Raw genomic sequence first — 56,426 nt, 5'->3', positions numbered from 1 at the left:
TGACCGTCTCCACCGGGAGTTCGAGCCAGGCCATCTCCGTGCACCAGAACGCCGCTTTTTGCACCTCCTGCCGCGCTTGGGCAAGGGGCTTGCCCTGCTCCCGCGTCAACAGTTGCGCCAGTTCCTCCAGGTTGGCGGTAATGGTCTCGCCGATCCTGACAACATATTGCTGCCGCGCCTGCAGCGGCAAGCCGGCCCAGGCCGGCGCGGCGCGCCGCGCGCTGGCAACGGCCTCGTCCAACTGCGCCGGGGTCGCGTCGGGTGCTGCGGCAATGACGCGTTCCGTTGCGGGGTTGAGTACATCAAAGCCGGCCAGCGTGGGCGCGGCTTTGCCATCGATGGTCATGCTGAATCCAGCGGTGTCACCCATGATGATTGGGACCTCTTTTTAACCAAACGGATTTTTCGACAGGCCACACCGACGACACGCGGCTGTCCGAAGCCGGGCCTGCGTCGCCGGGTAGCGGATTGGCGCTTCAAAGATCGAGGACGAGCAACGAAGATTTCGCGCGCGAGCAGCAAGGCGTGAACTGGTTGCCGCAAGCATGTTCTTCATCGGTCAGGAAGACGTCCCGATGATCGGCCTCGCCCTCCAGCAGGCGCGTCACGCACGTGCCGCAGGATCCCTCCTCGCACGAGGTGTAGATGTCGACGCCGGCTTCGAGCAGCACTGAAGTGATCGAACGGTCCGCGGGAATATGGAAGACCTGGCCGGTGCTGGCGATCCTGACGTCGAAGGTGCTGTCATGCGAGGTATCGACGGGCTTGGCACTGAAGTACTCGTATCGCACCCGCTGCTTCGGGATTCCCGCTTGCTCGGCCGCGCGGCAAACCCATTCGATAAAACCGGAGGGGCCGCAGACGTAGATCTCGTCATCGCTTCCCGCCTGGGCGAACAGCATGACGGGATCCAGCTTCTGCGCATCGCCCTGATCGTCGTAGTGGAAGGCGACTTGCTGCCTGTACGGGGACTGCTCGATACGGCTGCGGAACGCTGCCTTGTCCTGGCTGCGCGCGCAGTAATGCAGGGCGAAGCCGGTTGCCGACGCATGCAAGGCCTCCGCCATGCATAGCATCGGCGTGACACCGATCCCGCCTGCGATCAGGATGCTGCGGGTGCCCGCCTTCAGCCGAAAATGGTTCCGGGGCGCGCTGATCTCGATGACAGCGCCCGCCTCGAGCCGCTCATGGATGGCGACCGAACCGCCGCGCGAGGCGGGATCCCGAAGCACGCCGATCAGGTAACGATGGCGTTCCGACGGGGCATTGCAAAGCGAATACTGCCGAACGACTCCGGGAGCGACGTGGACATCGATGTGGGCGCCGGCCTCGAACGGTGGCAGCTCGCCCCCGTTCGGGTCGCGCAGCTCAAGGCTGATGATGTCGTCGGTTTCGCGGTTGCGCTGCGCAATGCGTACGAAGAGTGTGTCTTGGGAATTCATGGCGCGGGATGCCTTGCTGCAGACTGCGATGGGATGGCTACTGCATGACGCAGCGAACCGGAAGATGCTTGGGTCCGCCGACGAAGCAGGAGGCGATCATCTCCATCTCGCCCGCCGGCTCCACGCGTTGCAGACGAGGAATCATTTCCTCGAACAGGATGCGCATTTCCATCTTGGCCAGGTGCTGGCCCAGGCAGACATGGGCGCCGAAGCCGAACGCCAGGTGGCGGTTGGGCTTGCGGTCGATGTTGAAGTCGAAGGGCTGGTCGAAGACCTCTTCATCCCGATTGGCCGAGCCGTAGCACAGCATCAGCCAGTCGCCCTTGCGAATCGTGCGTCCGCGGATCTCGGTGTCTGCCGTCGCGGTCCGCATGAAATGCCGGACCGGCGAGGCGATGCGCACCGCTTCGTCAATGAACTGCGGAATCAGCGACGGGTCGGCCTGGAGCCGGGGCAGCAACTCCGGATACTGGCTCAGCGCCCACATCGCGACCGCGGACGAGGACGATGTGGTGTCGTGGCCTGCCGTGGCAATGATGACGTAATACCCCAGCCGGCTGACCTCGCTGATCGGCTCGCCGTTGACGACGGCGTTGGCGAGCAGCGTTGCCACGTCATTGCGCGGATTGACCCGCCGCTCGGCGGTGACTTTCTCGAAATAGTCCCGGAAGTCCGCCACCACCGCCATCAGATTCTTTGCCATGGCCCCGTCATCCGCGCTCTTTTCCTGTTTGGCGCGTTTGAGTTCAGGATCCTCGCTACCAAAAAGCTCCTGGGTCAGCAGCAGCATCCGGGGCTCATCCTCAGGCGGCACGCCGAGGATGTCCATGATGACGTGCAGCGGATAATGCAAGGCAATGTCCTTGGCGAAATCGATGGTGTTGCCATCGCTTTGCTGCAGCTTGTCAACGATCTGCCGCGCCAGCCCGCGGATGCGCTCATCCAGCTTCAGGATGCTGTTAGGCATGAACCATGACTGTGTCAGCGCACGCAGGCCCTTGTGCTCGTCGCCATCCACGTGGACCAGCGCCTTGACGATGTTCGGGCGGCCGTTGGTCGCGATCACATGGTCGATCGAAGCCTTGGGCCGGCAGACGACGGAGTAGTCCCCGTTGTGGAAGAGATTGTGGTCGCGCGAGATGGCGGTCACGTCGGCGTGCTTGGTCACGACCCAGAACGGATCGAAACCGTCATTGACGGCGCGCCCCAGCGGATTGTTCTCGCGCGCCCACGTATAGGCCGCGTGCAGCCGGGCGGGATCGGCATAGGCGCCGGGATCGACCAGGACTTGCGCCACGTCGCCGGGAAGATCGAAATCGGTGTGGTTCATAGTATCGAACTGGATGGTGGGGTTGGGGCTCAGGGCAGCAGCACGGGCTTGACACACAGCCCCTGCTTTTGCTCCGCGACGGCACGGTTGATGTCGGCAAGAGGATAGGTCTTGACCAGCCTGTCGAAGGGGAAGCGTCCCTCGAGGTACAGGGCCATCAACTGCGGGATGAACACATCGGGATCGCTGTCGCCTTCGATGATCCCGCGATAGGTGAAGCCGCCGCGCATGACCTCGCGCAGCGTGCCCGGCAGGCCCAGGCTCGTCGCATGCGCGGGCGGCACGCCGACAAAGCCGAAGGTGCCGCGCGGCGCCAGCAGCTTGGGCACCGCTGCGATGACCGCGGGGATGCCGCTGGTATCCAGCGCAAAGTCCACCCCATGGGGCGCAATGGCGCGCACGGCGGCAGCCAGGTCGGGGCTCTGGCCCGGATCGATTGCATGCGTGGCGCCGAGCGACAAGGCCAGGTCGCGCCGGCTGGCGTCGGGCTCGACCACGACCACCGTCCCGCATTTCTGCAGCACGGCACCCATCACGGCACTGAGCCCGACCGCGCCTGCGCCCAGCACCACCAGCGATGCGCCTTCATGACATGCCATCGAGCGCATGACCGCGCCCGCGCCGGTCTGGATGCCGCAGCCAAGGGTGCCGGCGATCTCGAGCGGAACGCCGTCCGGCACCTTCACCACGTTGCTTTCGGTCGTCACTGCATACGTGGCGAATGAGGACTGGCCGAAGAAGTTGCCGGAGATCTCGCCATTGCCGTCGCGCATCGATTTGGAGCCATCGGCGCGCTGGCCGACGAAATTCAGCGCCGCCATCGCATGGCAATAGGCCGGCGCATGGCGATCGCACTGCGGACAATGGCCACAGGAGGAGAACGTGATGGCCACGTTGTCGCCGGGCTTCACCTTGGTTACGCCGGCGCCGACCCTCTCGACAACGCCGGCGCCTTCGTGCCCGAACACGGCAGGCATGGCGACGGGGAGCATGCCTTCGGCAGCGACAAGATCGGTGTGGCAAAGCCCGGCGCCGACAATCCTGACCAGGATTTCCCCTGCCCCCGGAGGGTCTAGTTCGACCTCTTCGAGGACGAACGGCGCGCACGGCGCCCGTGTCACTGCAGCAGTGATTTTCATGGTGTCTCCGCGTGGTTTTATTGGCTGGACGGCATGGCGCGCCCGCTGCTTTATCAGAATCAGAACTCTGATTCTATTATTGGAAGGCGGCGAACCCGCTTCAATGCGGGCTTTCCCCTACGGCAGAAATCGTGGTGGGCGCGACCGCGAGCGGATGCGTCTCCCGGGCCATGTGGCGCCTGTGCTGCATAATGCTGACCTGTCCAGAATCAGGATTGCCGTTCCCATGGCTGCCACCCTCAAGCGCCAAGACGATCACAAGAGGCGCCAGCCCCGCGCCGCGCATGCCGCAATCCAGGCAGAAGCGGCGCCGGCGCTGCGCCCTCCCCGCCAGCTACGCAGCGAGGAAACCCTTGCCAAGATGATTCTGGCCGGACGAGACCTGATCCAGCTGCACGCGAATTTCGATCTGGTCCTGATCAGCGATGTCATCCGCACCGCAGGCACCTCTACCGGCGCCTTCTATGGCCGCTTCAAGGACAAGGAGGCCTTCATTGCCTCGGTCCTCGAGGCCGCCTTTGTGGAAATGGAGGCCGAGGCGGACAAGACCATCCGGGACGACGAAGCATGGGCGCACGGCACGGCATCGGAGTTCGCCGCCCTCATCGTCCGGTACTACGTCGACATGTGCCGACGGAACCAGGGCATGTTCAAGGCCGTGCTGCGCCACTTCGGCGCGCTCGAGCCGGAAGCCAACCCGATGCGCCGGCTGAATCGCAACATCCAGAGCGTGGTCGCGCCGACCCTCGCGCAGAAGATGAAGGCCCAGGGCCTGAAGGCTTCCGAGACAGAAGTCCGGATCGCCATGCAGATGGTGGTGGGCACGCTTACCCTGACCCTGCTGACCGACCCGGGGCCTTTACGTTTTGACGGGGATTTAATCGAGGCAAAACTAACGGAGATGATGCAGCGTTTCTTGCTGTTGCCTTGATTTGCACCCGGGGCGCGTCGACAAAGCGAAAATGTCGAGTCTTTCCTCAGCTACCAACTGTGGATCATCGCTGGTCACTTTGCTTCTTCAGCCACCCCACTGCCACCTCGACCATCGGGTGGTAGCGGTTGGCATTCCACGCCAGCGCCGCTGCCACCACCATGATGCGCTCTTTCAACGGGCGAACGACGACGCTCTCCGGAGCCAACTTGCGCATTGACGAGGGCACCAAGGCCACGCCTTGGCCGCATCCGACGTAAGCGATCTGAGAAGTGATTGAGCGGACCTCATGCAAGACTCGTGGATTGAACCCGTGGGAACGGCAGACTGACGTCAACAGATCGAAGTAGACAGGGCTCCGCTCTCGGGACGACATCACTAGCGATTCGGTCGCCAGCGACCGAAGACTCACCCTGGACAGCGCAGCAAGTGCGTGATCTTTAGGTAGTGCCACGGCGAGCCGGTCTTCCGCCAGCGGCATCGTGGCGATGCCATTCCCCACCTCGCCATCGAGGCGCACGAAAGCCAGGTCAAGCTCCCCTGCCTCCAGGGCCGGGATTGCTTCCACACTGTCGATTTCCTTGACGAACACCGTCAGATGCGGGTGCGCCTGCTTGAGCGCCTCAAGCAAAGGGGGCAGCGTTTCGAGCATAGCCGAGGTCACGGCGCCGATATGCAGGACGCCGGACTGGCCGGAGGCGACCTCGCGCACGACCCGCTCCAATCGCTCGACCTGACCGGCGAACTGACGCACGGCCGGCAGGATCGCCGCCCCCGCCGGACTAAGCTGGGTGCCGCGCCGGGATCTCTCGAACAGTTGCAGCTTGAGCGCCTGCTCCAACACCTTGATCTGCTCGGTGAGTGGGGGCTGCGACATGTTTAGTCGCTGCGCTGCGCGTCCAAAGTGCTGCTCCTCGGCAACTGCCAGGAACATCCAAAGTTGCCGTATCAGGCGAAAGTCGATCGTATTGTTCATAGGTGTTACGCGACGGCCTTGCGCAGGCTCCAGGCTCGGAATCTGAAACAGGCGATGCGTCCAGGCGCGCGCCAACCCCATCTGTCCTATTCCGAAAATCGTATCACAGAGATATTTAGTTCAGAATTTACATATTAGCAGGTCGATCCGATTATGCCTGGGTACCTTCATGAGACCCAGTGCAATGACCCAGCTCTCGCTACTCGACCGCCTCGCATCGCTAGACACGAACACCGTCTCCGATGCGCTCGATTTTCTTGGAATTTCTGGCGCGACTTATGGGCTTCGCCCTCTTTGGGACTGCCCAAAGATCGTCGGACGCGCCAGCACGATCCAGCTCGGCCCGAAGGCCGATGCGAATCCCACGGTACATCTCATTTCGCCGGTTATCGACGCGGTAACCACGGATGACCGTGTGCTGGTGATCGCCGGAGGCGTGGATGGCATCTCCTGTTGGGGCGACATCCTGGCCAACGCGGCGCATGTCAAGCAGGTCCGCGGATCGGTCATTGACGGCATGAGCCGCGACATCGAGGGCAGCGAGGCCATCGCTTACTCGGTCTATGGGCGGGGCGTGACCATGATCAGTGCTCGCAACCGGGTGATTCAAGTTGACTCCGGCATGCCTGTCCAGATGGCTGGCGTAACCGTCCATGAAGACGATTACGTGATTGCCGACCGCTGCGGCACGGTGTTCGTTCCCGCCTCGCGCATTGAAGAAGTCCTTGACCTGAGCGAGCGCATCGCCAAGCGACAAGACGGCATGGTGGCCGCTGTCTGCGCCGGCCGCTCTGTGGCCGAGGTCATGCACGACAAGGAGTTCGAAGCCATCCGCGCCCAATAACAGACTTTCCCTGGAGCTCCCATGACAAATTCCCTCAAAGCCAGTGTCGAAGACCAGGAACTGGTCGCCCTCTTCGCCGGCCTGGACACCCCCGGCGTCTCGGACGCCATGGACAAGCTGGGCCTGCACGGCCAAGCCCTCGGCATCATGCCCCTGACTGACTACACGAAGGTTGTTGTGGGTCCGGCGTTCACCGTCAAGTACGTGCCAGCCAGCGTGCCGCCGGGCACCGTCGGCGACTTCATCGACGAAGTCGCGGAAGGCGATGTGGTGGTTATCGACAACGACGGCCGCACGGATTGCACGGTCTGGGGCGACATCATGACCCAGTACGCAGGGCTGCGCCGCATCGCTGGCACGGTCATCGACGGGGTCTGCCGCGATGTGAACAAGGCGCTGGGCGACAACTACCCGTTGTTTACGGCAGGCCGCTTCATGCGTACCGGCAAGGACCGAGTGCAGGTCGAATCGGTAAACACCACGGTGGGGATTGGCACCGTGCGTGTGGCTTCCCGCGACATCGTCGTGGCGGACGCCAACGGTGTCGTCATCGTGCCGCGCAGCCGGGCGCGCGACGTCGCCGAGACAGCTCGCAAGATTGAAGAGACCGAATCACGCATTCGCGAGCAACTGGCGCAGGGCAAGACGTTGGGCGAGGCTCGAGCGGCGCTGGGTTACCACACACTGCAAAGGAAGGCCTGATGTCTACGATCAAGAGCTATGAAGAGGCAACGCTGGAGCAGGCATGCCGGTTGGGCACCTCCACGCTGTACGAGGCTGCCGGCCTGACCACCGGTTCTGTCGACCCGGCTATCCGCACGGTATGGCCTGGCGCTTCGATCGCCGGCCCCGCATATCCCCTGGAATGCTCGCCCGGTGACAATCTGTCCATCCACATTGCCATGGAAAAGGTGCCGCGTGGCAGCGTGCTCGTTGTCTCGACCGGCGGCTTCGTTTCTGGCTACTGGGGCGAAGTGCTGACTGTGGCCGCCGAAGCCGCCGGCGTGATTGGCCTGGTCATTGATGGCGGCGTGCGGGACATCGCAGCCCTTACGGCCCGCCGCTTTCCGGTGTTCACCCGTGGCATCTCCATGCGCGGAACAATTAAAGCCAGTTCGCCATCGGTCGGCCAGCCGATCAGCTTTGCGGGTACGCCGGTAGCGGCCGGGGATTTGGTAATGGCCGATGATGACGGCGTGCTAGTCATTCCGGCGGCCCACGTCGAATACACGCTGGCTCAAGGCCAGGCCCGCGCCGACAAGGAGGCGAAGATGATGGCCGCCCTGCGCGACGGCCAAAGCACGCTGGAGCTAATGGGCCTTACAGGCTGGAGGGACGAGAAATGACCGCGCCGGGCTACGGTTTGAACCGGTTCCTCGCTGCGGCGCATCCATCGGCAACCTACAAGGTCATGGACCGCGTGGCAACGCGCCGTGCCAGCGGTGCACAGGTCATCTCGCTATGCGCAGGGGAGCCGGACTTCGACACGCCCGAGCATGTGCTTGACGCTGGTATCGCCGCCATCCGTGCAGGACACACCCGGTACACACAAGTGGCAGGGTTGCGCGCATTACGCGAGGCCATCGCCGCCAAATTTCATCGCGAGAACGGCTTGCGTGTTGACTGGCGCGAGACGCTGGTGTGCAACGGCGGCAAGCAAGTGATCTTCAACGCTTTGGCAGCCACGCTCAATGAGGGCGACGAAGTCATCGTGCCCGCGCCTTACTGGGTCAGCTACCCCGAGATGGTGCAACTCTGTGGAGCCAAGCCCGTCGTGGTGTCGTGCGGCGCCAATAGCGGGTTCAAGCTCACTCCCCAGGCCTTGGAAGCTGCCATATCCGGCCGCACGCGCTGGCTGATCCTGAACTCGCCCTCCAATCCGACGGGTGCGGTGTACAGCCGCGAGGAACTTCAGGCGCTGGCCGAAGTGCTGTTAGCTCGCCCTGATGTCCTGGTGCTCTCCGACGACATCTACGAGCATCTGATTTTTGATGGTATTGAGTTCTTCACCATCGCTCAGGTCGAGCCAAGACTGCGCGAGCGCGTTCTCACCATGAACGGTGTTTCGAAAGCCTACGCAATGACCGGGTGGCGCATCGGCTTCGGCACGGGCCCCGGGTGGCTGATTGACTCCATGGAGAAGTTGCAGGGGCAGCAGACCTCCGGCGCTTCCTCCATCTCTCAACACGCAGCCTTGGCTGCGCTGACGGGGCCGCAGGGTTTCATTCAGAAATCTCGTATCGCTTTCAAACGCCGGCGTGACCTGGTGGTCGAGCAGTTGAATCTGGCGCCGGGTCTGCACTGTGAAATGCCGCAAGGCGCGTTCTACGTATTCGCCTCGTGCGAGGGGCTCCTCGGCAAAACAACGGCGGCTGGCACGCGTTTGACGGGCGACGAGGACGTGGTCAACGCCATGTTGGATGAAGCTGGCGTGGCAGCGGTGCACGGCAGCGCATTCGGTCTGGGTCCCTATATCCGCATCGCTTACGCCTTGGACGATGCTTCGCTGAAACAGGCATGCGAGGCAATTCAGGGATTCTGCCAGGGGCTCGCCTGATGAATAGGCAACTACAGCTCCTGCAAACACGGAAAGCAGCACCAGCGCCCAGCCACCGAGGAGGCTGGCATGAATGAGTTCAATATTGCAGCAATCCGCCAGGCCGCGTCTCGTTTGCAAGGGCGAGTGGTGCGCACCCCGCTGCTCGAGTCACCGATGCTCAGCGAGCGCGCGGGCTGTCGTCTGTTCGTCAAGGCAGAAGCCCTGCAACTGACGGGTTCCTTCAAGATCCGCGGCGCGCTCAACAAGATACTGTCGATGGATGAGGCTTCACGGGGCGCTGGCATCGTCGCCTTCTCTGCAGGCAATCATGGTCAAGGCGTTGCCGCAGCTGCCCGCACAGTTGGTTGCCCCGCGGTGATCGTGATGCCAAATACGGCTCCGCGTATCAAGATGAACAACTGTCGGTGGTGGGGCTCGGAAGTGGTGACCTACGACCCGCAAACGGAGGACCGTGTCGAGGTCGCCGAAGGTGTCGCCCGGCTACGTGGAATGACTGTTGTTCCGCCATTCGATGACTACGACATCATGGCCGGCCAGGGGACGTGTGGCCTGGAGATTGTCGAACAGTTGAACGACTTACATGTCACGCCGGACATGATCGTTATCAACTGCAGCGGCGGCGGGCTGGCCTCCGGTGTCTCTGAAGCTGTTAAGGATGCTTTTCCTGACACCAAGATCTTAATTGCGGAGGTGCTCGGCTACGAGAAAGTCGCACGCTCCCTCGCCACTGGCATACCGCAGCGCAACCCTTCGGTGCCGAAGACGGTTCTGGACGGCATTGCCGGTCCGACGGCAGGCGAGAAAACGCTCGCGGTGCTGCGTCGACACCAGGCCAAGGGGATAGGGGTAAGCGATAGCGAAGGGCTGGCCGGCGTTGCCGCCGCATTCAAGATGCTCAAGATCGTGGTCGAACCGGGCGGTGCCGCGGCACTGGGCACCGTACTGGCAGGAAAGGTCGATGTCGCTGGAAAGAACGTCGTGGTCATCGCCTCTGGTGGAAACGTTGATCCCGCCGTCTTCTCCTCGGCACTGGAACGGTACTGACGCGCCTTGTCGCCAGATCCGACCCGCAGACACTCTCAATCGCAAACGACTCAAACCATCATGAACCCTGAACAACGACTCCAGGCTGCCGGCCTGTCGCTGCCCGCCGCTTACTCGCCGTCGGGAAACTACCTTCCCTTCAGGCGCGCCGGACAGTTGCTCTTCGTTTCCGGTCATGGACCGCGGTGCGATAACGGAATCTACATTGCTGGCCGCCTCGCCACGCCTGACGATGTGCCGGCTGGCTATGCGGCCGCTCAACTCGCGACACTTAACATGCTGGCCGCCGTCAAGCTGGCGGTGGGTGACCTTGGCAAGGTGCAGGCCGTGTTAAAGGTCCTGGGGCTTGTCAACTGCACCGCGGATTTCAAGCAGCATCCGAAGGTGATCGATGGCTGCTCAGACACGCTGGTCGCCGCATTTCGAGAAGCGGGTCAACACGCGCGCTCTGCCGTGGGCATGGCATCTCTCCCACATGGAATGACGGTGGAGGTGGAAGCGGTATTTCTCGTAAAGGATTAAGAGAAAGGAGCGTATGAACTGCCGCAAGCCTGTCCACCAATTGCCTGGGGTGTCGCAGGAAGACACCTCCACCGAATCCAGGCGCGACTGAATTCAACCACAGCCGGATAAACGCATTCGACGGATACATCATCTCGGAGACATTCAGAAATGAAAAAACATATCCTTGCTTTCTCGGTGACCCTGCTGACCATGGGCGCCGCCTGTGCGCAGAGCAACGACACGCTTGCCAAGATCAAGGCCTCGGGCAGCATTACCCAAGGCGTGCGCGAGGCTTCAGGTGCCTTGGCCTATACCTTGGGCAACGGTGTATATACCGGCTTTCACTATGACGTTTGCACCAACATCATCCGCGATATCCAGAAGCAGCTGGGTCTGTCGCACCTGGAAACCAAGTACGTTCCTGTGACTTCGGCCAATCGGATACCTCTTGTGAAGAACGGTACCGTCGATATCGAGTGCGGATCGACCTCCAACACCCAGGCCAGACAGAAAGAAGTGGCTTTCGGGAATACGCTCTATGTCGAGGAGGTACGCATGGCCGTCAGAGCCGATTCCGGTATCCACTCACTAGCCGACCTCAACGGCAAGACGGTCGTTACCACCACCGGTACGACGGCGTTGCAAGTGGTGCGCCAGAACAAGCGTGCCAGGAACATCGACTTCCGTGAAATCAGCGGCAAGGATCACTCCGATAGTTTCCTGCTCCTCGAAACCGGTCGCGCCGATGCCTTCGTGTTGGACAGCCAGGTCCTGGCCGGCAGTATCGCAATGTCGAGAAACCCAAGGAGCTTCAGGATCGTCGGTGAGGCTCTGTCGGTCGAGCCTATTGCCATCATGATCCGCAAGGATGACCCCGCCTTCAAGAAGGCGGTCAACGACAGCATCGCTCGCCAGGTCAAGGATGGCACGGTCGCCAAGCTCTATGACAAGTGGTTCATGAGGGCCATCCCTCCCTCGAACACCTCGCTCAATCTGCCAGCATCGGCCGCCACGAAGGCCGCCTGGGAAAATCCCAACGACAAGCCAGCGGAGGCCTACAAGGCCGACTAGACGGGTCCAGCGGCTACTTGCACAGCAGGCTGAGCCGAAGCCCTGCAGGTAGAAAGCGCCACACACCCACTCCACCAGCCGGGTGTGGCTGTGCATGCATCCATGCTGCGACACCGTGCCCTCGCGGGCACGCCACACTACCAACATAATCAGGAGCGTCCTATGGGAATCGATTGGGACTGGCAAGTCTATTTTCAGGATCCCGGAACATTTCCCACGTACTGGCAATGGATGATGTCGGCCTGGGGCTGGTCTGCCTCTGTCGCCGTGCTGGCGCTGATTATCGCCTTCATCCTGGGGTCGATTATCGGCATTTTGCGCACGCTTCCCAACAGCCCCGTGCTGTCTGGATTCGGCGCCGCCTGGGTGGAGCTCTTTCGAAACGTTCCGCTGCTCGTGCAGATTTTCCTGTGGTACCACGTCATGCCGGTCGTCGTGCCCGCGATGAAGGGCTTCGACAACTTCACCCTGGTGGTCATCGCGCTGGGCGTCTACACCTCGGTGCGGATTGCCGAGCAGGTTCGGTCAGGGATCCAATCGTTGCCGCGTGGCCAGCGCTACGCCGGCATGGCGCTGGGGTTCAGCACCTTGCAGTACTACCGCTACGTGCTGCTGCCGATGGCCTATCGGATCGTCATCCCGCCGCTTACGAGCGAGGCCATGAACGTGTTTAAGAACTCCTCGGTGGCTTTCTCTGTGTCGGTAACCGAGTTGACCTGGTTCGCCATGCAGGCAGGCGAAGAAACATCACGTCCTATCGAAATCTATGCTGCGGTGACGGTCCTTTACATCATCTCCGCTCTGTCCATCAACCGGATCATGGCCATCGTCGAAAGGCGTTCCCGCGTTCCAGGCCTTATCTCCTTGGCAGGCAGCGGAGGGCATTGAACGATGGAACTCGACCTTTCCTTCTATAGCTGGGAGATCATCAGCAACTACGTCCTCAAGGGGTTGCACTTCAGTGTGATCCTGACCGTGGTCGCTACGGCAGGCGGCATCCTGTTCGGCACCCTTCTGGCCCTCATGCGCATGTCGGGCTCGAAGGTTTTCGGAATCCCTGCGACGGTCTATGTCAACGGTATGCGCAGCATCCCGCTCGTCATGGTGCTGCTTTGGTTTTTCTTACTCGTGCCGCTCCTGATCGGCAAACCGATTGGCGCGGAAGTTGCTGCAGTCATCACCTTTGTCGCCTTCGAAGCTGCGTACTTCAGCGAGATCATGCGAGCCGGCATTCAATCCATTCCCCGCGGCCAGGCATCTGCCGGTCACGCACTAGGCATGACCTACGCACAAAATTTGCGTGTGGTAATCCTGCCGCAGGCATTCAGGAACATGGTCCCCGTTCTGCTGACGCAGACGATCATCCTGTTTCAGGACACCTCGCTGGTCTACGCCATCGGTGCCAACGACGCCCTCAAGGGATTTGTAGTCGCTGGTACAACCAGGGGCCGTCCGGTGGAGAGTTATGTGCTGGCGACCGTTTTCTACTTTGTCGTTTGCTTTGCGCTGTCATACCTGGTCAAGCACCTGCATCGGAAAATCGCCATCATCCGCTGAGCGGACGTTGAGGAAACAGCTATGTCTCAATCCATGATCGAAATTAAGAACGTCTCCAAATGGTATGGCTCCGCCCAGGTACTCCATGACTGCTCAGTCAGCGTCAACAAGGGCGACGTGGTAGTGGTATGCGGCCCCTCTGGCTCTGGCAAATCCACTCTTATCAAGACAGTCAACGCGCTTGAACCATTCCAGAAGGGCGAGATTACTGTCAATGGCATCAAGCTGCACGATCCGAAAACGAACCTTCCTAAGCTTCGAAGCAAGGTCGGAATGGTGTTCCAGCACTTCGAACTGTTCCCGCACCTGTCGGTGACAGACAACCTTACCATTGCGCAAATGAAAGTGCTGGGGCGCAGTTCGGAAGAGTCCAAGGCCCGTGGCCTGAAGATGCTCGACCGCGTTGGCCTGATAGCCCATAAGGACAAGTTTCCCGGTCAACTTTCGGGAGGCCAACAGCAGCGTGTGGCCATCGCGCGTGCATTGTCCATGGATCCTGTGGTCATGCTGTTCGACGAGCCGACGTCGGCACTCGATCCCGAAATGGTAGGCGAGGTGCTCGACGTAATGGTGGGATTAGCCAATGAGGGCATGACCATGATGGTCGTCACCCACGAGATGGGCTTTGCTCGCAAGGTGAGCAACCGGGTTGTCTTCATCGACGTTGGTGGCCATATCCTTGAAGACTGCAGCAAGGAAGAATTCTTCGGTGACCCGAACTCGCGCAAACCTCGGACCAAGGATTTCCTGGACAAGATCCTGCAGCACTAAAGGATGTGTCGGAAGATCGGCCGTCTGGCCACCCGATGTTGGCGCGACGCTTCGCGGCCACGATTCTCCGGATTTCCCGGTTGGCGATGTCACCGAAATCTTGCCGATCGGCAGCGTTATGCTTGAATCCATTCAGGGCAACGATATGCCTTGTCGATGCACAATAAGAGCACCCTGAATCACCCAACCTCCTCTCCGAGACTGGTACCGGAGCGGTCCCGTGAGTTCCCGTTCCTTATTCAAAAACGGATGCCGGTATGCCAAGGCCCCAGATCCTGACCTATGTCGACGCCGGCGCTTCCGACTGGACCGCATGCCTGATGCGGACCATCGGGCACCAACTCCATGCCAGCACCTACGAGATCCGTGCGGTGATGGCAGACGACATCCGGCACGACGCCACGCTGTTCGATGGGGCGGTGCTGTTTGTCATGCCGGGTGGCGCCGACCTTCCCTACTGTGCAATGCTGAACGGTGCCCCGAACGCGCGCATCCGGCATTTCGTCGAGCAGGGCGGCGTCTACCTCGGGATTTGCGCGGGCGCTTACTACGCATGCCGGGAACTGGCGTTTCACGCCGGCACCAGGGGCGCAATCTGCGGCCCGCGCGAGCTGAGCTTTGTCGACGCGGTGGCAGTGGGCTCGCTGCCAGAACTTACCGACGGCATGCTGTATGACGGCACGCCGCGTACCACGGCCGCGGTGAAACTGCGCACCACGGACAGCCTGACCGATGTCCCGATGTCGCTATACACCCACTACCATGGCGGCTGCCGCTTTGACTTCGGCGACGCCCCCGGCCCCGACACGCAGGTCCTGGCCGTCTATGCGGATATCGATGGCACGCCGCCCGCCATCGTCAGTTCACGGGTTGGCAAGGGCCGCGCGGTGCTCGCCGGTGTCCACCTGGAGATCTCCGAGCGGGAGTGCAAGGATGCGCTGCGCGGACACAGCGATATGCCTGAACACCTCCATGTCTGCGACCGGCTGGCGGAGACCGGCGATACACGCCTGGCGGTGTTTCGCCGCTTGCTGGCGCACGCGGGGCTTGTGCTGAACTGAGCGGCGCGCCCTACCCTTTGGCCGGCATTCTTAGTGAATTCACACAATGTTGACCAGCCGCGTCCCCGCCGTCAGGAACGTGCCTGCGGCCGCCTGCCACGTTACGCGGCCGCCGCGATGAGCATGGACTTGCATCTCCATCTTCATGGCTTCCATCACGGCGATCAGATCGCCTTCCTTGACCTCGTCGCCAACTGCGACCTTCCAGGTCTGCACGGTGCCGGCGATCGGGGACGGCAGGTCGGCCGGGTCGGTAGCGGCGGCCTGGGCCGGCGCCGCGGCGCTGCCTTGCCCGGGCGCGTCGGCGAGGCCGCGCAGCAGCTGCGCCGGCAGGCCCAGCACCATGCGGCGGCCGTCGATCTCGATGGCGGTGCGCACCAGGCTGGCATCGTGCTGGGGCTCAGCACGGGTGGCCGCCGCCAGCGGTTCGGCGAAGTCGGACTCGATCCAGCGCGTGTGGACCCTGAAGCCATCCGCGCCGAGGAAATCTGCGTGGTCGATCACCGCACGGTGGAACGGCAGCACCGACGCCACACCCTCGATACGGAACTCGCGCAGCGCACGGCGCGAGCGCGCCAGCGCCTGTTCGCGCGTGGCACCGGTCACGATGAGCTTGGCCATCAGCGAGTCGAATGTGCCGGGGACCACCGAGCCCGACTGCACGCCCGAATCCACGCGTACGCCGGGGCCCGACGGAGCATCGAAGCGCAGCACCGGCCCGGGCGTGGGCAGGAAGCCGCGGCCCACGTCCTCGGCGTTGATGCGGAACTCGATCGAATGGCCCAGCGGCGCCGGGGTTTCGGTAATGGAGAGCGGCAAGCCATCCGCCACGCGCAATTGCTCGACCACCAGGTCCACGCCGGTGGTCTGCTCGGTCACGGGGTGCTCCACCTGCAGGCGGGTGTTGACCTCCAGGAAGGAGATCGCGCCGCTGGCGCTGAGCAGGAATTCCACGGTGCCGGCACTGGTGTAGTTGGCCGCCGCACAGATGTCGCGGGCGGCGGCGTGAATACGCGCGCGCTGCGCGTCGGTCAGAAAAGGCGCGGGGGCTTCTTCGACCAGCTTCTGGTTGCGGCGCTGCAGCGAGCAGTCGCGCGTGCCCAGCACCACGACATTGCCATGCTGGTCGGCCAGTACCTGCGCTTCGATATGGCGAGGCTTGTCGAGGAACTGCTCAACGAAGCATTCGCCGCGGCCAAAGGCAGTGACAGCCTCGCGCACGGCGGAGGCGTACAGCTCTTCAACCTCATCCATGCGCCATGCGATCTTCATGCCGCGGCCGCCGCCGCCGAAGGCTGCCTTGATGATAATCGGCAGGCCGTTCTGCTCGGCAAAGGCCAGTACCTCGCTGGCGTCCGCGACCGGGTCTGCCGTGCCGGCGACCAGCGGCGCACCAACCTGCAAGGCGATCTTGCGCGCTTCCACCTTGTCGCCCAGCCGGGCAATCGTGGCGGGAGACGGGCCAATCCAGACCAGGCCGGCATCGATCACTGCCTTGGCAAAGGCTTCACTTTCCGAGAGGAAGCCGTAGCCCGGATGCACGGCATCTGCCCCGCTGCGTCGGGCGATTTCGAGCAGCTTGGGAATGTTCAGGTAGGTGTCCGCCGGACGGTCGCCGTCCAGGCCGTAGGCCTCATCGGCCAGTCGCGCGTGCAGCGCGTCGATATCGGCATTGGCATACACGGCCACCGACCCGACTCCGTAGTCGGCGCAGGCGCGGATGATGCGGACGGCAATCTCGCCACGGTTGGCAATCAGGACTTTCTTCATCGCAAATCTCGGTTGGGGCTTGTGCGCTCAGGCGGCAGACGGTCGCTGCGCCGACGGTTGCAGTTCTGACGGTTGAAGTTCTTCGAAGGCGCCGACCGGGTTGAAACGCAGCCAGGCGCCAACCGGAATCTGTCCGGCGAGGTCCAGGTGGTAAGGCGCCACGGCCCCGATCACGGGGTAGCCGCCGGTCAGCGGGTGGTCGGCCAGGAACAGCACGGGTTGGCCGCTTGGCGGCACCTGCAACGCACCCAGGGCGGCGCCCTCGCTGGGCAGTTCGCCGGTGATGGCGCGCTCCAGCGGCACCTCGCCGGCCAGGCGCAGGCCCACGCGGTTGGATTGTGGGGTGACTTGCCAGCGCTGCGCGGCAAGGCGCGTCACGGACTCGGCAGTGAACCAGTCGGTGCGGGGACCGAGCACCACGTCCAGCACGACGTCCTGCTCCACCGTGGGCAGGTCGGCGGCAGGCAAGCCGGGGGTGCCCACGACAGCGCCGGCCGCTGCGGGCAGCAGGTCCAGCACATCGCCCACGGCCAGCGGCGCGGGGCCGACCTTGGCCAGGGTGTCAGTCGCACAACTGCCCAGGACCGGCGCGACGCCAAACCCGCCGCGTGCAGCCACATAGCTGCGGGCGCCGGCAAGAGGCTGACCGATGCTTAGCGTGTCGCCATCGGCCAGCGCCACGGCCTGGTGGTTCGGGACGCTCCATTGGCGGCCATCGGCAGTGCGCACCGTCAGCGCCGCATCGGCGCCGGTGACAGCCAGCACGGTTTCGCCCACGCTCTGCAGTTGCAGGCCGCCGCCCACGGTCTCGAGCGCCGCGCCGTCGCTGCGGTTGCCGACCAGGCGGTTGGCCATCTTGAGGGCGGCCTGGTCCATCGCACCCGAGGCCGAAACGCCCTGCCCCGCCTGGCCGTGCCGGCCCAGGTCCTGGAACACGGTCTGCAGCCCGGTGGCCTTCACCTTCAGCGCCGCGGCAGCAGGCGCCTTGTCCGTCGGCAACGGCTGGCCCGCCGGGGCGCCGGCGGCGATGGCGCTGCCCGCATCGAGCACGCCATCGAGCGTGGCGATGTCGATGAACCGCACGCGATAGCCGGGCTGCAGCAGCGCGGGCTGTTCGCGATTCAGGTCCCACATGGCCACGGGGGTGACCCCGATGATCTGCCAGCCGCCCGGGCTGGCTTGCGGGTACACGCCGCTGAAGGTGCCCGCCAGGCCCACGGCGCCGGCGGGAATACGCGTGCGCGGCGTACTGCGGCGCGGCACGTCGAAGCTGGGATGGCCGCCGCTGAGATAGGCAAAGCCTGGCGCAAAGCCGGTAAAGGCAACGGTGTATTCGCTGCCGGTGTGGCGGCGCACCACTTCCGCGGGCGTGATACCGAGCAGTTGGGCCACCTCGGCCAGGTCCTCGCCGTCATAGCGCACCGGAATCTCGACCAGGATGTTGCTGCGCTCGACGCGCTGCGACAGGTCGCGCGCGGCGATGGCCCGTACCAGCGCGGCGGCGCTGGTGGCCACTGGGCGGAAATGAACGAGGATGGTGCGCGCGGCGGGCACCAGCTCCGCCACGCCGGGCGGGGGATCGCGCTGCAGCGAGGCCAGCAAGGCCAGGGTCTGGTCCAGGTCGGCCAGTTCCACCAGCAGTGCATTCGAAGTGACGGGCAGAAAACGCAAAACGAACTCCGCAATGACCCGGGGGTCCTAGACGTGATACGTGCTGTCTGGCACGTCGGTAATGAACATGTGGCCCGGCGCATGCGTCACGGCGAACGGCACGCCCGACGCCATCACGGCCGCCTGGGGCGTGACGCCGCAAGCCCAGAATACCGGGATCTCGCCCGGCTCGATACGCACGGCGTCACCAAAGTCAGGCCTGGCGAGGTCGGCAATGCCCAGCGCGGCAGGATCGCCGACATGGACGGGCGAGCCGTGCACCGACGGGAAGCGTCCGCTGATGGAAACCGCATCGGCAACCCGATGCGCAGGGATGGGCCGCATCGACACCACCATTTCGCCATGCAGGCGGCCAGCCGGGCGACACTGGCGGTTGGTGCGGTACATCGGCACGTTGGAACCGTCGGCAATATGCCGCACCTCGATGCCTGCCTCTTGCAGCGGCGTCTCGAAGGTGAAGCTGCAGCCGATCAGGAAGGTGACCAGATCCGGGTACTCAGTCCACAGGGGCGTGGCGTCCGCCACCTCTTCCACCAGCTTGCCGTCGCGCCACACGCGATACAGCGGGATGTCGGTGCGGATATCCGCCCCTTGCGCCAGCACGGTCTGCTGTGCACCCGCTTCGATCACGTCGAGCACGGGACAGGCCTTGGAGTTGCGTTGCGCGTACAGCAGGAAGTCCCAGGCCCAGTCGCGCGGCAACGCGATCATGTTGGCTTGCGTCATCCCCGGTGCAATGCCGGCGGTAGGCTGTACCGTGCCGGCACGGTAGCTTGCGCGCGCTTCGCGCGCGGCATTCACGGCGGCGATGCGGGCGCGTTCCAGTGCGGAATCTTGCATGAGTGTTGCTCCAGTGTCTTGGATCAGGCGAACGCGCGAATCTCAATGCGCAGCCTCGGCCCCGGCTTCGGCGAGCAGTTCGCGCCCTTGCGTTTCCGGCAACAGCAGGCAGGCAATGACGACCAGCCCATAGGCGCCGGCGGCGAGATAGCCGATGGCAACACCCAGTGACATCGATGCGCTCATATGCCCGATCATGGCCGGAAATATGGAACCGACCGCACGGCCAAAGTTGTAGCAGAAGCCCTGGCCGGAGCCGCGGATATGGCTCGGATACAGCTCCGTCAGGTACGCCCCCATCCCCGAGAAGATGCCGGACAGGAAGAAACCCAGCGGGAAACCCAGCACCAGCATGGCAGCGTCGGTGATCGGCAACTGCGTATAGCAGATCACGAGGAAGGCCGCGCTCACCGCAAACAGCATGAAGCAACGCCGGCGCCCCAGGCGGTCGGACAGCCAGGCGCTGGTCAGGTAGCCGGCGAAGGACCCGGCGATCAGCACCATCAGGTAGCCGCTGGTGTTGAGCACGGAGAGATTGCGCTCCATCTTGAGGTAGGTGGGCAGCCAGGTCGTCACCGAATAGTAGGCACCTTGCATGCCGGTCGCCAGCAGGCTTGCCAGCACCGTCACGCGCAGCACGCCGGGCTTGAAGATCAGCATGAAGTTATTGCTTTGCCCGGTGCGGGCCAGCTTGGCCCTGGTTTCCTGATACACCTCGGGCTCGGAGATATTGCGGCGGATATACAGGATAAAGATCGCCGGCAGCACGCCGGCCCAGAACAGCACGCGCCATGCGTATTGCTGCTCGAACATGGCATAGACCGCCCAGAATGCAATCGCCGACAGGCCCCAGCCGATGGCCCAGCTGCTTTGCACCAGTCCGACCGCCTTGCCGCGGTGGCGGGCCCGAATCATCTCGGCGATCAGCAAGGAACCGACCGACCATTCGCCGCCAAAGCCCAGGCCTTGCAGCATGCGGGTCAGGAACAGTTGTTCGGGGGACTGGGTGAAGCCGCTCAGGAACGTAAAGAAACTGAACCAGAGCACGGTCAGCTGCAGGATCCGCACGCGACCATATTTGTCGGCCAGGATGCCCGCCAGCCAGCCGCCGATGGCCGAGCTGATGAGCGCGCCCGTCGCGATGTAGCCCGCCTCGGCCTTGGTCATGCCCCACACCAGGATGAAGGTGGGGATCATGAAGGTGTAGATCATGTAGTCGAAGGCATCGACCCCATAGCCGACGAAGGCGGCAAAGAGCGTCTTGCGCTCCGCCTGGTTTGTTTCTTTAAGCCACATGGTTGCGCTCACTATGGATAAGGACAAAGCGTGGACAAAGCTCGTCGCGCTGTCTTCACGACGAAGTTCCGGTAGCGAGCAAGACCGCTATTCAGCGGCCCTGCACCCCAACCGCTGTTTAGCAAAACACATGCCATGTTCATTTATATGCACGTATGACTCAACCACCATGCATTATTGTTGAACAATATTGGTTGTTGTTCGATCGTGGTATACACCTAACTCACGTTTAAGGGCATCCTTCGCACCAATCTTGTGCCTATTGTTCAACAAAGTGAGATAACATCCCCGCACGGGGCATGCCGGAACCTGTCGCCCCGACGCAAGCCAACATGACATCCAGTACTGACGTAAGAAATCTGGCCGAGCGGGTCACGGAGCAGATTCGCCAGCGCATCGTGCATGGCGAATTCGCGCCCGGGCAGCGCTTGTCGGAAGCCGCGCTTAGCGAGAGCCTGCAGATCTCGCGCAATACCTTGCGCGAGACCTTTCGCGTGCTGACCAAGGAAGGCCTGCTCAAGCACGAACCCAACCGCGGGGTATCCGTGGCGATTCCCAGCATCGCGGCCATCATCGACATCTACCGCGTGCGCCGCATGATCGAGTGCCAGGCCATCGCCCAGGCCTACCCCAGCCATCCGGCCAGGAAGCACCTGCGCGAAGCGGTGGAAACGGGACTGCTCTGCCGCGACCGCGGCGACTGGCAAGGCGCGGGCACCGCCAATATGGAGTTCCATATGGCCATCGTGGAACTGGCCGACAGCGAGCGGCTGAACGTGATGTTCTCCCACCTGCTCGCCGAGCTGCGCCTGGCGTTCGGCATGCTGCAGGATCCGGAATTCCTGCATGGCCCATATGTCGAGATGAACCAGCACATCCTGCAGTTGTTCGAGTCGGGCAAGCTCGCAGAGTGTGCCGCGGCCCTCAACGACTACCTGGCGCAGTCCGAGCGCATCGTGCTGTCGGTTTGCGCCCGGCACCCGATTTTCAAGGGGCGTTGAACGCAGGCGCAGAGCGTATCCATGCGTAGCTGCTGCGCGCCGGGCCCCGATGGCCACTGCCTGCTCAAGATGTGGTGTCCTCACTTCACGGCAAGCGTAAACGGCAGCAGCAGCGCATTCACAAGCAGCAAGCCATAGACCACCACCACCGCCGCCGGGATGGCGAAACGCGTCCGATCCTGGGCGCGCGCGGTACGGCGCGTCCACAGGAAACCCGCGCCCATCACGGCAAGTCCGGAAAGCAGGCTCTCCACGGCAAGGGCTGCCGGATAGGGCTTGGCCGGGCTGCTGTTCTTGTTCCCGGCAACGGGAGGCGCTGTGGTGCCTTGCCAGACAGGCAGCGCTTCGACAGCGGGAGCCGTCGGCCGTGTTGGTTCGACGAGTTCCGGTCCGGCCGACATGGCAAGCGGCACTGCCGGCGGCGGCTCTTCTTGTACGCGCTGCGTCGGCTCAGGGATCTGCGTTGAGGCCTGTGGGGCCTGTGGGGCCTGTGCGGAAGCCGCCGCGGGCGGCGGTGCCGCCTCCTGGCTGGCCGGGGTAGACCTGGCCGTTGCAGCCTGATTCGCGGAGTCGGACCGGCCCGGTGCGATTCGCATCGAATCCCGCTCCCGCCAGAATTTGGCGAACATGCTTTCCAGGCATCGTACCGAGTCGCAGGCATCGCGCCGGCTGCGCCACGCCGCGATGTCCGAGTCCTGGATCCTGCCCTTGCGCAGCATCCTTTGCTGCTCGGCGTAGATGCGCTCGTAGCGCTCTGACAGCCTGGACGAATCGCAGATCAGATGCCGCGGGCGCGCCCGCGGCCCGGCCTCGTCCGTCGCAAGGTTGCATCTCACCCCGGAGCCATCCGGGTTGTTGCAGCGTACGGGGGATTCGCGCGCAGTTGATTTGCAGACGATGTCAGAGGCCCACGCGCCGCTTGCGGCAGAAAGGCCTGCTGCTATGCCCATGGAAACAATCGTGACCAGGCGCCCTGTGATCCTCTTCATCATGATGCCCCATCGAAGCGGCCCCAAGGCTTCCAAGCTAGTCGATAGTTGCCGGGTATCCCAAGCATGCAATGCGGGGCGCGTGCGGTAAGCCACCTTGCCCCGCACCGACAGCTCCGGATGCGTCGCGCGATGAACAATGCATTGCGAAGCCGCAGCAACATCTCACGCTGCCAGATTTCATGGCATGCTCGATACCCTCCGGTACAGCGTCGCCTTCGATAATCTCCCGAGCGGAATTCTGCACTTCAAAGAGAAAGAGACTTTCATGGACACTTCCACGCCTTCCAGCCACCGCCGCAACCTACTTTCGATCCTGGGCATTGCCACGCCCATCATCCAGGCGCCCATGGCCGGTGTCAGCACAGCGGCCATGGCTGCCGCCGTGTCAGAGGCCGGCGGGCTGGGCTCGCTTGGCGTCGGGGCAATGGACGCGCAAGCCGCGCGAAAGACAATCCGCGAGACAAGAGCGCTGACCGGCAAGCCATTCAACGTCAACCTGTTCTGCCACGCCCCGGCCAAGGCCGATGTGGTGCGCGAGCAGGCCTGGCTCACCTACCTTGCCGCCCAGTTTGCCGAGCACGGCGGGACAGCACCCACGAGCTTGCGGGAAATCTACAAGAGTTTCGTGGCCGACGACGCCATGTTCCAGATGCTGCTGGAAGAAAAGCCAGCGGTGGTGAGCTTCCATTTTGGCCTTCCCTCCCAGCAGAAAATTGATGCGCTACGCGGTGCCGGCATTGTGCTGCTGGCCAGTGCAACGTCCCTGCAGGAGGCCCGCCAGATAGAGGCCGCCGGCGTGGACGCCATCGTCGCGCAAGGCATCGAAGCTGGCGGACACCGCGGCACCTTCGACACCGATGGCTACGACGAAGGCCTCGGCACGCTGGCTCTGGTGCGTCTTCTGGTCCTGGGCACGAAGCTTCCGGTGATTGCCTCGGGCGGCATCATGGACGGGGCAGGCATTGCCGCGGTGCTGGCTCTCGGGGCGGAAGCCGCCCAGCTTGGCACGGCATTCGTCGCCTGCCCGGAGTCATCTGCCGATGCCGCCTATCGCGCGGCGCTGACCGCACCCCAACCGCGCCCGACCACACTCACCCGCGCCATATCGGGCCGCGCGGCCAGGGGCTTCACCAACCGGCTCACGGCACTCGGCATCGCCGCCGACGCACCTCCGGTGCCGGACTACCCGATCGCCTATGACGCGGGAAAGGCGCTTCACGCCGCGGCCAAGGCCACGGGGAGCGCTGAGTACGCAGCGCAGTGGGCCGGGCAGGCAGCGCCCTTGGCCAGGTCCCTGCCGGCCGCGGAGCTGGTTGCGCAACTCAGGTCAGAGCTCAGGGAAGCGATCCTGCGCATGGCTACGTTTGCGGACCCGCAGGACGCAGCCTGAGCGTATCTATAACAATTATTTGAATGTACTGACTGTCGGCTCTACGATGGCGCAAACCCAATGTCTCCACTCCCACGAGGCCCGCCATGCACATCGCCATCCTGACCTTCGAAGGTTTCAACGAACTCGACTCGCTGATCGCGCTCGCCATCCTCAACCGGGTCAGGCGGCCCGGCTGGCGGGTTTCGATCGCCAGTCCGGCGGCCAAGGTGCGTTCGCTGAATGGTGTGGTGATGGAGGCGCAAGCATCGCTGGAGGACGCATGCAACGCGGACGCTGTGCTGGTGGGTAGTGGGATCCGAACCCGGGACGTCGTCGCCGATGCTGCGCTGATGTCGCAACTCCGCTTCGACCCGACGCGCCAGATGCTGGGCGCGCAATGCTCGGGCACGCTCATTCTCGCCAAACTGGGCTTGGTGAACGACGTTCCGGCCTGTACGGACCTGACCACCAAGCCATGGGTAGTGGAGGCCGGCGTGGCCGTGCTCGATCAGCCGTTTGTCGCCAAGGGAAACGTTGCAACCGCCGGCGGGTGCCTGGCGTCGCAGTACCTGGCCGCCTGGTTCATCGCCCGTCTGGAAGGCGTCGAGGCTGCACGCAGCGCGATTGACTATGTGGCGCCAGTGGGCGAGAAGGAGGCCTACGTGACGCGCGCGATGGCGAACATTTCGCCGTTCCTCTGATGCGCGCTGGTGATGTGACTCCGGGCTGAGCCTCCTACACCATGATGAGGCCGTGCCGCATGCCCTGCAATACAGCCTCGGTGCGGCTGCTTGCGCCGAGCTTGCCGAAAATGGCGGAGAGGTGGAACTTCACCGTGTTGTCCGATATGTCGAGTTGGCGCGCGATTTCCTTGTTGCCAAGCCCTTCGGCGAGCATGGCCAGCACTTCAAGCTCGCGTGGGGTGAGCGTTTCGGTCAGAGCCGCGGATGCCGTCTGGCGAGGTGCCCTGCGCGCCGCCAGCAGCCTGGCGAGGATCTCCGGGGACAGCACGCAAAGTCCCGCGGCCACAGCTTCGATCGCGCAGATGATTTCGCTGGGCGTCGCGCCACGCGGCAGTAGTGCCGTGGCGCTGGCTCCCAGCGCCTCATGGATCCATTCGCTGTCCGCCTCGTCGGTGAGCAGGACCAGCGCCGGCGCTGCGGAATCTCGGCCCGCCTCTGGCACCGGCAGGTCACCGGCCTGCGGCTCAAGTTCGATCACGACCACATCCGGCACGTCGCCGGCAAAGCGGTCGGCGATCCCTGCGGTGTCGGCCGCGCTGCCTGCGAAATCCAGCGCTGGCGCCGCCTCGACAAGCGCCTGCAGGCTTGCCCGCGCCTGCGGCGAGACGGCGACCACGGCGACCCTGACCGGGCTCATCGGTGTCATCCTGGCATCCGGCATGCGACGGCTTGCATGAATCTCAGCCGCACGACTTCCGTTGCTGGCGTTCGCCCACCGTGATCGAGCACTCCTTGCGCTCGCCACCCCGGATCAGCCCGATCTTCAGCAACTGCCCGATGCGGTCGCCGCCCAGCGCGGCATGGACGTCGTCCATGTCTTGGCATGGCTTGCCATCCAGTTCGATCAGTACATCCCCGATCAGCACCCCGGCTTGCTCCGCAGGCCCGCCCGCCGCAAGCGATACCACCAGTAGCCCGCGCCCGGACGCCAGATTCAGCTTCGTCACCCAAGACTCCGACAGGCTCACCGGCTGCGTGCCCACGCCAAGGTAGCCGTGCGAGACACGTCCCTTGCTTAGCAGTTCGCCGCTCACGCGCGCCACTGTCGCTGCCGGTATCAGGATGCCAGCGCCAGGCGCGAGCGCCGATGTGCACAGGCCCGTGACCCGCCCCTGCATATCCGCCAGGGCCGCTCCGGAGAAACCGGGGCGCAGGCCGCCGTCAAGCCGCACGAAGGCGTCGAATTGCCCGCCTCGCCAGGTACGCCATGGACCGCCGGCAGTGCCGACAACGCCGAAATCCGCGCTGGTGCCAAGCCGGTCCACTCGCGCCACCGCGAGCACCAGATGGCCTGCCTTCAGGGAGCGCGCATCACCGGTCTCGACCGGGTTCGACGCCACGCCATCGAGCCTCAGTACGGCCAGGTCGGTGCCAGGGTCCCGTCCCACCAGGACGGCCGCCACGGTACGGCCATCGGCCAGGGTGACTTCAATGCCGTCTTCCTGCCTGAGCGTATGCGCGGCCGTGACCACCACGCCGGGTTGCCAGATGACTCCACTGGAGGGAAAGCGATGCCGCCCGTGCACCGCGACGACACTCTGGCCGACGCGCTCGGCAATGGCTGCCAAGTTGGCGGAAAGATCCTGCAAGGGATTTCCGCTGGGGGTTGAGGTTTCCATGGTGATGACTCCTGCCATTTGCTACGTGAACCGATGCGTCGCGCGCCCGGCCAGCTTGAGGAAGCCAGGCAGGCAAGCGCAGACGAGTGGTTTCACAATGACAGGCGCACGACGGCCGCGCACCACCCGGATGGGTAGCTGGTGCAGGGGGACTCGCGCGCGGCGTATGTGTTTGTACGAGCCTTTGTCTTCTCGTCCATTGCTTCCCCATTCTTCGTCGCACCGGTGCGCCAAGTGTTCGCCAGTATCGCCCCGAGCACCAGGGCCGGCAATCGTCACTTCGACCGGATCACTTCGCGTTTCGCCCGGCGTGCCAAAGCGGCTTTTCGGATACCTGGGCCCCTGGCCGCGCTGGCACATGCCGATGGCGCGGACAAGCCCTGCGGATCCATGCGAAAGCCGGCGGCGCGGCGACGAGCGGCGCTGCCTATGCTAGACAGAAGCGGCAACCCGGCCGGGCAGCCGCGTAGTCCGATTTCGTTTCAGGAGATAACCATGAACAAGCGCTTGAGTGAAGAAGGCATGGATCTGCTCTTTCGCGAGGCTCGCACGCACAGCGCATGGCTGAACCAGCCCGTGAGCGACGAAACCCTGCGGCAGCTCTATGACTTGATGAAATGGGCGCCGACCAGCGCCAACTGCTCTCCCGCGCGCATTCTGTTCCTGCGTACCCCTGAGGCCAAGCAGCGCCTGTTGCCCGCGCTGGCGCCGGGCAATGTCGAGAAAACCATGGCCGCACCGGTCACCGCCATCATCGCCTATGACATCAAGTTCTACGAACTTCTGCCCAAGCTGTTTCCGCACGCGGACGCACGCTCGTGGTTCGCCGATACCCCGGAGCTCGCCCTAACTACTGCGAGGCGAAACAGTTCCCTGCAGGGCGCGTACTTCATCATCGCCGCCCGCTCGCTGGGGCTCGATTGCGGGCCGATGTCCGGCTTCGACAATGCCAAGGTCGATCACGAATTCTTTCCGGCGGACCCCAAGGACAATGCCTTCCAGCTCGAATATTTCCCGGACAGTCACGTGAAATCGAACTTCCTGTGCAATCTCGGCTATGGCGACCCTGCCAAGCTGTTTCCGCGCAGCCCCCGCCTGGAATTCGATGAGGCGTGCAAACTGCTCTGAAGGAGGCAGTACCTAGGCCTGTGGCCGCAGTTCCTGCAGCAGCGTTGGTATCAGCTCGGACACCGTGGGATGGATGTGCATCGCGCAGCTGATGGTGGTATAGGGTGCCTTGGCATACATGATGTCGAGCAGTGAGTGAATCACCTCGTCGCCGGTCACGCCGAGGATCGCGGCACCCAGGATCATGCGGGTATCGGCGTCGACCACGACCTTCATGAAGCCCTGGCTCTCGCCCTTCTCCACGGCTCGCCCGACGCGGCTCATGGGGCGAGAGCCGACCAGCAGCCTGCGGCCGGATTGCCGGGCTTCTGCTTCCGTCATGCCGGCGCGGCCGAGCGGAGGGTCGATGAACATGGCATAGGCTGCGATGCGGTCCGTCAGCTTGCGGGGATCGTTGTCGAGAAGGTTGGCGGCGACGATCTCATAGTCGTTGTATGACGTATGCGTGAACGCACCGCGGCCATTGCAATCGCCAAGCGCCCAAATGCCGGGGACGTTGGTGCGCAACTGTTCGTCTACCTGGATATAACCGCGAGCGTCGGTCTCGACCCCGGCCTGATCCAGCCCCAGGTCCTCGGTGTTGGGCACGCGCCCAACCGCCAGCAGCAGGTGCGAGCCGTGGACGTCGCGCGCCCCATCCGAACAATCCAGCCCGACGGCAACATGATCGCCTTCCCTGCGCGCGCTCAGGCAGTTGGCATTGAGCCGGATTTCGATCCCCTCGGCTTCCAGGATCTCCCGCACTGCCTGCGACACATCCTCGTCTTCGCGCTGGATCAGGCGCGGGCCTTTTTCGACAACGGTCACCCTGGCGCCAAAACGCCGGTACATCTGGCCAAACTCCAGACCCACGTAGCTGCCGCCGATGACGATCAGGTGCTCCGGCAGGAAATCCACCGCCATCATGCTCGAGTTGGTCAGGTACGGTACCTGGTCCAGCCCGGGCATGGGCAGAACCAGGGCCCGGCCGCCGACGTTCACGAAAATCCGGTCGGCTTCCAGCAGTTCGCCGTTGACCCGCACACCATGCGCGCTTTCGAAGCGGGCGTGCCCCTGATAGACCGTGCCGTTCTCCAGGCTGCGCATCCACTGTTCCACTCCGTTGCTGGAACGGCCGGAGATCTCGTCCTTGCGTGCCTTCACCTGCTTCATGTCGACGGCGACCGGCCCGCCGATGGTCACGCCGTACTCGGCAGCCCGCCGCGCCAGTTGCGCCGCGTACGCGCTTGCGATGAGGGTTTTGGTGGGAATGCAGCCGGTGTTCACGCAGGTGCCGCCAAAACGCGCGCGCTCGATGACGGCCGTTTTCATGCCCGCGCCGGCCAGCCGCGCAGCGAGTGCGGGGCCGGCTTGCCCGGTGCCGATGATGATCGCGTCGAATCCTTGGGCCATCACGATTCTCCTTGCCTGGTACCGCAAAGCCACAAGCTACTTTAGGTGGTAGGACGCTTCCCTGCCAGCTACGCGTAGGTGTCGACGCCCCGCACCAGCAGCCTGGCCAGCCGGGGCCGTCGCAACTGCTCCAGCCACCATTGCAGGGCGCGGCCTTCGTGATCGCCGCGCCAGCCCACATAGAGCGTGTTGGGCTCGCGCGGGTCGGCGGTGCGCTTCTCTACCAGTTCGCCGCGCTGCAGCAGCGAGCCGACCCGGTGCCTGGGCAGCCAGCCGATCCCCAGGGCATCGCGCTGCGCCAGGGTCTTGGCTCGCATGCTCGGCACGGCCAGCAAGCGCTGTCCGCCCACCATGCCGTAAGCGCGGCCGCCCGTGAGGCGTGATGAATCTGCCACCACCACGGCACGATGGCGGGCGATCTCCTCACGCGTCAATGGTTGGCGGGCGGCCGCCAGCGGATGCCGGGGCGAGACCGCAAACACCCATTCGATCACGCCCAGCTCGAACCACCCCAGGTTAGGGATGGCGGGCGGCTCGTTGGTGGCACCGATGACCAGGTCGGCGCGGCCGTCCCGCAGCGCTTCCCAGGTGCCGGCCAGCACTTCGTGCGTGACGCGCAGCGCCACGCCGGATTCCAGCGCGTCGAACGCGTGCATGACGGGCATCAGCGTCTCGAATTCCATCAGCTCGTCGGTCACGATCCACAACCGGTCTTCCCAGCCGTTGGCGACCTGCCGCACGCGCTGTGTGACGCGCGCGACATCCTGCGCGAGCCGGGCGGCTTCTTCTGTCAGCAATTCGCCGGCACGCGTCAGCTGCAGGCGGTAGCGGCGGCGGTCGAACAGGAGTGCGTCGAAGCGCTGCTCCAGCTGCCGCGCGGCGTGCGACACTGTGGACGGCGCCTTGCCCAGCCTGGCCGCCGCGCGCGACAGGCTGCCGGCCTCGCGGATGGCCTCCAGCAGGGCCAGTTCGTCTTCCGACAACATGTGCGACTCCTTCGAACGTGTTCGTCGGATTGATCGTATGGCAAAGCGCAGCGCCCATACTGCAGTCACGCGATTGTTCAAGTTCAACTTTCCAAACCGGAGGACAACATGAATCGCTTCGAAGGCAAGACCGTTCTGGTCACTGGCGGCAACAGCGGCATCGGCCTGGCGGCTGCCCAGGCATTCGCCCAGGAAGGGGCCCGCGTGGTCATCACCGGCCGCGACGCAGCGGCACTGGAAGTCGCCCGCGCCACGCTCGGCAACGAGGCCATCGCCATCCGCAACGAAACCGGCACCGTGCAGGCCGCGTGACCTGGCTCGCCAGCTGACCGACGCCGGCATCCGCCTGGACGCTGTCTTCATCAACGCCGGCATTGCCAAGTTTGCCGCCGTTGCCGACGTGGACGAGGCACTGTGGGACGCCACCTTCAACGCCAACGTGAAGGGCGCCTACTTCCAGATACAGGCGCTGCTGCCGCTGCTGAACCCGGGCACGTCGATCGTGCTGAACGGCTCGATCAATGCGCGCATCGGCATGCCGATGTCTTCCGTGTATGCCGCCAGCAAGGCAGCACTGATCTCGCTGGCCAGGACTCTGTCGGGTGAGCTGGTCAGCTCGGGCATCCGGGTCAATGTGGTCAGCCCCGGGCCGGTGACGCCGCCGCTGTACGGCAAGCTGGGCCTGGAAGCCGACACCCTGTCGGCCACTGCCGCGCAGATCCAGAGCCAGATCCCGCTGGGCCGCTTCGGCCTGCCGGCGGAGATTGCGTCGACGGTGCTGCATCTGTCGGCGCCGGAATCGGCCTTCATCGTCGGTACCGAAATCATCGCCGACGGTGGCATGATCCAACTTTAAGTCAATGCCTTTGCGGGCCGCGGCGTTGAGCGCGGTCCGCGCATGAGGTCGCCCATCCTGCCTGGAGCAGTACCATGAACCAATCCATTGCCTTTATCGTCCATCTGCCGGGCAAGCCCGAGCGGCGCGCCGAGCTCGAGTCGAAGCTGCTTTATGTCCTCGACCAGATGTCGAAGGAACCGGACTTTATCAACACGTATCTGCACCGCTCGCTCGAAGATCCTGACACGCTTGTTCTCTATGAGAACTGGGCCTGCAGCGAGCAGCATTTCAGGGACCACCACCTGAAAGCGTCCTACCGGCGCGAATACGAGGCGGTGCTGGCCGATCTGCTGAAAGCACCACGCACGCTGGAGTTTCTGACGCCAGTGCGCGACTACCAGAAAGCCGGCAACTGAAGCGGTATTGCCCTATAAGGCAGTTGCCGGTTCCCACCCCCCGCCGAGCGCCTTGAATGCCGCCACGGCGGCGCGGGCTGATTCGGTCTGTGCCTGCGCTCTGGCGTCGGACGTCCGCAGAAGACTCTCGTCAGCATGCAAGACCTCAATCAAGCGGACCACGCCTTTCTGGTAGGCGGCAAATGAGGCATTGCGCGCCTGGGTCAGCGAGGTCTCGCCTTGGGCCAGCGTGCCTGCCTGATCTTCACGCTTGATCAGCGCGGAGAAGGCATTTTCGACATCCTCGGTCGCGCGCAGCACAGCCTGACGGTATGCCGCCAGCGCTTCTGCCTCCTGCCCTCGGGCCAGTTCGATCTGTGCATTGATGCGGCCGAAGTCAAACAGACGCCAGCGCAAGCCAAGCACGCCCGCTGCCTGGCTTGCGCCCGCGGAAAAGAGGTTCCCGCTGGCTACGGTTGTGGCGCTGCCCAACAGGGCACTGAGCGAGAATTTTGGGTAGTACTCCGCAATGGCTACACCGATTCGTGCGTTCGCCGCCGCCAGCCGGCGCTCCGCGACGATGAGGTCGGGCCTGCGTCGCAGCAGATCCGCCGGCGAGCCCGTTCCGGCGAGCTGCGGTGCGGCGGGAATCGCTTTAGGGCCGGCCAGTTCAGCGCGATACGTGCCGGGCGGAACACCAAGCATTACGTCCAGCGCATTCAACGCGGCATCGAGGCCTGTCTCCAGCACCGGGACGGTAGCGCGGACCTGAGCGAGCGCGCCTTCGGCCTGTCGTACCTCCAGTTCGGCGGCAAGCCCTTTGCTGTAAAGCAGGCTCACCGTCGAGAGCAGCTTCTGTTGGGTTTCCACTTGCTGCCTGGCGATTGCAATGCGGGACTGCAGTCCGCGCACGGTGATATAGAGATCTGCAGTTTGCGCGGCCACAGCGAGACGCGTCGCGGTCGCGCCCGCAGTCGATGCCTGGTATTCCGCCAGGGCGGCTTCCCGCCCACGGCGCAGCCCACCGAATACGTCCAGTTCCCAGGTGGCGCCGAGATTGGCCTCGTAGCTGTTGCCATACCTGTCAAAGCCAGGCGTTGCATCGAGCAGCTTCCCAAGGGGCGTCTCGATCGACTGATAGTTTCTGGCCACCTGCGCACTGGCGCTGCCCGAAGGAAGCAAGGCCGCATTGGCCACGCCGAGCCCCGCGCGTGCCTGGGTGACGCGCGCCGACGCTTGCGCCAGGTCCAGGTTCTGATCCAATGCCACTGACACCAGCCGGGTCAGCAGCGGATCGCCGAATCCTTCCCACCACGTGACGAGCTCGGCAGAGGATGACGCATGCCTCTGTTCAACGCCGGACTGGCCCAGGTAGCGGTCGGGGAGCGGGGCATCCGGTTGTCTGTAGTCGGGGCCGACGGCACAACCCGTCGATACGCCGACACTCAGCAGCAGGGCAAGAAAGCGATGGGTAAGCATGGGTATCACGGAAGCCTAGGCAAACAGGAAGTTGTGACTATATTATAAAATGGTCACTGGTTGTCAACAACCATCTGGAGCGTTAAGCTCGCTGCATGACTGAGACCACACCCACTGCCCTGCCGTCCCGAGGGCCCGCCGACCACAATGTCCGCTCCCAGATCTTGGAGGCGGCCACCGAGCACTTCAGCCTGTATGGCTACGAGAAGACGACGGTTTCCGACCTGGCCAAGGCGATCGGCTTTTCCAAGGCTTACATCTACAAGTTCTTCGATTCCAAGCAGGCGATCGGGGAAGTGATCTGCGCGAACTGCCTGTGCGCCATCACGGACGAGGTCGATGCAGCCATTGCCAACGTCCCAACCGCGTCGGAATGTCTGCGGCGCCTGTTCAAGACCCTGGTGGAGGCCGGCGCCCGCCTTTTCTTCCAGGACCGCAAACTCTACGCCATTGCTTCGGCCGCAGCCCAGGAGCGGTGGCAGCCTGTTCTCAACTATGAGGACCACATCAAGCAAGTGGTCATGCGGATTGTTCTGGAAGGCCGCAAGTCAGGGGAGTTCGAGCGCAAGACGCCACTGGACGAGACTGCCAGGGGCATCTATCTCGTCATGCGTCCATATATTGATCCGCTGCTGCTACAGCACAACCTCGATCTTGCCGCGGAAGCCCATGTCCAGCTTTCCAGCCTGATACTGCGCAGCCTCGCGCCTTAAGGCGCACGTCGCAAGCGGATTCGCGTGTGACCATTGACTAAATTGGTCACACGAACAATAATCCAGGTCCAGTCTCGCTTGAGAGGACCTTATGCTTCAGCGCCGATTTGCCTCATCCGCCGCCGCGTGCGTGTTGCCACTTGTATTGGCCGCTTGCGGCGATACAGCGCCCCCCGATCCGCGCAGCCAGCCGCCGCTGGTCAGAATCGGGACCGTTCAGGACCCGGCCGCCACGACACGTTCATTCACGGGAACCGTTGCCGCCCGGGTCCAGGGCGACCTGGGCTTTCGTGTCTCCGGCAAAGTGCTGGAGCGGCTGGTCGATACCGGCCAGACCGTCAAGCGCGGCCAGCCGCTCATGCGCATCGACCCGAACGACCTGAAGCTGGCGGCGCACGCACAGCAGGAGGCAGTCGTCGCGGCGCGGGCGCGGGCCCGGCAAACCGCGGAGGATGAGGCCCGGTATCGCGACCTGGTCGGATCCGGCGCCGTATCGGCGTCGTCCTATGACCAGATCAAGGCCGCGGCGGAGTCGGCCAGGGCACAGCTCAACGCAGCGGAAGCCCAGGCCGATGTGGCACGCAATGCAACTGGCTACGCGGTTTTGCTCGCTGATGCCGACGGCGTAGTCGTGGAGACGCTGGCCGATGCCGGACAAGTCGTCAACGCCGGCCAGGTCGTGGTACGCGTGGCGCATGCCGGCCGCCGCGAAGCCATCGTTCACCTGCCGGAAACCCTCCGGCCCCCGGTGGGTTCCGCAAGCCAGGCGACGCTATACGGCAATGACACCTTGACCGTGCCGGCGAAACTCCGGCAGCTTTCCGACTCGGCGGACCGGCTGACCCGCACCTACGAGGCAAGGTACGTGCTCGAAGGCGCGCTGGCCGAGGCCCCGCTCGGCGCGACCGTTACCCTCCAGATTCCGGAAATCCGCCCATCGAAGCAAGGCGATCTGCAAGTACCGATCGGTGCCCTCTTCGATCCGGGCAAAGGTCCTGGCGTGTGGGTGCTGGACGAAAAACTCAACCGCGTCACCTGGCGCCCGGTGAAGGTCCGCGGTCTGGATGACGACGCCGCGCGTGTCGCGGGTGAACTCAGGGTGGGGGACCGGATCGTTGCCCTTGGCGCCCATCTTCTGCACGAAGGCGAACAGGTCCGCATCGCAGCAAACGGAAGCGGAGCCAACACTATTCCTGGTCATGGAGTGCAGCAATGAGTGGGTTCAATCTTTCGGCACTCGCTGTCCGTGAACGGTCTGTCACGCTGTTCCTGATCATCCTGGTGTCGCTGGCAGGCGTTATCGCCTTCTTCCAGCTGGGCCGGGCGGAAGATCCCGCCTTCACGGTGAAAACCATGACCGTCATCACGGCCTGGCCGGGAGCGACGGCGCAGGAGATGCAGGACCAGGTGGTGGAAAGGCTGGAGAAGCGCATGCAGGAACTGCGCTGGTATGACCGCACGGAAACGTACACGCGGCCTGGCCTGGCGTTCACCACAGTGACCCTGCTCGATAGCACACCGCCTTCGGAGGTCCAGGAAGAGTTCTATCAGGCGCGCAAGAAACTCAGGGACGAGTCGGGTAGCCTGCCTGCCGGCGTGATCGGCCCGATCGTAAACGACGAGTATTCGGACGTGACCTTCGCGCTGTTTGCGTTGAAGGCAAAAGGCGAGCCACAGCGGGTGCTGGTCCGCGACGCCGAAACGCTGCGGCAGCGCCTTTTGCACGTCGCGGGTGTGAAGAAGGTGAACATCATCGGGGAACAGTCCGAACGCATCTTCGTTTCCTTTTCCCATGATCGCCTGGCCACCTTGGGTATCTCGCCACAGGACATCTTCTCCGCCCTGAACGGCCAGAACGCCCTCACGCCGGCCGGCTCGATCGACACCTCGGGTCCCCAGGTTTTCATTCGCCTCGACGGCGCCTTCGACAAACTGCAGAAGATCCGCGACACGCCGGTTGTGGCGCAGGGTCGGACGCTCAAGCTTTCGGATGTCGCCACGGTTGAACGCGGCTATGAGGATCCGGCGACCTTCCTGATCCGCAACAATGGCGAGCCCGCACTGCTGCTGGGCATCGTCATGCGCGACGGCTGGAACGGCCTGGACCTGGGCAAGGCGCTGGACACGGAAGTGTCTGCAATCAATGAAGCGTTGCCGCTGGGCATGAGCCTGACCAAAGTGACCGATCAGTCCGTCAACATCAGCGCATCGGTCGATGAGTTCATGATCAAGTTCTTTGTCGCCCTGCTGGTGGTGCTGGCGGTGTGTTTCCTGAGCATGGGCTGGCGTGTCGGCATCGTCGTGGCAGCGGCTGTGCCGCTGACGCTGGCCGCAGTGTTCGTCGTCATGGCGGCCACTGGCAAGAACTTTGACCGCATTACCCTGGGCGCGCTGATTCTTGCGCTGGGACTGCTGGTGGACGATGCCATCATCGCGATCGAGATGATGGTGGTCAAGATGGAGGAAGGCTACAGCCGCGTTGCCGCCTCCGCCTATGCCTGGAGCCACACTGCCGCGCCGATGCTGTCCGGCACGCTGGTGACGGCGGTGGGCTTCATGCCCAACGGCTTTGCCCGTTCCACGGCCGGCGAATACACCAGCAACATGTTCTGGATCGTGGGCATTGCACTGGTCGTGTCCTGGATCGTCGCCGTCGCCTTCACGCCTTATCTGGGCGTCAAGATGCTGCCTGAGATCGGCAGGGCCGAAGGCGGCCACGATGCCATCTACGGCACCTTGAACTACAACCGCTTCCGACGCCTGCTAGGGCGCGTCATCCAGCGCAAATGGATCGTGGCCGCCGTCGTGGTTGGCAGCTTTGTGGTGTCCGTGCTGGGCATGGGCATAGTAAAAAAGCAATTCTTCCCGACTTCCGACCGCCCCGAGGTGCTGGTCGAAGTCCAGATGCCTTATGGCACTTCCATCGCCCAGACCAGCGCGGCCACGTCCAAGGTGGAAGCGTGGCTCGCCAGGCAGGCAGAGGCGAAGATCGTGACGGCCTACATCGGCCAGGGCGCGCCCCGGTTTTATCTCGCCATGTCGCCCGAGCTGCCGGATCCCTCCTTTGCGAAGATCGTGGTGCGGACTGAGAACCAGGACGAACGCGAGGCGCTGAAGCTCAGGCTGCGCCAGGCGATCGCCGCCGGACTGGCGCCGGAGGCCCGCGTGCGCGTCAATCAACTGGTATTCGGTCCTTACTCGCCCTTCCCGGTGGCATTCCGCGTCGCCGGGCCGGATCCGGACAAGCTGCGTGGCATTGCGGCGGACGTGCGCCGGGTGATGGATGCCAGCCCGCTGATGAGAACCGTCAATACCGACTGGGGACCGCGTGCGCCCGCCTTGCACTTTACGCTGCAGCAGGATCGGCTGCAGGCCGTCGGCCTGACTTCCAGCGGCGTCGCCCAACAATTGCAGCTTCTCCTCAACGGCCTGCCGGTCACCGAAGTCCGCGAGGACATTCGCTCGGTGCAGGTCCTTGCACGCGCCGCGGGAGACATACGCCTGGACCCGGAGAAGATTTCCGGCTTCACGTTGACCGGTGCGGCAGGACAGCGCATTCCGCTCTCGCAGGTAGGCACCGTCGATGTGCGCATGGAAGACCCGATCCTGCGCCGGCGCGACCGAACACCTACCATTACGGTGCGCGGCGACATCGCCGAGGGGCTGCAGCCACCCGATGTGTCCGCGGCCGTCCTGCAGCAACTGCAGCCGATCATCGCCAGGCTGCCGGCCGGCTACCGGATCGAGCAGGCAGGCGCCACCGAGGAATCCGACAAGGCCACCAAGGCCCTGCTGCCGCTGTTCCCGATCATGCTTGCCCTGACCTTGCTGATCATCATCCTGCAAGTGCGTTCGATCTCAGCCATGGTCATGGTGCTTGCCACCAGTCCGCTGGGACTGATCGGCGTAGTCCCGACCTTGCTGCTGTTCCGGCAGCCATTCGGCATCAACGCCCTGGTCGGCCTGATCGCACTGTCCGGCATCCTGATGCGCAACACGCTGATCCTGATCGGGCAGATCCACCAGAACAAGCGCGCGGGACTGGCGCCGTTCGACGCTGTTGTCGAAGCCACGGTGCAACGTGCCCGGCCAGTGATCCTGACCGCGCTGGCGGCTATCCTGGCCTTTATACCGTTGACGCATTCAGTGTTCTGGGGGACGCTGGCTTACACGCTGATCGGCGGCACCTTCGCCGGCACGGTGCTGACGCTGGTGTTCCTGCCAGCGATGTATGCCATCTGGTACCGGATCAGGATGCCTGCCAATGCGAACGAGATGACGCCCGCGGATTTGAACGACAGCGGCGCGAACACGCCCGCGGCCACCACTTGATCCGACAGGCCGCGGCCGTCAGCGCGAGGCCGCGGCCGGTTGGTGGCGACAAAAAGCAGTGTGGGCGCTACCGCGCCCACAACTGCTAGCGAGGCGCCGCGGCGCCGTTACGCATTGACCGATATCGCGCATGCGCCGCTGGTATCTGCCGGCACCTCCCGTACGGACTTGGCGCGTTCGACCCTCAGGTCATCGGGCAAGCGGACGTGATTGCGCGCTGCCACCACCTCGGCAAGGATCGAAATGGCGATTTCCGGCGGCGTACGGCTGCCGATATAGATGCCGGCCGGGCCATGCATACGGGCCAGTTGCTGGCTGGTCAGGTCGAATTCCTTCAGGCGTTCGCGGCGCGCCTGGTTGTTGCGACGCGAGCCCAGCGCACCGACGTAGAAGGCCCGGGTGCGCAGCGCCTCCATCAGCGCCAGGTCGTCGAGCTTGGGGTCGTGTGTCAGCGCAACCACCGCACTGCGTTCGTCCAAGGCCATCTCCACCACCGTGTCATCCGGCATGGTGCGCACCATGGTAATGCCGGGAACGGCCCAGGACTCGGTATATTCTTCGCGCGGATCGCACACGGTCACATCGAAGCCGAGCCCGACGGCGATCTCACAGAGATACTTCGAAAGCTGCCCGGCGCCAATCACCAGCATGCGATAGCGTGGCCCATGGATGGTTGACAGCGACTTGCCGTCAAAGGTCAGGCCGTCAGCGGCCGCCGCCGGCCCAAGCGTCGCGATGCCGGTGGCGATATCGAGCGTACGTGTCACCAGTCGGCCGCCCTCCACCGCCTGCAGCAGTTCGCGCAATCCGCTCGCCGCAGATACCGGCTCCGCCACCAATTCGATGGTTCCGCCACAGGGTAAGCCAAACCGGTGTGCTTCCTCGGCGCGCTGACGCCGTACCGGATCACCTCGGGACTACCGCAGCGAATGCCTTCGCGGCGGGTTCGGCAATGATGTCGTCCTCAATGCAGCCGCCCGACACCGAACCCACTACCAGGCCGTCGTCGCGCACGGCCAGCATCGCGCCGGCCGGCCGTGGCGACGAACCCCAGGTATGGACGACCGTCACCAACAGGCAACGGTGTCCTTGCTCGTCCCAGCGGACACTGCTTCTCAAGACTTCGAGATCCACGCTTTCCATGATGCTTCCTGCCGTCCAGCCTGCATCCGCTGCCCCGGGTCAAACGTAGCAGGCTGAGGTCCAGTCAATAACCCGGGGCCAGGCGCCAGATCACGCTTCGCTGGCAACGGTTGCCTGCTCCGACGGCTTCGCCGCGCCCGCCCTTCCCTTCGCGGCGACTGCGATGGCCGCAAGCAAGGATGGCACGGCGAGGATGCTGAGGATCGAGCTCATGCCCAGGCCAAACTGCAGCAGCGTGCCACCGGAAACGGCTCCGAGAACGCCACCGAAACGCCCCATACCAAGCATCCAACCTACCCCGCAGGCACGGCCCTGGGTCGGATAGAACGAAGCCGCCAGCGCGGGCATGGATACCAGGCCGGCCCCCATGAAAAGCCCGGCGATCGGCGTCAGCAGCACCAGGTATGCACCACTGGTCGCGTGTCCCATCGCCAGCGTGAATACGGCGGTGAAGAAATAGGCGAAGCCGATGACGCAATGGGGATTGATGCGATCCATCAGCCAGCCGCAAGCCATGGCGCCCAGCGTGCCGCCGAGCGGGAACAGCGCAGCGATCAAGGAGGCCTCGGCCAGGGTCGCACCGGCTTCCCTGACAAGGGTCGGCATCCAGCTGGTCACCAGGTAGAAGACCAGCACACCCATGAAATAGGTGGTCCAGAGCATGAACGTTCCCATCCGATACTTTTGCGACAGGATGAGCCCGAGCGGCGAGCGCAACTTGTCGGCCTGATCATCCGGCAAGGTGAACCGCGACGCGTGGACTTCCGCCGAACCTGCCAGCCGTCTCAACACCTTTTTGATCTTCTGCGCCGGCCAATCGCGCAGCACCATGAACCGGATCGATTCCGGCAGTGCAAGCGCAATGATGGCAAGGACCAGGGGGACTATTCCGCCGACGATGAACACGCTGCGCCATCCGAATGCGGGAATAATGACCGCCGCCAGGAAGCCACCGCCCGCGGCGCCTAGCGTAAAGCCGCAAAACATGCTGTTCACCAGGAAGGCCCGACGCCTGGCGGGGGCATACTCGGCCAGCAGCGTGGTCGCGTTGGGAATCGCGGCACCTAGCCCCATACCCGTCAGGAAGCGCCAGCAGGACAGCTCTGCGGCGGAGACAGCGGACGCAGTGGCGAGGCTGAACAGACCAAAGGCCGCCACCGATACGATGAGCACAGGCTTGCGTCCGAACCGGTCCGCACAGGGTCCGGCGACCAGCGCGCCGAGCGCAAGGCCAACCAGCGAAGCGCTCAGCACATTGCCCAGCACCAGCTTCGAAACGCCCCACTCCGTGGTCAACGATGGCGCCACGTAGCCGATCGCAGCCGTGTCGAAGCCATCCGCCGCCACCACCAGAAAGCAAACAATGAGGAGCATCCATTGATAGGGCGAGAATCTCTGGTTGTCGATGAATGCCTGGACATCTATGGTCCCCGGCGAGCCGGATTGCTGTGGTTTCATGCGCTTTGTCTCCGTTATCTGAGCACGTGGCTCCATGTCATTGATGGTCTTCTCTGCTCGTGAACCTTGCGCGCCGCCCTCACATTCCTCTCCCTCCCTTTCAAGGCGGCGCTTATAAAATGACGGTCGTCATATCACGTGACGAACGGCCGCAGTGGCCATGACGCTCCCATGCCGCTCCCATGCCGCTCCTAGTCAAGCGTTTGCCCCGCCCGGCGATGTATCCAGCGTCTACATGCTAGTCAGGCGGACCGGCATGGTCAAGGAGGAACACGCTGCTGCTGCCTTGGTGCTATCCCTAGTGAATCACGTGGCGCGCGCCCGTTGGCCCCCACATGTAACGACGCGGCCGACAACCCCCGCGGCAAGCACCCGATGCAATGATGATCGTAATGTTATATATTGCAGAGACACACACGCCCGACTCTTCCTGTCACCTGATCATGCGCTACTCGCTCGACCAAAAGGCTGAAACCCACAAGCACATCGTCAAGGCTGCCTCGACGCAATTCCGCAAGCACGGTGTCAACGGCATCGGCGTAGCCCAGTTGATGAAAAGCGCCGGCCTGACCCATGGAGGGTTTTACGCGCACTTCGAGTCCAAGGACGCCCTGGTTGCCGAGGCCATCGACGCAGCCTTCGACCAGACCATGGAACTCCTACAAGAGGCGACGTCGGTGGCATCGCCCAGGCAGCGCAGGCAAGCCGTCGTGCAGGCGTATGTGAACAAAAGGCACCGCGACCATCCCGGATCGGGTTGCGCCATCGCGGCGCTCGGTGCCGATGTGTCGCGCCTGGATACCAAGACGCGGCGGCGTTTCGAGGCCCGCGTGACATCGCTCATCGAAGCCATTGCAGGGGGCGATGATGAGACAGCACGCAAGGATGCCATTGTCACGCTGGCGGCCATGGTCGGCGGCATGGTGCTGGCGCGCTCCGTGCGCTCGGAAGCGCTATCCACCGAGATTCTGGACGCACTCCAGACCTCCCTGTAGTGCGGCCGCCCTTGCACCAGCGCCGGAGCCGATATGAGCCAATCCCGCTTCCTCAAGATGCCATGTCCCGTTGCACATGCCTCGGCGGTGCTGGGCGAGCGCTGGGTCATCCTCATCCTGCGTGAAGCGTATTACGGGGCGACGCGATTCGAGGAGTTCGAGCGCCGGCTCGGCATTGCATCCAACATCCTGAGCGCCAGGCTTCAGGCAATGACCGATCACGGCCTGCTGATACGCAGGCCGATCGAAGGCAGCACACGCTGCGCCTACTTCCTGAGCGACAGCGCACGCGATTTCCTGCCGACCTACCTGAGCCTCAAGGCGTGGGCAGAGCGATGGGTGGCGGAACCGAAGCGGCGCGCCAAGCTTTTCGTGGACAAGCACACGGGAAACGAGATCGTGGCGCCACCATTGACGCGCCCCGATGGATCGCCGATCCCCTTCGAAGACGTCCAGGTCATCGACGCCCAGATGCGGTAGCTGCCAGCTGCCGTCCGCGGGTCACCGGATGGGTTAGCGCTAATATAGAGCCTGACGACATCGCGACCCGCCATTTCATGACCACCTCCACCACGCGCCCGGCACGCCAAAGCTATCACCATGGCAACCTGCGGGAAGAAATGATCCGCTGTGGCCGGGAAATCCTGGCCCTCAAGGGCGTCCATGGACTGACCCTTCGCTCCGCGGCAAAGCTGGCCGGGGTCTCGCACGGCGCGCCGCGCAATCAGTTTGCCGACAAGGAGGGCCTGCTTGCCGCCATCGCCGCCGAAGGATTCCGTGAACTGGTCGCGGTGCGGCGGGCCCGGCTCTCGCCGGAGATGAGCGCCGAGGCGCGGCTGCTCACGATCATGGACGGCTATATCGAGTTCGCCGTCAAGCATCCCGCGCTTTTCTACCTGATGTTCGGGCCGCAGATCGAGGACAAGGAGAGGTACCCCGAACTGCTGGAGGCGGGCAGCGCGTCTTACCAGCTCCTGTCGGGTGCAGTCCAGGACTATTTCCGGGAAAACAATCTTGCCGAGCAGTTCGACGACATGATGGTGCGCTGCGCGTGGTCGGCCATGCACGGTGTGAGCATGTTCTTCAGTGCCAAGCCGACCGGACCCAGCCCGCGCCCACGCGTCGCGCTGGCCCAATGGCGGCAGAGCGTACAGCAATTCGTGCTGACCGGCCTGTTGGCAGCAGGCCAGAACAAGGCCGCGGCGGCCGGTGCCGCCGCAAGCAAACCGAAGGCGAGGTCACGCAGCGCAGCGCAGGCGTAAGCCTCCCCCGGAGTTTCAGTCTCCGCGGCGCGGCTCCAGCGCATCGACCAGCGCCCGCTTCAGCATCACCCGGCCAAGCTGCAGCCGGTATGCCCCATCGGCGAAGTTGTCCTCCAGCGGCGTCACGTTGGTGAACGCGGCTTCGACAATGGCATCGACCTTGTCCGGCAGGTCGGCGAAGCTGCCTTCCAGCAAAGCCCCCGCCTCCCAGGCGCGGAATGCCGCATCCGCAACGCCAGTGATGGCAATCCGTCCCCAGGTATAGCCATCTTTTGCAACGTTGATGGCAACGGCCGCCGCAGCCACCGCATAGCCCGACGACGGATGACGGAACTTGCGGTATGCGACCCGACCCGGTGCCGGCAATGGCACATGGATGCGCGTAAGGACCTCGTCCGGCTCAACGGCTGTGGACATGAAGCCGGCAAAGAACTCGTGCGCGGGAATGCGCCTGCTGCCTTGCCCGCCTGCCACTTCTATTTCGGCATCCATCGCAAGCGCGACCGCCGGCCAGTCGGCCGACGGATCGGCGTGCACCAGCGCGCCACCGATCGTGCCACGGTTCCTGACTGTCGGGTCGGCAATCACCGTGGCGGCGAGTGGGAACAGCGGGGCCAGCCGCTTTAGTTCCGCGCTCGCCTCCAGTTCGGCGTGGGTCGTGGCGCTGCCGATGGAAACGGAGTCCTCATGGACCACGATGCCACGAAGTTCAGGCAGGCGACCGATATCCACCAGCAGTCCAGGCCTCGCCAGCCTGAGCTTCATCATCGGCAATAGCGTATGACCCCCGGCCAGGATCTTCGCCTCGGGGTTCTGGGCAAGGATGGAAAGTGCCTGTTGCACACTGCTCGCCCTAAGGTATTCGACTTCGTACGGAATCATGTCGCGCTCCGGCTCTCTTGGATGGCTCGCCAGACTTTCGGCGGCGTCAGCGGCATATCGAGATGGGATATGCCAAATGGCTTCAGTGCATCGCATACCGCCGCGACGACCGCGGGCGGCGCACCGACGCAGCCCGCCTCCCCGATGCCTTTGACGCCGAGCGGATTCGACGGCGCCGGAGAGACATGGAAGCCGGTACGCATGCGAGGGATCTGCTCGATACGCGGAAAGCCGTAGTCAAGCAGCGAGCCGGACAGCAGTTGCCCGGAGTCGTCGTACGTGGCTTCTTCGAACAGGGCCTGGCCGATGCCCTGTGCGATGCCTCCGTGCATCTGGCCATGGCAAAGCATCGGGTTGATCATCACACCCACGTCGTCGACTGCCACATAGTCCAGGATCGTCACCACCCCGGTCTCCGCATCGACCTCCACGACCACGGCATGGCAGCCATTCGGCGCTCCCAGGGCGACCGGCTCATAGAAGACGCGCTCGTCCAGCCCTGCTTCGAAATCCCGGGGCAGCTTGTGCGCAAGGTATGCCATCCTTGCGACCTGCGAGAACGGGATGACGGTCGGATTTGCCGTGCTTGAGAAATGGCCATCTGCATAGTGCACGTCCTCTTCCGGGATCTCGAGCATGAAGGCGGCGATCCGCCTTGCCCTGGCGAGAATCTTGCCCGCTGCCACATAGGCAGCGCTGCCGCCTACGGGCATGGAGCGTGAATTGAACGTGCCATGACCCGCCAGCACGCGATCCGTGTCGCCCTGCACGACATCGATATCTTCCATCGGCAGTTGCAGGGCTTCCGCAACGATCTGCGCGAAGCTGGTGGCATGGCCGTGGCCTTGCGGCATCGAGCCGCTGAACAGCGTGACCTTGCCGTCGGAATGCACGCGGATATGCGCGCTCTCCCAGCCGCCGCGGTTGAACCCGACCTTTTCCAGCATCGGCGAAATGCCCATGCCGACCAGCTCGAGATAGCAGGTCACCCCGATGCCGATGTATTTGCCCTGCTCGCGCAGCGCCACCTGCTCCTCACGCCAGCGCCGGTAGCCGATCAGCTCGGTCGCCTTGTTCAGGCAGGCTTCGTAGTCGCCGGAGTCCCATTTGCCGCGCGCGCCGTCATGCGGCAAATAGGGAAACTGATCGGGCTGCACCAGGTTGCGGCGCCGCAACTCGACCGGATCCATGTCCAGCTCCCCCGCTACAGCGTCCATCAGCCGCTCGATGATGTATGCGGCTTCTGGCCGTCCGGCGCCGCGATAGGCATCGACCGGCGTGGTATTGGTTGTCACCAGATTCACTTCCGCGTCGACTGACGTTATCTGGTAGTTGCCCGTGATGTAGTTGACCGTATTGATGGTAGGGATCCCCGTCGCCATGTTCGACAGGTAGGCGCCGAGGTTGGCGAACGACCGCAAGCGGATCCCCAGCACTTTGCCGTCGCTGGTAACGGGCGCCTCCACATACTCGGTATGCGCGCGGCCATGGGTGGTCGCGACGAAGTTCTCGCTGCGCGTCTCCGTCCAGCTCACCGGAAGCCCGAAATGTCTGGAGGCGAACGCCACCAGCACCTCTTCCGCATAGAAGTGCATCTTTGCGCCGAATCCGCCACCGATATCGGGCGCCACGATCCGGACCCGGTGCTCGGGCCAGCGCAGGGTCTCCGCCAGCCAGCGTCTCGACATATGCGGAACCTGGGTCGGGACGATAAACGTCAGGCGCTCGTCGACCGGGTCGAAGTTCGCGCACAAGGCGCGCGGTTCGAGCGGGCTTGGAATCAGCCGCTGGTTGACCAGCCGGATCGAGACTACCCGGTCGGCCCGTTTCAATGCATCCTCGTAGCTGCCGCCCTTGAGCCGGAAAGTGCCGATGCGATTGCCGGGCACGTTATCGTGAAGCTGGGGCGCGGTGTCTGACAGTGCTGCTTCCGCATCGACGACAGGCGGCAACGCTTCGTAGCCGACTTCAACGAGCTCCGCGGCGTCCGCGGCAATCTCACGGGTCCGGGCCACCACCATCGCCACGGCTTCCCCTACGTACCGCACCCGCTCGGCCGCAAGCGGAGGGTGCGGCGGCACCTTCGAATTGCCCACGACCCAGTTCGGCCGGATGTCGCCAACCTTGCCCTGGATGTCCGCATAGGTCAGAACACCGATCACGCCGGGAAGCGCGCGTGCGGCCGAGGTATCGATCTCGCTGACAACGGCATGAGCATAGGGCGATCTGACGAAGGCCGCGAAGGCCATGCCCGGGAACTGGTGGTCATCCGTAAACCTGCCCTGGCCGCTCATCAGGCGCTTGTCCTCACGGCGGCTGACCGATTTTCCAATGTACTTCGTTGCACTTCCGTTCAGTGCTTCGCTCATCTCAGGCCTCCTCATGTGTGGCGGACGGCGTTCGCTGCAGCCTGGTCGCGGCAAGAAGAACAGCATCGACGATGTTCTGATACCCGGTGCAGCGGCACAGGTTGCCGTGCAGCGCTTCCCTGACATCGCTTTCGGCCGGCGCAGGCTGGTGCGCAAGCAGCGCTCGTGCCGCAAGCAGCATTCCCGGCGTACAGAAGCCACACTGCAAGCCATGAAGTTCGTTGAAAGCTTGCTTGAGCACGGCTGTCGTGTGGTCGTGCTCCATGCCTTCAATCGTGTGCAGCTCGCAGCCGTCAGTCTGGGCGGCAAGTACGGTGCACGACTTCACTGTCGTTCCGTCCACAAGCACCGTGCAGGCACCGCACTGGGAGGTGTCACAACCGATATGAACGCCGGTCAGGCGTTTCTGGTCCCGCAACAAGTGCACCAGTAGCCGCCTTGGCTCTATCTCGGTGGTACCTGTTACGCCATTGATGGTGTTTTCTATTTTCACAGTCGCCTCTGTGTCTCCGTTAGCGCCTTCAGCATAGGCACCCGTGGTGCCTATAGTATTACGATCATCATACTAAAGGGGCAAAAAAAAATCCCGATGCTCCTCCCAGATCTGCCGAAGCTCATTCAGCGGAAGTTGCCAGCGAACCACCGGGACTTGCCTCCTGGCTTACCAGCTTTTCAAAGCGGGAAAAGAACTCCGCCAGGAACTTGTTCGCCACCGATCCCACCAGACGGGACCCGATCTGTGCGAGCTTTCCTCCCATCTGCGCTGCGGCCACGTAGTGCAGGGAAGTGCCGCCCTCGACGTCTTCCAGACGGATATCGGCGCCCAGCTTGCCGAATCCCGCGACGCCACCGCTGCCGCTGCCTTCGATGTGATAGCCGATGCCCTCCTGGTGGCCGGTAAATCGGGCCGTGCCCTTGAAGCGTGCCTTGATCGGTCCGACAGCCGCAACGATGACTGCGTCATAGTCACCGTCATCCCCCTGCTGGTATTGCTCACATCCCGGCAAACACCGCTGGAATGTCGCCGGATCGTTCAACCGTTTCCAGACCTCTGCCCTGGAAGCCTTGATTACCTGTGCGCCAGTGAATTCCAATGTTTCCCCCTTTCGGTTTCTGCTACTTCCGTCACAGCGGCCGGCCCGGAACCGCGAAGCTCCGCGCCGCTTCGTCACCGCATGGCCGAACACCAATCTATCCAGCGTCTATATCGTAGGGAGCGCGTCGGCGAGCGTCAAGGAACGGGAAGCCGTTTACGCCTAGTGGTAACCCTAGCAACGAAAGCCCTTTCGCTCATCTGGCTGGCACTGCAGTGCCCATACAGGAACAGCTGGTAAACCCGAAATTGCCCAAAGACTTCTTGACGCGGCCAAGACCGCAATCCTAGGATGTAGACAGTGGATACACCGAGCACCAGCGCGAACGCGACTAGCGCGGCAAGGCAGGCCAGGCGTTCAGCCCTTTCAACTCTGCCCACCTTCGTTCCAGTCCCCGGCGCACGCCCCAATGTATCCACTGTCTATATTCGATTCAGCCGACTTCGAACGCCGGCCCCATCCACCTCAAAGGAGAACCCATGTCTCGTGCAGTGATCGTTTCATTTGCCCGCACCCCGATCGGCAAAGCCACCCGAGGCGCCTTCAACATGACCCATGGCGCCACCATGGCGGGCCATGCCATTCAGCATGCCGTCCAGCGTGCGGGGATTGACGGCGCGGAAGTCGAGGACATCATCTTCGGCTGCGGCCAGCCCATCGCCGCCACCGGTGGCAACGTCGCCCGGCAAGGCGGCATCCGCGCGGGCCTGCCGGTGTCCGTCAGTGGCACGACGCTGACCCGCTTCTGCGCATCCGGCTTGCAGGCAGTCGCCTTTGCCGCACAGCGTGTGCTGATCGACAAGGTGCCGGTAATGGTGGCGGGTGGCGTCGAATCGATCAGCCTGTCACAACCGGTCACGCTGAAGGTTGCCCAGCAGGAAGCGTGGCTGGCCAAGAATCGCCCCGATGTTTACCTGCACATGATCGATACGGCTGAAATCCTCGCCGAGCGCTACGGCATGTCGCGGCAGCGCTCAGACGCGTTCGCGCTGCGCAGCCAGCAACTTACTGTGGCAGCTCAGAAGGCCGGCCGCTTCGCGGACGAAATCGTTCCGCTGGCAACGGTCAAGTCGGTGAAGGACAAGGTGACCGGCGAGACTTCGACGGCGGAGTTCCTGCTCGAGGCGGACGAAGGTGTCCGTGCCGACACCACGCTGGAAGGACTGAGCGTGCTGCCTGCCGTAAAGGGCGAGGGTTACCAGGTGACGGCCGGCAATTCGAGCCAGTTGTCTGACGGGGCCGCGGCGCTGGTGGTGATGTCCGAACGTGAGGCCGAACGGCGTGGCCTGGAACCGCTGGGCTACTTCGTCAGCCTGGCCACCGCTGGGGTGGAGCCGGACGAAATGGGCGTCGGCCCGGTCCGCGCAGTCCCGCGCCTGCTGGAACGCAACGAGCTTTCCATCGATGACATCGACCTGTGGGAACTCAACGAAGCCTTTGCCTGCCAGGCGCTGTATTGCATTGACCAGCTTGGCTTGCCGCTGGAGCGCGTCAACGTCAACGGCGGCGCGATTGCCGTCGGTCACCCGTATGGCATGACGGGCGCGCGCCAGGCCGGCCACATCTTGCTGGAAGGACGCCGCCGCAAAGCCAAGTATGGCGTCGTGACCATGTGTGCCGCCGGCGGCATGGGCGCGGCAGGCCTGTTCGAGTTCATCCACTAAGCATGCAAGAGCGACAACGGAGACACCGATGACCGACATCACCGAATACGACACCGTGTTTATCGACCGCGACGGTCCATGCGCCGTCGTCACCATGAACCGGCTGGAAAAATACAACGCGCTCAACACCGGACTGCGCACCGACCTTTACGCGGCGCTGTCGTCGCTGATGACCGACCGGACGGTCCGCGGGATCGTTCTCTGGGGCGGCACCAAGGCCTTCGTGGCCGGCGGCGATATCCCTGAAATGCTGGCGCGCCGCCCGATTGAAGCCTTCGTCCCGACCAGCGGCGCGCCCGACCTGTGGGCGCTGATCCACCACAGCACCATCCCCGTGATCGCCGCCATTGCCGGGCCTTGCTTTGGCGGTGGCCTCGAGCTCGCGATGGCGTGCGACCTGCGCGTGGCTGCGGACAACGCCCTGCTCGGGCAGACCGAAACCAACGTTGGCCTGATACCGGGACGCGGGGGTACCCAGCGGCTGACCCGGCTGGTTGGCGCGACGCGCGCCAAGGAAATGATCTTTACCGGCGAAATCATCAAACCGGACGAGGCTTACCGCATCGGCCTTGTCAACAAGGTGGTGCCTGCGTGCGAATTGCTGGCAGAGGCGAAGGCCTATGTGCACCGTATTGCCGAGAAGTCTCCGCACTCGATCGCGATGGCCAAGCTGATGATCAACAACGGCCAGGATGCCACGCTCGATACGGCGCTGATGCTGGAACAGCTGGCCTTTGCCACGCTCTTCAGCACTGAAGATATGCACGAAGGCGGCGCAGCGTTCCTGGACAAGCGCCGTCCGGTCTACCGGGGAGTATAACCATGACCCAGCTCAACACACGTGTGCAGGCTGCGGCCACCCTCGCGCGACCAGACCCCTACCGCCCCCGGCTGACAGTGACCGCGCTTGCCGATATCCGGCGCTTCGAGCAGACACCGCTTTCCGACCGGCGCCTGCCCGACAGCACTTACGAGCTGCTGCGCCTGGCGCGCGACCGTGCGCCCGAGGCGCCGGCGCTGCATTACTTCACCTCCGGCGACGAGTTGGCCAGGTCGGTCACCATCACCCATGCGCAGATGTTCGGACGCATCACGCAGACCGCCAACCTGCTGCACTCGCTTGGCCTGGGCCCGGATGACGTCATCGGGGTGCTGATGCCCGTGACGCCGGAGTCGCAGTACGCGATCTGGGGCAGCGAAGCGACCGGCATCGCCTGCCCGGTCAACTGGATGCTGGAGCCCGAGATTATTGCGGCGCTGCTGCGCAATGCCGGAGCCAAGGCGGTGATCGCCTATGGCCCCGACCCGGATATCGAAGCCTGGAACAAGGCCATGCTGGTGCGGCGTGAACTGCCTGACGTGAAGCACTGGATCAAGGCGGGCGGCGGTAAGGCAAGCGAGGAAGGTATCTTCGACCTCGACGCCAGCGTTGACCGTTTCGATGACGAGGCGCTTGACAGCAGACGGGTGTTCTCGCCGCAGGATACGGCTTCGATGTTCCATACCGGTGGCACCACCGGCACGCCCAAGCTGGCGCTGCACACGCATGGCAACGAAGTGTCGATGGCATGGGTCAGCGCGATGCAGATCGACGTGCAGCCTGAGGACGTACGCGTCTGCGGGGTGCCGATGTTCCACGTGACAGGGGTGCTTACCAATTGCCTGATGCCGCTGGCCCGTGGCGCATCGGTGGTGCTGCTGACGTCCAGCGGCTGGCGTGATCCGTCGGTGATCCGCAATCTCTGGCAGATCGTCGATCACTTCGGGGTCACCGCGCTGGGCATGGTCCCCAGCGTGGTCAACATGGCGCTGAATATTCCGATCGGCGACGCCGACATCAGCTCCCTCAAGGCGGCCAGCTGCGGTACGGCGCCGCTGTCGGTGGCCGTCGCCGAGGCGTTCGAGCAAAAGACTGGCGCGATGATCTTCGAGGGATACGGGCTGACTGAAGGCACCGCGCTCAGTGCAACCAACCCGCGCTATGGCCAGCGGCGCATCGGCTCCATCGGCCTGCCCATGGCCTACCAGGAGATGAAGGTCGTCAAGGTCGCCGCTGGACACATCCAGCGCGAATGCGAGCCGGGCGAACCTGGCATCGTGGTGGTGCGCGGTCCCAACGTCTTCGGCGGCTACCTGAACCCCGAACAGAACAAGAGCATCTGGTTCGAAGGCGGCTGGTTCAATACCGGCGACCTGGGCTATGTGGACGAGGATGGCTACTTCTGGCTGACCGGCCGGGCCAAGGACCTGATCATCCGCGGCGGCAACAATATCGATCCGCGCATGATCGAAGAGGCGCTGTATCGGCACCCCGAGGTATTCGATGCCGCCGCGGTCGGCCTGCCTGACGCGCATGCCGGGGAACTGCCGGTCGCGTACATCGCGCTCAAGCCGGGCAGCACCTTCCCGCTCGGCCGCATCAAGCACTACGCCTACGAGGTGATCCCGGAACGCGCCGCCGTGCCCAAGCAGTTCTACCTGGTCGACGCCATCCCCAAGACTGCCGTCGGCAAGATCCAGAAGAACACGCTGCGCAGCGACGCAGTACTGCGGGCGCAGCGGCAGATGCTTGCCGAGGTCAACGCGGATACGCCGGTGCCCCTGGTTGATATCCGCATCGAAGACCGGGGCGACCAGGGCATCCTGTCCACGCTGGTGCTGCCCGCCACCCTGAGCAACGAAGACCGGGAGATCGCGGTGGCAACCATCGGCAAGGCGTTCTCGACGCTGACCATCAAATACGCGGTGGTCTACGAATAGCCCGTTCACCGAAGCAGGGCCTCGCCAGAGGCAGTGCAGGCCGGTAGCGCCTCACCCCGACGTATCCGTCACCACGGGTATGAGCTGCCGGCTTGCAGAACCAATAATGGAGACAACCATGACTATCCAGCTTTCGCGCCGGCGCCTGCTGCAGGCGGCGTGCGGCGCCGTGCCGGCAATGCTTGTGCCGTCCTTGCTGCGGGCTGAAGCGCCCTATCCGGGCAAGCCGATCGTCGTCAAGGTCGCATTTCCCGCTGGGGGTCCGGCGGACGAATCGATCCGCGCGGCAGCCGTCGTGATGAAAAGGAGCCTGGGGCAGAACGTTCTTGCCGACAACCTCCCCGGCGCAAGCGGATCGATCTGCGCCATGAACGTGCTGCGCGGCGCCAACGATGGCTACACCTTGCTGGGCACGACCGGCATCGACTTCCTGGTCGCGCCACTTACCATCGCATCGGCGAAGTATTCGCCGGAGAAGTTCAGGCTGGCAGGCTTCAGCGGGATTTCGGACTTCATCCTGGTCTCGAATCCCTCGTTGTCGTTCAAGAACGTCGACGAGGTCATTGCCTACGCGAAGAACCCGAAGAACCGCCCGCTGTCGCTGGCGCATTGGGGCCCCGGCTCGGGACCCCACCTGGTCGGGGCCGACTTCCAGGCCCGCACCGGCGTGCGCTTCCTGGAAGTCCCCTACAAGGGCGCGGCGCCGGTCACCAGCGACATCGCCGGTGCACAGGTAGACCTGACTTTCATTCCCATGGGAGGTCCGACTTACGGGATGATCAAGGCCGGCCGCTTCCGGCCGATCGGTGTCGCCAGCAAGGCCCGGCATCCGTCGTTGCCCGATGTGCCGGCGCTGTCGGAATACAAGGACCTGGCCGACTTCGAGTACAGCCAGTGGGCGGGCGTGCTGGCTCCGCCGAATACACCGGATGCCGTGATGGCACGGGTGGTGGAGGCCATGAATGCGTGGGTGGGCAGCCCGGAAAACCGTACCCGGCGCGCCGTCAATCTCCAGCGCGCGATCGAGCCGATGACCATGGCCCAGGCGCAAGCCTTCCTGAGCAACGAACACGCCAAGCTGACCCGCATTGCCAAGAGCCTCAAGCTGGCCGGGCAATAAGACCGGTAGTAATGCGGTCAGCCCGCCTGTGCCGCGGCTATGCCGAATCGCCGCGGCGCAAGCTGGCAAAATCCGCAGGACGTTTCCCCAGGAAGGCGGCAATGCCCTCCGCGGCTTCGGCGCTGCCCTGGGCCACGGCCATCGCGCCCCTTTCAGCCTCGAGTTGCTCATCGAGCGAGCGCTCGTGCGCATGGCGGCACAGCGCCTTGATTGATCCCAGTGCCTGCTGCGGGCCCTGGGCAAGCCGCACCGCCAGCGCGATCGCCGCCGCGCCGGCCTGGCCCGCCTCAACCAGTTGATTGACGACGCCGAAGTGCTGCAGTTGCTCGGCCGTGATGCGGTCGCCAGTCAACGCCAACTGCGTCAGCACCTGCCGCGAGAGGCTCTGCGCCAGCAGGCCGGTGATGCCGCCATCCGGTGTCAGCCCGACCTTCACATAGGCGATCGAGAACGCTGCGCCGGCGGAAGCCACCAGCAAATCGCAGGCCAGTGCCAGCGAGAAGCCCGCACCTGCCGCACCGCCTTCGACCGCTGCGACGATCGGCTTGGGAAAGTCGCGCAGCTTGCACACCACGTCGTGCAGATGCCCCAGCCTCTCGATGCGTTCCTCGTAGGTCAGTTCGCGCCGCTTGCTGATCAATTCCAGGTCGCCGCCCGCACAGAAGTAGTCGCCGGCCCCGGTCAGCACGATCGCGCCAACCGCCGGATCCTCTGCGGCATTGGCCAGTGCGGCGCGGATATTGTCGTAGAGATCCGCCGCGATGGCGTTGCGTTTGCCCGGATTGTTGATGGCAAGGACCAGCACGTTGCCTTCCGTGCGCTGCAACAGGGAGGAAAAGGTAGTCATGTCGTGATTCGTGATTTCCATGAATGGGCGAAGACTGCTCAGCCAGCAGTCTGGTGCGCAGCGCGCTGGCGCTGATAGACCTGCAGGTGGCAATATGCCGCACGGCTCAATGGAAGCTCATGCCCGTACCCGGCTGCGCGCTTGATGAGGTCGCCGACGATGGCGTCGGCTTCTATGCGTGGGGCGCCCTGCGCAATATCCCGCATCATCGAGGCAGCCCAGGTCGATGCTTCGTCCAGCAGTCGGGCCTGCATGGCAGTGACAACGGGTTCAGGGATGGCATGGCCGTACAGTTGCGCCACCGTGCGGCACTCCGCAATCGCGTCAAGCATCAGGCGGCGGCCATCCTGGGTCTTCATGATGTCCGCCACGGTCCCGCGCATCAGGCATGTCATCACTGCGCCTGCGGCAATCATGACCCACTTGTTCCACAGCTCCTGCCCGATGGCGCCCGATAGCTCACGCGTACCCGGCGCCCCGGACACCAGCGCATGGAAATCCGCGGCCAATGCCGACGCCTGCGCGGCGCGCGGGCCGACTACCAGCCGGTCCATGCGGCCGGCGTGCACGACGGTTCCGTCCGCCGCCAGCGTTGTCGCGATGTATGCGACTCCACCAAGCACGCGCTGCCTGCCAAAGCACTGGTCGAGCCGGTCATAGGCGTCAAGGCCGTTGAGCAGAGGCAATACCGCAGTGTCCCGGCCAACGGCCGGGCTGATGGTCTGGATCGCGTCGGCAAGGTCGTAGGCCTTGCATGCCAGCAGGACCAGGTCGAACTGCGCGGCGACCTGACCGGACAGGACCATTTTTACCGGGCGATGGAAGTCGCCGAGTTCGCTACGCACGGCCAGGCCAACCCGTTCCAGTGCCCGCGCGCGGCCGGGCCGCAACATGAAGGTGACATCTGCGCCCGCTTCGATCAGGCGCGCGCCATAGTAGCCGCCCATGGCCCCAGCACCGAGTACAAGGATCTTCATGATGCCTCTGCCTGCGCGGCGGCTGCGGGGCGTCGCTGGACGATCAGGTTGGCGGTGAAAACCTGCACTGGCTCGTCGGCCTGGTTGAAGGTTGTGGTACGCACCTTCACGATGCCCTGGTCGGGGCGCGATTTCGAAATCCGCACTTCCAGTATCTCGCTCTCGATATGCAGTTCATCGCCGGGGCGTACCGGTTTTGGCCAGCGCAGTTCCTCGAAGCCCGCGCCGAGGATGCCGCCTGCGGGCCGGAATTCGCCGTCGACCAGCAGGCGCATCGTCAGCGCAGCGGTATGCCAACCGCTCGCAGCCAGTCCACGAAATAGCGTGTCGCGGGCGGCTGCTTCATCGAGATGGAAAGGCTGCGGGTCGAACTCGGCAGCAAAGGCCTTGATCCTTTCAGGCTCGACGGTCAGACGTCCCGAACCGTATTTCTGGCCCGCCGCGAGGTCCTCAATGTATTGAATGTTCATTTTTGCTCCTCCAGAAGATTTGCCGCTGATCTCACCGATGCATGCACGCCCGTTACGGGAACAGACGGATCAGGCCAGCGCCTCGAGCGCCAGCGCAATCCCTTGTCCGCCGCCGATGCACAGCGTGACGATGCCGCGCCGTATGCCGTCGGCCCGCATGGCATGAAGCAGCCGAGTCGTCAGCACCGCGCCGGTCGCACCGATCGGATGGCCGTGGGCAATGGCGCCACCGTCGACGTTGATGATGTCGTGCGGCAATCCGAGCTCCACCGCGACAGCCAGCGGCACCGCGGCAAATGCTTCGTTGATCTCGATGCGTTCAATGTCGCCCAGCTCCCAGCCGGCGCGTTGCAGCGCCTGCCGCACCGCCGGGACCGGGCCCAGCCCGAACATGCCGGGCTCCACGGCCCCGACACCGTAAGCGACCAATCGTCCCAACGGCTCCAGCCCCCTGGCTTCAGCCAGCGAACGTTCGGCAATGATCATGGCCGCTGCGCCGCTGTTGAGCCCGGGCGCATTGCCGGCGGTAATCGTGCCGTCCGGGCGAAACGCCGGCTTGAGCCGGCCAAGCGTATCGAGGCTGGTATCAGGACGGTTGGCTTCGTCCACTTCGAACATGGCCGTACCGCCCTTCCCCTTGATGGTCACCCCGGCAATCTGGCCGGTGAATCGCCCATTCGCCTGCGCCAGCGCGAAATTTCGCTGCGAACGCTCGGCCCAGCGGTCCTGGGCCTCGCGGGTCAGCGCGTAGCGGGCGACAAGGTCCTCGGTATGCCATCCGGAGTGCTCACCGGAGAAGGCGTCAAACAGGCCGTCGTGCAGCATGCTGTCGTACAGGACGGAATCGCCCATGCGCTGCCCCCAGCGGCCGGACGGCATCAGGTAAGGCGCACGGTCCATGTTCTCCGTGCCGCCGGCGACAGCGATGTCGACATAGCCGAGCCGCACCTCGTCCGCGGCCGTTGCAATCGCCTGCGCTCCCGAGCCGCAGACGCGGTTGACGGTCATCGCGGGAACCGAAACTGGCAGCCCTGCGCCGATGGCAGCCTGCCGGGCCGGGTTCATGCGGTTGCCGGCCTGGATCACGTTTCCGAACACCACGCTGCCGACCTCGCCTGGATCGATTCCCGCCCGTGCCACGGTTGCCCGTATCGCCGCGGCGCCGATATCAGCCGCCGGAACGGCCTTCAGTGAGCCGTTGTAGGCGCCAATGGCGGTACGCACCGGTTGGCACAGCACGACATCTCTTGCATGCATCGCATTCTCCCTACCAAACAACCAGTTTCAATCGGCCGCACGCACTCCATGCGGTATGCGCCCGGTGGCCGGGCCTTGAAGGTTGGAACAAGAATTAGCTGCGCGGGAAATCCGGCTCAGGCTTCTGCCGAGCGCGACAGCCGCTGGCGCACGCGGTCGCTGGCGGCGGGGCCGGGCGCAAGGTAATAGTCGGCATCGGTGACCGGGCGCCCGTTGGCGGCGTCGACCAGCACAGGCTCCACGCGCGCGCCGGTGCGCCGGTTGGCCAACTGCACGCTCTCGCCTTCGGGCGCGAGATGCTTGTTGCCCCAAGCCAGCATCGCCAGCAGCA

Annotated in this window: 52 protein-coding genes and 2 pseudogenes (2 of these 54 cut by a window edge); 28 read left to right on the top strand and 26 right to left on the bottom strand. The window is 64.0% G+C overall.

Annotated features, from left to right (window positions below; translation table 11 throughout):
• From AC3WL8_RS08090 to AC3WL8_RS08075, 4 genes are all read right to left on the bottom strand, one after another.
• Positions 1-370 carry the start of an aldehyde dehydrogenase family protein gene (locus tag AC3WL8_RS08090; RefSeq protein WP_492378128.1) on the bottom strand. The gene continues 1,052 nt to the left of window position 1, outside the view, so 370 of the gene's 1,422 nt are visible here — the first part of the coding sequence; it begins with the start codon at positions 368-370; its stop codon lies beyond the left edge, outside the window.
• Positions 371-476: 106 nt separating this feature from the next.
• Entirely contained in the window at positions 477-1,442 is a 966-nt protein-coding gene (locus AC3WL8_RS08085) for a PDR/VanB family oxidoreductase (protein ID WP_492378127.1), read from the bottom strand.
• A gap of 37 nt (positions 1,443-1,479) precedes the next feature.
• Positions 1,480-2,772 (bottom strand): cytochrome P450, encoded by a 1,293-nt coding sequence (locus AC3WL8_RS08080; protein WP_492378141.1) that lies wholly within the window; start codon positions 2,770-2,772, stop codon positions 1,480-1,482.
• A 29-nt stretch (positions 2,773-2,801) separates the two neighbouring features.
• Positions 2,802-3,911 (bottom strand): NAD(P)-dependent alcohol dehydrogenase, encoded by a 1,110-nt coding sequence (locus AC3WL8_RS08075; protein WP_492378126.1) that lies wholly within the window; start codon positions 3,909-3,911, stop codon positions 2,802-2,804.
• A 226-nt stretch (positions 3,912-4,137) separates the two neighbouring features.
• Here AC3WL8_RS08075 and AC3WL8_RS08070 point away from each other — a divergent pair, with 226 nt between their 5' ends.
• The gene (locus AC3WL8_RS08070; protein ID WP_492378125.1) at positions 4,138-4,842 is read left to right on the top strand and encodes a TetR/AcrR family transcriptional regulator; all 705 of its coding nucleotides are present in this window, start codon (positions 4,138-4,140) and stop codon (positions 4,840-4,842) included.
• Positions 4,843-4,906: 64 nt separating this feature from the next.
• Here AC3WL8_RS08070 and AC3WL8_RS08065 read toward each other — a convergent pair whose 3' ends face one another.
• Positions 4,907-5,818, bottom strand: a complete 912-nt coding sequence (locus tag AC3WL8_RS08065) for a LysR substrate-binding domain-containing protein (protein ID WP_492378124.1) — start codon at positions 5,816-5,818, stop codon at positions 4,907-4,909.
• Between the two features lie 184 nt (positions 5,819-6,002).
• On the opposite strand from AC3WL8_RS08065, the gene AC3WL8_RS08060 reads away from it, so the two are divergent.
• From AC3WL8_RS08060 to AC3WL8_RS08010, 11 genes are all read left to right on the top strand, one after another.
• Positions 6,003-6,662, top strand: a complete 660-nt coding sequence (locus tag AC3WL8_RS08060; RefSeq protein ID WP_492378123.1) for an RraA family protein — start codon at positions 6,003-6,005, stop codon at positions 6,660-6,662.
• Between the two features lie 21 nt (positions 6,663-6,683).
• On the top strand, positions 6,684-7,364 hold the full coding sequence (locus AC3WL8_RS08055) for an RraA family protein (RefSeq protein WP_492378122.1): 681 nt from the start codon (positions 6,684-6,686) through the stop codon (positions 7,362-7,364).
• Positions 7,364-8,008, top strand: a complete 645-nt coding sequence (locus AC3WL8_RS08050) for an RraA family protein (RefSeq protein ID WP_492378121.1) — start codon at positions 7,364-7,366, stop codon at positions 8,006-8,008. Before AC3WL8_RS08055 ends, AC3WL8_RS08050 begins: the two co-directional genes overlap by 1 nt.
• Entirely contained in the window at positions 8,005-9,219 is a 1,215-nt protein-coding gene (locus AC3WL8_RS08045) for a pyridoxal phosphate-dependent aminotransferase (protein WP_492378120.1), read from the top strand. Before AC3WL8_RS08050 ends, AC3WL8_RS08045 begins: the two co-directional genes overlap by 4 nt.
• 69 nt (positions 9,220-9,288) lie before the next feature.
• Positions 9,289-10,266 (top strand): threonine ammonia-lyase, encoded by a 978-nt coding sequence (locus AC3WL8_RS08040; RefSeq protein WP_492378119.1) that lies wholly within the window; start codon positions 9,289-9,291, stop codon positions 10,264-10,266.
• A 60-nt stretch (positions 10,267-10,326) separates the two neighbouring features.
• Positions 10,327-10,788: a RidA family protein gene (locus AC3WL8_RS08035; RefSeq protein ID WP_492378118.1), complete on the top strand. Its 462-nt coding sequence runs from the start codon at positions 10,327-10,329 to the stop codon at positions 10,786-10,788.
• 150 nt (positions 10,789-10,938) lie between these two features.
• Positions 10,939-11,841: a transporter substrate-binding domain-containing protein gene (locus tag AC3WL8_RS08030; protein ID WP_492378117.1), complete on the top strand. Its 903-nt coding sequence runs from the start codon at positions 10,939-10,941 to the stop codon at positions 11,839-11,841.
• 162 nt (positions 11,842-12,003) lie between these two features.
• A complete protein-coding gene (locus AC3WL8_RS08025; protein WP_492378116.1) occupies positions 12,004-12,729 on the top strand; it encodes an amino acid ABC transporter permease in 726 nt (241 codons plus the stop codon).
• 3 nt (positions 12,730-12,732) lie between these two features.
• Positions 12,733-13,398 carry an amino acid ABC transporter permease gene (locus AC3WL8_RS08020; RefSeq protein WP_492378115.1) on the top strand — a complete coding sequence of 222 codons (666 nt, stop codon included), beginning with the start codon at positions 12,733-12,735 and terminating at the stop codon, positions 13,396-13,398.
• Between the two features lie 33 nt (positions 13,399-13,431).
• Positions 13,432-14,169, top strand: coding sequence for an amino acid ABC transporter ATP-binding protein (locus tag AC3WL8_RS08015; RefSeq protein ID WP_492378140.1), 738 nt, complete (start codon positions 13,432-13,434; stop codon positions 14,167-14,169).
• Positions 14,170-14,426: 257 nt separating this feature from the next.
• The gene (locus AC3WL8_RS08010) at positions 14,427-15,230 is read left to right on the top strand and encodes a BPL-N domain-containing protein (RefSeq protein WP_013953343.1); all 804 of its coding nucleotides are present in this window, start codon (positions 14,427-14,429) and stop codon (positions 15,228-15,230) included.
• A gap of 39 nt (positions 15,231-15,269) precedes the next feature.
• On the opposite strand, the gene AC3WL8_RS08005 is transcribed toward AC3WL8_RS08010, so the two are convergent.
• The 4 genes from AC3WL8_RS08005 to AC3WL8_RS07990 are packed head-to-tail and all read right to left on the bottom strand — an operon-like array spanning position 15,270 to position 20,807.
• Positions 15,270-17,000 (bottom strand): acetyl/propionyl/methylcrotonyl-CoA carboxylase subunit alpha, encoded by a 1,731-nt coding sequence (locus tag AC3WL8_RS08005; protein ID WP_492378114.1) that lies wholly within the window; start codon positions 16,998-17,000, stop codon positions 15,270-15,272.
• Positions 17,001-17,027: 27 nt separating this feature from the next.
• Positions 17,028-18,671 carry a 5-oxoprolinase subunit PxpB gene (pxpB, locus tag AC3WL8_RS08000; RefSeq protein ID WP_492378113.1) on the bottom strand — a complete coding sequence of 548 codons (1,644 nt, stop codon included), beginning with the start codon at positions 18,669-18,671 and terminating at the stop codon, positions 17,028-17,030.
• A gap of 27 nt (positions 18,672-18,698) precedes the next feature.
• Entirely contained in the window at positions 18,699-19,511 is an 813-nt protein-coding gene (locus AC3WL8_RS07995) for a putative hydro-lyase (RefSeq protein ID WP_492378112.1), read from the bottom strand.
• 42 nt (positions 19,512-19,553) lie between these two features.
• Positions 19,554-20,807 carry an MFS transporter gene (locus tag AC3WL8_RS07990; protein WP_013953347.1) on the bottom strand — a complete coding sequence of 418 codons (1,254 nt, stop codon included), beginning with the start codon at positions 20,805-20,807 and terminating at the stop codon, positions 19,554-19,556.
• Positions 20,808-21,139: 332 nt separating this feature from the next.
• Here AC3WL8_RS07990 and AC3WL8_RS07985 point away from each other — a divergent pair, with 332 nt between their 5' ends.
• Positions 21,140-21,808 (top strand): GntR family transcriptional regulator, encoded by a 669-nt coding sequence (locus tag AC3WL8_RS07985; RefSeq protein ID WP_492378111.1) that lies wholly within the window; start codon positions 21,140-21,142, stop codon positions 21,806-21,808.
• 80 nt (positions 21,809-21,888) lie between these two features.
• Here AC3WL8_RS07985 and AC3WL8_RS07980 read toward each other — a convergent pair whose 3' ends face one another.
• Entirely contained in the window at positions 21,889-22,800 is a 912-nt protein-coding gene (locus AC3WL8_RS07980; protein WP_492378110.1) for a GntR family transcriptional regulator, read from the bottom strand.
• A 265-nt stretch (positions 22,801-23,065) separates the two neighbouring features.
• Here AC3WL8_RS07980 and AC3WL8_RS07975 point away from each other — a divergent pair, with 265 nt between their 5' ends.
• Both AC3WL8_RS07975 and AC3WL8_RS07970 read left to right on the top strand, forming a co-directional pair.
• A complete protein-coding gene (locus AC3WL8_RS07975; protein ID WP_492378109.1) occupies positions 23,066-24,190 on the top strand; it encodes an NAD(P)H-dependent flavin oxidoreductase in 1,125 nt (374 codons plus the stop codon).
• 86 nt (positions 24,191-24,276) lie between these two features.
• On the top strand, positions 24,277-24,873 hold the full coding sequence (locus tag AC3WL8_RS07970; protein ID WP_492378108.1) for a DJ-1/PfpI family protein: 597 nt from the start codon (positions 24,277-24,279) through the stop codon (positions 24,871-24,873).
• Positions 24,874-24,907: 34 nt separating this feature from the next.
• Here AC3WL8_RS07970 and AC3WL8_RS07965 read toward each other — a convergent pair whose 3' ends face one another.
• Positions 24,908-25,552, bottom strand: coding sequence for a response regulator transcription factor (locus AC3WL8_RS07965; protein ID WP_153953432.1), 645 nt, complete (start codon positions 25,550-25,552; stop codon positions 24,908-24,910).
• 43 nt (positions 25,553-25,595) lie between these two features.
• On the bottom strand, positions 25,596-26,534 hold the full coding sequence (locus AC3WL8_RS07960) for a S1C family serine protease (RefSeq protein ID WP_153953431.1): 939 nt from the start codon (positions 26,532-26,534) through the stop codon (positions 25,596-25,598).
• A 495-nt stretch (positions 26,535-27,029) separates the two neighbouring features.
• On the opposite strand from AC3WL8_RS07960, the gene AC3WL8_RS07955 reads away from it, so the two are divergent.
• The gene (locus tag AC3WL8_RS07955) at positions 27,030-27,662 is read left to right on the top strand and encodes a malonic semialdehyde reductase (RefSeq protein WP_013953354.1); all 633 of its coding nucleotides are present in this window, start codon (positions 27,030-27,032) and stop codon (positions 27,660-27,662) included.
• A 12-nt stretch (positions 27,663-27,674) separates the two neighbouring features.
• On the opposite strand, the gene AC3WL8_RS07950 is transcribed toward AC3WL8_RS07955, so the two are convergent.
• Complete coding sequence (locus tag AC3WL8_RS07950) at positions 27,675-29,054, bottom strand: FAD-containing oxidoreductase (RefSeq protein ID WP_492378107.1); 1,380 nt, start codon at positions 29,052-29,054, stop codon at positions 27,675-27,677.
• 68 nt (positions 29,055-29,122) lie between these two features.
• Positions 29,123-30,040 carry a LysR family transcriptional regulator gene (locus AC3WL8_RS07945; protein WP_211981727.1) on the bottom strand — a complete coding sequence of 306 codons (918 nt, stop codon included), beginning with the start codon at positions 30,038-30,040 and terminating at the stop codon, positions 29,123-29,125.
• A gap of 108 nt (positions 30,041-30,148) precedes the next feature.
• Between AC3WL8_RS07945 and AC3WL8_RS07940 the strand changes: the two are divergent.
• Together AC3WL8_RS07940 and AC3WL8_RS07935 are read left to right on the top strand one after the other, a co-directional pair.
• A pseudogene (locus AC3WL8_RS07940) lies at positions 30,149-30,896 on the top strand (SDR family oxidoreductase).
• 74 nt (positions 30,897-30,970) lie between these two features.
• Positions 30,971-31,294 (top strand): putative quinol monooxygenase, encoded by a 324-nt coding sequence (locus AC3WL8_RS07935; protein WP_211981728.1) that lies wholly within the window; start codon positions 30,971-30,973, stop codon positions 31,292-31,294.
• A 12-nt stretch (positions 31,295-31,306) separates the two neighbouring features.
• Here the strand turns inward: AC3WL8_RS07935 and AC3WL8_RS07930 are convergent, their stop codons facing one another.
• A complete protein-coding gene (locus tag AC3WL8_RS07930) occupies positions 31,307-32,752 on the bottom strand; it encodes an efflux transporter outer membrane subunit (RefSeq protein WP_492378106.1) in 1,446 nt (481 codons plus the stop codon).
• A 95-nt stretch (positions 32,753-32,847) separates the two neighbouring features.
• On the opposite strand from AC3WL8_RS07930, the gene AC3WL8_RS07925 reads away from it, so the two are divergent.
• The 3 genes from AC3WL8_RS07925 to AC3WL8_RS07915 all read left to right on the top strand — a co-directional run bounded on the left by AC3WL8_RS07925 (position 32,848) and on the right by AC3WL8_RS07915 (position 37,797).
• Positions 32,848-33,465, top strand: a complete 618-nt coding sequence (locus AC3WL8_RS07925; RefSeq protein WP_492378105.1) for a TetR/AcrR family transcriptional regulator — start codon at positions 32,848-32,850, stop codon at positions 33,463-33,465.
• Positions 33,466-33,556: 91 nt separating this feature from the next.
• Complete coding sequence (locus AC3WL8_RS07920) at positions 33,557-34,681, top strand: efflux RND transporter periplasmic adaptor subunit (protein WP_492378104.1); 1,125 nt, start codon at positions 33,557-33,559, stop codon at positions 34,679-34,681.
• Positions 34,678-37,797 carry an efflux RND transporter permease subunit gene (locus AC3WL8_RS07915; protein ID WP_492378103.1) on the top strand — a complete coding sequence of 1,040 codons (3,120 nt, stop codon included), beginning with the start codon at positions 34,678-34,680 and terminating at the stop codon, positions 37,795-37,797. The genes AC3WL8_RS07920 and AC3WL8_RS07915 overlap by 4 nt, the downstream gene beginning before the upstream one ends.
• A 107-nt stretch (positions 37,798-37,904) precedes the next feature.
• On the opposite strand, the pseudogene AC3WL8_RS07910 reads toward AC3WL8_RS07915, so the two are convergent.
• Both AC3WL8_RS07910 and AC3WL8_RS07905 read right to left on the bottom strand, forming a co-directional pair.
• Positions 37,905-38,940 (bottom strand): annotated as a pseudogene (locus AC3WL8_RS07910) (XdhC family protein).
• 90 nt (positions 38,941-39,030) lie between these two features.
• Entirely contained in the window at positions 39,031-40,398 is a 1,368-nt protein-coding gene (locus tag AC3WL8_RS07905) for an MFS transporter (RefSeq protein ID WP_492378102.1), read from the bottom strand.
• A 380-nt stretch (positions 40,399-40,778) separates the two neighbouring features.
• Between AC3WL8_RS07905 and AC3WL8_RS07900 the strand changes: the two genes are divergently transcribed.
• From AC3WL8_RS07900 to AC3WL8_RS07890, 3 genes are all read left to right on the top strand, one after another.
• Complete coding sequence (locus tag AC3WL8_RS07900) at positions 40,779-41,393, top strand: TetR/AcrR family transcriptional regulator (protein ID WP_249221300.1); 615 nt, start codon at positions 40,779-40,781, stop codon at positions 41,391-41,393.
• A 33-nt stretch (positions 41,394-41,426) separates the two neighbouring features.
• On the top strand, positions 41,427-41,873 hold the full coding sequence (locus AC3WL8_RS07895; protein ID WP_211981729.1) for a winged helix-turn-helix transcriptional regulator: 447 nt from the start codon (positions 41,427-41,429) through the stop codon (positions 41,871-41,873).
• Positions 41,874-41,950: 77 nt separating this feature from the next.
• Positions 41,951-42,655, top strand: coding sequence for a TetR/AcrR family transcriptional regulator (locus AC3WL8_RS07890; RefSeq protein ID WP_211981734.1), 705 nt, complete (start codon positions 41,951-41,953; stop codon positions 42,653-42,655).
• Positions 42,656-42,670: 15 nt separating this feature from the next.
• Here AC3WL8_RS07890 and AC3WL8_RS07885 read toward each other — a convergent pair whose 3' ends face one another.
• The 4 genes from AC3WL8_RS07885 to AC3WL8_RS07870 all read right to left on the bottom strand — a co-directional run bounded on the left by AC3WL8_RS07885 (position 42,671) and on the right by AC3WL8_RS07870 (position 47,000).
• Positions 42,671-43,537 (bottom strand): FAD binding domain-containing protein, encoded by an 867-nt coding sequence (locus AC3WL8_RS07885; protein ID WP_211981736.1) that lies wholly within the window; start codon positions 43,535-43,537, stop codon positions 42,671-42,673.
• The gene (locus tag AC3WL8_RS07880; RefSeq protein ID WP_492378101.1) at positions 43,534-45,906 is read right to left on the bottom strand and encodes a xanthine dehydrogenase family protein molybdopterin-binding subunit; all 2,373 of its coding nucleotides are present in this window, start codon (positions 45,904-45,906) and stop codon (positions 43,534-43,536) included. Before AC3WL8_RS07880 ends, AC3WL8_RS07885 begins: the two co-directional genes overlap by 4 nt.
• A gap of 1 nt (position 45,907) precedes the next feature.
• Positions 45,908-46,399, bottom strand: coding sequence for a (2Fe-2S)-binding protein (locus AC3WL8_RS07875; protein ID WP_492378100.1), 492 nt, complete (start codon positions 46,397-46,399; stop codon positions 45,908-45,910).
• 121 nt (positions 46,400-46,520) lie between these two features.
• Entirely contained in the window at positions 46,521-47,000 is a 480-nt protein-coding gene (locus AC3WL8_RS07870) for an SRPBCC family protein (protein ID WP_011615257.1), read from the bottom strand.
• Positions 47,001-47,479: 479 nt separating this feature from the next.
• Between AC3WL8_RS07870 and AC3WL8_RS07865 the strand changes: the two genes are divergently transcribed.
• The 4 genes from AC3WL8_RS07865 (at position 47,480) to AC3WL8_RS07850 (ending at position 52,544) form a co-directional block, all read left to right on the top strand.
• The gene (locus AC3WL8_RS07865) at positions 47,480-48,664 is read left to right on the top strand and encodes an acetyl-CoA C-acyltransferase (RefSeq protein WP_211981745.1); all 1,185 of its coding nucleotides are present in this window, start codon (positions 47,480-47,482) and stop codon (positions 48,662-48,664) included.
• Between the two features lie 28 nt (positions 48,665-48,692).
• Positions 48,693-49,484, top strand: a complete 792-nt coding sequence (locus tag AC3WL8_RS07860; protein ID WP_211981746.1) for an enoyl-CoA hydratase/isomerase family protein — start codon at positions 48,693-48,695, stop codon at positions 49,482-49,484.
• A gap of 2 nt (positions 49,485-49,486) precedes the next feature.
• Positions 49,487-51,424, top strand: a complete 1,938-nt coding sequence (locus AC3WL8_RS07855; protein ID WP_211981747.1) for an acyl-CoA synthetase — start codon at positions 49,487-49,489, stop codon at positions 51,422-51,424.
• Between the two features lie 118 nt (positions 51,425-51,542).
• Positions 51,543-52,544 carry a tripartite tricarboxylate transporter substrate binding protein gene (locus tag AC3WL8_RS07850; RefSeq protein WP_211981748.1) on the top strand — a complete coding sequence of 334 codons (1,002 nt, stop codon included), beginning with the start codon at positions 51,543-51,545 and terminating at the stop codon, positions 52,542-52,544.
• Positions 52,545-52,581: 37 nt separating this feature from the next.
• On the opposite strand, the gene AC3WL8_RS07845 is transcribed toward AC3WL8_RS07850, so the two are convergent.
• From AC3WL8_RS07845 to AC3WL8_RS07825, 5 genes are all read right to left on the bottom strand, one after another.
• Entirely contained in the window at positions 52,582-53,391 is an 810-nt protein-coding gene (locus AC3WL8_RS07845; RefSeq protein WP_211981751.1) for an oxepin-CoA hydrolase, alternative type, read from the bottom strand.
• Positions 53,392-53,429: 38 nt separating this feature from the next.
• Positions 53,430-54,368 (bottom strand): 2-dehydropantoate 2-reductase, encoded by a 939-nt coding sequence (locus AC3WL8_RS07840; protein ID WP_211981754.1) that lies wholly within the window; start codon positions 54,366-54,368, stop codon positions 53,430-53,432.
• Complete coding sequence (locus AC3WL8_RS07835) at positions 54,365-54,838, bottom strand: MaoC family dehydratase (protein WP_114130565.1); 474 nt, start codon at positions 54,836-54,838, stop codon at positions 54,365-54,367. Before AC3WL8_RS07835 ends, AC3WL8_RS07840 begins: the two co-directional genes overlap by 4 nt.
• Positions 54,839-54,907: 69 nt before the next feature.
• On the bottom strand, positions 54,908-56,095 hold the full coding sequence (locus tag AC3WL8_RS07830) for a thiolase family protein (RefSeq protein WP_211981756.1): 1,188 nt from the start codon (positions 56,093-56,095) through the stop codon (positions 54,908-54,910).
• Between the two features lie 116 nt (positions 56,096-56,211).
• Positions 56,212-56,426: the 3' portion of a winged helix-turn-helix transcriptional regulator gene (locus AC3WL8_RS07825; protein WP_211981759.1), read on the bottom strand. Its footprint extends 274 nt past the window's final position; 215 of the gene's 489 nt are visible here — the last part of the coding sequence; its start codon lies beyond the right edge, outside the window; its stop codon occupies positions 56,212-56,214.

Source organism: Cupriavidus sp. FW305-F7, assembly GCF_058782875.1.
This window is presented reverse-complemented; position numbering and strand designations above follow the sequence as displayed.

Bases quoted from the DNA above. Each gene is read 5' to 3' on its own strand.
- AC3WL8_RS07960 (WP_153953431.1), bottom strand. From the start codon at position 26,534: ATGGAAACCTCAACCCCCAGCGGAAATCCCTTGCAGGATCTTTCCGCC.
- AC3WL8_RS08055 (WP_492378122.1), top strand. From the start codon at position 6,684: ATGACAAATTCCCTCAAAGCCAGTGTCGAAGACCAGGAACTGGTCGCC.
- AC3WL8_RS07990 (WP_013953347.1), bottom strand. From the start codon at position 20,807: ATGTGGCTTAAAGAAACAAACCAGGCGGAGCGCAAGACGCTCTTTGCC.
- AC3WL8_RS08060 (WP_492378123.1), top strand. From the start codon at position 6,003: ATGACCCAGCTCTCGCTACTCGACCGCCTCGCATCGCTAGACACGAAC.
- AC3WL8_RS08030 (WP_492378117.1), top strand. From the start codon at position 10,939: ATGAAAAAACATATCCTTGCTTTCTCGGTGACCCTGCTGACCATGGGC.
- AC3WL8_RS08050 (WP_492378121.1), top strand. From the start codon at position 7,364: ATGTCTACGATCAAGAGCTATGAAGAGGCAACGCTGGAGCAGGCATGC.
- AC3WL8_RS08075 (WP_492378126.1), bottom strand. From the start codon at position 3,911: ATGAAAATCACTGCTGCAGTGACACGGGCGCCGTGCGCGCCGTTCGTC.
- AC3WL8_RS08065 (WP_492378124.1), bottom strand. From the start codon at position 5,818: ATGAACAATACGATCGACTTTCGCCTGATACGGCAACTTTGGATGTTC.
- AC3WL8_RS07955 (WP_013953354.1), top strand. From the start codon at position 27,030: ATGAACAAGCGCTTGAGTGAAGAAGGCATGGATCTGCTCTTTCGCGAG.
- AC3WL8_RS08040 (WP_492378119.1), top strand. From the start codon at position 9,289: ATGAATGAGTTCAATATTGCAGCAATCCGCCAGGCCGCGTCTCGTTTG.
- AC3WL8_RS07855 (WP_211981747.1), top strand. From the start codon at position 49,487: ATGACCCAGCTCAACACACGTGTGCAGGCTGCGGCCACCCTCGCGCGA.
- AC3WL8_RS08045 (WP_492378120.1), top strand. From the start codon at position 8,005: ATGACCGCGCCGGGCTACGGTTTGAACCGGTTCCTCGCTGCGGCGCAT.
- AC3WL8_RS07865 (WP_211981745.1), top strand. From the start codon at position 47,480: ATGTCTCGTGCAGTGATCGTTTCATTTGCCCGCACCCCGATCGGCAAA.
- AC3WL8_RS08020 (WP_492378115.1), top strand. From the start codon at position 12,733: ATGGAACTCGACCTTTCCTTCTATAGCTGGGAGATCATCAGCAACTAC.
- AC3WL8_RS07985 (WP_492378111.1), top strand. From the start codon at position 21,140: ATGACATCCAGTACTGACGTAAGAAATCTGGCCGAGCGGGTCACGGAG.
- AC3WL8_RS07880 (WP_492378101.1), bottom strand. From the start codon at position 45,906: ATGAGCGAAGCACTGAACGGAAGTGCAACGAAGTACATTGGAAAATCG.
- AC3WL8_RS07835 (WP_114130565.1), bottom strand. From the start codon at position 54,838: ATGAACATTCAATACATTGAGGACCTCGCGGCGGGCCAGAAATACGGT.
- AC3WL8_RS07900 (WP_249221300.1), top strand. From the start codon at position 40,779: ATGATGATCGTAATGTTATATATTGCAGAGACACACACGCCCGACTCT.
- AC3WL8_RS07995 (WP_492378112.1), bottom strand. From the start codon at position 19,511: ATGCAAGATTCCGCACTGGAACGCGCCCGCATCGCCGCCGTGAATGCC.
- AC3WL8_RS07905 (WP_492378102.1), bottom strand. From the start codon at position 40,398: ATGAAACCACAGCAATCCGGCTCGCCGGGGACCATAGATGTCCAGGCA.
- AC3WL8_RS08070 (WP_492378125.1), top strand. From the start codon at position 4,138: ATGGCTGCCACCCTCAAGCGCCAAGACGATCACAAGAGGCGCCAGCCC.
- AC3WL8_RS07945 (WP_211981727.1), bottom strand. From the start codon at position 30,040: ATGTTGTCGGAAGACGAACTGGCCCTGCTGGAGGCCATCCGCGAGGCC.
- AC3WL8_RS07970 (WP_492378108.1), top strand. From the start codon at position 24,277: ATGCACATCGCCATCCTGACCTTCGAAGGTTTCAACGAACTCGACTCG.
- AC3WL8_RS07915 (WP_492378103.1), top strand. From the start codon at position 34,678: ATGAGTGGGTTCAATCTTTCGGCACTCGCTGTCCGTGAACGGTCTGTC.
- AC3WL8_RS07895 (WP_211981729.1), top strand. From the start codon at position 41,427: ATGAGCCAATCCCGCTTCCTCAAGATGCCATGTCCCGTTGCACATGCC.
- AC3WL8_RS08010 (WP_013953343.1), top strand. From the start codon at position 14,427: ATGCCAAGGCCCCAGATCCTGACCTATGTCGACGCCGGCGCTTCCGAC.
- AC3WL8_RS07885 (WP_211981736.1), bottom strand. From the start codon at position 43,537: ATGATTCCGTACGAAGTCGAATACCTTAGGGCGAGCAGTGTGCAACAG.
- AC3WL8_RS07975 (WP_492378109.1), top strand. From the start codon at position 23,066: ATGGACACTTCCACGCCTTCCAGCCACCGCCGCAACCTACTTTCGATC.
- AC3WL8_RS07830 (WP_211981756.1), bottom strand. From the start codon at position 56,095: ATGCATGCAAGAGATGTCGTGCTGTGCCAACCGGTGCGTACCGCCATT.
- AC3WL8_RS07950 (WP_492378107.1), bottom strand. From the start codon at position 29,054: ATGGCCCAAGGATTCGACGCGATCATCATCGGCACCGGGCAAGCCGGC.
- AC3WL8_RS08015 (WP_492378140.1), top strand. From the start codon at position 13,432: ATGATCGAAATTAAGAACGTCTCCAAATGGTATGGCTCCGCCCAGGTA.
- AC3WL8_RS07935 (WP_211981728.1), top strand. From the start codon at position 30,971: ATGAACCAATCCATTGCCTTTATCGTCCATCTGCCGGGCAAGCCCGAG.
- AC3WL8_RS08005 (WP_492378114.1), bottom strand. From the start codon at position 17,000: ATGAAGAAAGTCCTGATTGCCAACCGTGGCGAGATTGCCGTCCGCATC.
- AC3WL8_RS07860 (WP_211981746.1), top strand. From the start codon at position 48,693: ATGACCGACATCACCGAATACGACACCGTGTTTATCGACCGCGACGGT.
- AC3WL8_RS07925 (WP_492378105.1), top strand. From the start codon at position 32,848: ATGACTGAGACCACACCCACTGCCCTGCCGTCCCGAGGGCCCGCCGAC.
- AC3WL8_RS07980 (WP_492378110.1), bottom strand. From the start codon at position 22,800: ATGATGAAGAGGATCACAGGGCGCCTGGTCACGATTGTTTCCATGGGC.
- AC3WL8_RS07845 (WP_211981751.1), bottom strand. From the start codon at position 53,391: ATGACTACCTTTTCCTCCCTGTTGCAGCGCACGGAAGGCAACGTGCTG.
- AC3WL8_RS08080 (WP_492378141.1), bottom strand. From the start codon at position 2,772: ATGAACCACACCGATTTCGATCTTCCCGGCGACGTGGCGCAAGTCCTG.
- AC3WL8_RS07930 (WP_492378106.1), bottom strand. From the start codon at position 32,752: ATGCTTACCCATCGCTTTCTTGCCCTGCTGCTGAGTGTCGGCGTATCG.
- AC3WL8_RS07965 (WP_153953432.1), bottom strand. From the start codon at position 25,552: ATGAGCCCGGTCAGGGTCGCCGTGGTCGCCGTCTCGCCGCAGGCGCGG.
- AC3WL8_RS07850 (WP_211981748.1), top strand. From the start codon at position 51,543: ATGACTATCCAGCTTTCGCGCCGGCGCCTGCTGCAGGCGGCGTGCGGC.
- AC3WL8_RS08085 (WP_492378127.1), bottom strand. From the start codon at position 1,442: ATGAATTCCCAAGACACACTCTTCGTACGCATTGCGCAGCGCAACCGC.
- AC3WL8_RS08035 (WP_492378118.1), top strand. From the start codon at position 10,327: ATGAACCCTGAACAACGACTCCAGGCTGCCGGCCTGTCGCTGCCCGCC.
- AC3WL8_RS07840 (WP_211981754.1), bottom strand. From the start codon at position 54,368: ATGAAGATCCTTGTACTCGGTGCTGGGGCCATGGGCGGCTACTATGGC.
- AC3WL8_RS07890 (WP_211981734.1), top strand. From the start codon at position 41,951: ATGACCACCTCCACCACGCGCCCGGCACGCCAAAGCTATCACCATGGC.
- AC3WL8_RS08025 (WP_492378116.1), top strand. From the start codon at position 12,004: ATGGGAATCGATTGGGACTGGCAAGTCTATTTTCAGGATCCCGGAACA.
- AC3WL8_RS07920 (WP_492378104.1), top strand. From the start codon at position 33,557: ATGCTTCAGCGCCGATTTGCCTCATCCGCCGCCGCGTGCGTGTTGCCA.